The organism is Dickeya fangzhongdai (genome assembly GCF_002812485.1).
GTDB lineage: Bacteria > Pseudomonadota > Gammaproteobacteria > Enterobacterales > Enterobacteriaceae > Dickeya > Dickeya fangzhongdai.
Genome location: NZ_CP025003.1, coordinates 919,974 through 977,644, shown reverse-complemented (window position 1 = coordinate 977,644; position 57,671 = coordinate 919,974). Strand labels below are relative to the sequence as shown.

Genomic DNA, 57,671 nt, shown 5'->3' with positions numbered 1-57,671 from the left:
GCTCCAGCCTGATTGGTGTGATTTTCGGCTTCTTCCCGGCGCGGCGCGCGGCCCGTCTGCAACCGATCCACGCGCTGGAGCGGGAATAAACACAGGCGTGGCGCTTAGCCAAACACGCCGGTGGAAAGATAGCGATCGCCGCGATCGCACACCACGGTGACGATCAGGCTGCCGGGCTGTTCGGCGGCGATGCGCAGCGCCCCCGCCACTGCGCCGCCGGAGCTGACGCCGCAGAATACCCCTTCCACCCGCGCCAGTTGCTGCATGGTGGTTTCCGCCTCCTGCTGCGACATATCCATAATCCGGTCCACCAACTGCGGCTGAAAGATACCCGGCATATAGTCCGGCGACCAGCGACGGATCCCTGGGATCTGGCTACCGTCCTGCGGTTGCAGGCCGACGGTGCAAACCGTCTCACTCTGGCTTTTCAGGTAGCGGCTAACGCCGGTGATGGTGCCGGTGGTGCCCATGCAGGAGACGAAATGGGTCAGGCGGCCCTGCGTCTGCCGCCAGATTTCCGGGCCGGTGGTGGTGAAGTGCGCCAGCGGATTGTCCGGATTGTTGAACTGGTCGAGCAACTTGCCTTCGCCCGCCTGCGCCATCTGCTGGGCCAGATCGCGCGCGCCTTCCATTCCCTGCTGTCGGCTGACCAGCAGCAGTTCCGCCCCGTAGGCGCGCATCGCGGCCTGCCGTTCCAGGCTCATGTTTTCCGGCATCAGCAGACGCAGTCGGTAACCTTTCATCGCCGCCACCATCGCCAGCGCGATGCCGGTGTTGCCGCTGGTAGCCTCAATCAGCGTGTCGCCCGGCGCAATCTCGCCCCGGCGTTCCGCCTGCTGGATCATCGACAGCGCGGCCCGGTCCTTCACCGAGCCGGCCGGATTGTTGCCCTCCAGCTTCAGCCAGATTTCGCTGCCGGTATGCTGGGCCAGACGTTGTAATTTAATCAGCGGCGTATTGCCGACGCAGTGCTCAAGCGTGGTCACATTCTCTCTCCGGGTCGTCAGAGGACGCCAAAGAAACAGGCACCGCGATACAGTGCCTGCCTGTAGCAAAACCGGATTCTGTTATAGCGATAACAAACGATCAAGCGAAGGGGCAAAGAAGTAACTGCCGCTGACCGCGCGGGTAAAGCGCAACATATCGTCGCGTTTGCCGTCACGGTCGCCAAACATGCTCAGCAGTTGCTGTTCAATGTTGTAGAGACGGGCGCAGTAGGCGGTGAAATACAGGCCGTGCTTGCCGCTGGCGGTGCCGTAAGGCAGGCTCTGACGCAGGATTTTCAACCCCTTGCCGTCTTCCTTGAGGTCGACGCGGCTCAGGTGCGAAGTCACCGGCCGCGACTCGGACGACAATTCTTCGTTATCTTGTTTGGTGCGGCCGATCATCTGTTCCTGCTGTTCCACGCTCATGCGATTCAACTGGCGCAGATTATGCTCCCAGCGTTGGACAAACACATAGCTGCCGCCTTCGCCCGCCTGCCCGTCCGGCACGATGGCGACGTCACGCCGGGCGTCGCCCTGCGGGTTTTCGGTGCCATCGACAAAACCGCTCAGATCGCGGTCTTCCACCCAGCGAAAGCCGTGGGTTTCTTCTTCGATGTTGATGGTGTTGCCGAACGCCGCCAGCACCGCCTGCGCCAGCGAAAAGTTGACGTCATGACGCAGCGACTGGATGTGAATCAGCATGTCGCGCTGAGTGGCGGGCGCCAGCCCGTTGCCCAGCGGCGTGAAGGGTTTGAGTTCCTGCGCGCTATTGTCGCAATCCAGCTCGCGCCAGACGTCGTAGCCAAAGGCGATTACCGCGCCAAGACCCGCGTCGGGGAAACGTTGCTGCAACTCGGCCAGCGCCTGACAGAACTTCTTACACCCCTGGCGGATGGCATCAAATTCTCCCTGTACCATAGCCTCCATGAAAATGGCAAAACGGCGATGCTCCAGCAAAATACCGCTTTGAATTTGTGTCATCTGTTGCTTCCTCACATTACTCAGTGCAGTTTCTCTCGCGCCGGCAAGCCATGCCGGGCTGCTATCTCAATGCTGCTCTATCAATAAGGGCATGAGGCGTGACCACCACGCCCCAATTCTGATCACATGATATCAGACGATGTTAACGATAACAGGATAACCTTACCGATAACGATGGAAAGCATAGGTGACTGTTTTCGCAAGAATGATCAACCAAGGGGCCGCAACCCACCCCGGATGGATTTCACTGTCGGTAGCGTCACCTTGATTAACCAGTACAGCAAACTGGCCGCCAGCAGCGAATTAAGCGCCGGGATCCCCCATTCGGTGAACAACCCGACGGCGCTCCCCGCCAGACTGGCGATAATCGCCGACCAACCGACGTATGGCGTGCTGCCTGCATCCGGCAGTTCGCCATGCCGGCGGCTTTCGTCCAGCAACTTCCGGCTGGTGCGCAGAATATAGTAATCCACCAGCATCACCCCGATAACCGGCGGGAAGAACACCCCCAGCAATGTCAGGAAATCCACAAACCGATCCAGAATGCCGATAACCGACAGAAAAGTGCCGATAAAACCAATCAGCAATGTGATGGACTTGTAGCTCAGCTTTCTGCCGGTGATGCCTTCCACCGCATTGGCGATGCCCAACGACGATGAATACAGATTGATGTCGTTGATGCGCAAGGTAGAGAAAATCACGGTAATCAGCCCGATACCACCTGCCGTCTGCGACATGATCGTCACGATGTCGGCGGTATTGAGCGCGCGGGCAATCAGGATCGCCAGCCCATTGACGACAAATTCACCGATCATGATCGACAGCATCGTGATCCAGAAAACATGCCGCCCGCGGCGAGAATAACGCGTCATGTCAGGAGTAATCAGACTGGCCACAATACAACCGCCGACCACCATGGTCGCACCGGCGCTCACCGAAATAGCCTCGCCGGATACGCTCTTTTGCAGCAACTCGGTAATATTGTGCCCGGTCAGCGTCATGGTCGAAATATAGCCGACCACCATGATAAACAGCGGCACCGCAATTCTGGCGGTGTAGCGTAAGGCACTGAAACCGAAGGTGACCAGTAGCGTCAGCGCGCAGCCGGAAAGCGCCGCCGACCAGCCAAATCCCAGCCGATCGCCCAACGCAAAATTAAGCGATTTGGCAAACACCGCGTTTTGTACACCAAACCAGCCCAACAGGCTGACGGCGATAATCGCGCCGATAAACACCGCGCCCATCCGGCCAAACCCGCACCAGCGCGCCAACAGACTGCCGGACAATCCTTCCTTCATGCCCGCGTAACCCAACCCCAGCGTGACGACGCCGAAAATCGCGCTGCCGATGGCTATCGCCAGAAAAGCCTCGCCGAGCGTCATCGAATGACCCAGCACCGCCCCCAACATAAACTGGTCCAGTGCGGTGAGCATGCCAATATGAACCAAAGCCACATTGAAAAATGGCAGCCGCACCGACGTCGGAACCCGGCTCACCGGATAATCATCAATGTTTTCCATTGCTGCTTGTCCTTGCTAGATAAATAAAATGCCTTTGGTCAGCAATGAGTGAGGTATAAAGCCGTCCAGCCCCTGTTGATAACAGAACTCTTCAAACTGATTGAACGAATGCACGCCAGCTTTTTGGTACATGTTTTGTATTCTATTTTCGATCGTCCGGCTGGACAGGTTAAACCTCTTCGCGATTTCCTTACTGGAAAAACGCCGCAACACCAGAAAGAGCGTATCCAGTTCAGCACGAGTGAACAGATCGGTGGTTATTTCGGTTTTCAGTACCGTGGGTTTACGTCGATCAACATGAATAAGCGGTGACAATGTGGTCATCGGCCGGGCATTCCACAAAATGCCCACACATTCTCGTGCCGGATTAAAGAGAGGAATTTTTTCACTGATAAACGGCGACAGCTCCGCTTTGCCAAACCAGTAATGGGTTTCAATGACGGTAACCCGTTCGGCACGGCTCTCCGTTCGCTGATCGTGCTCAATGAAATCACCCGATAATTCCGCCCAGGCGAGCGGAAATTCTTCGTCGAACTTTCCATCAATATCAAATTTCACCGGCGTATTGGTGTAACTGTACGCCGGCGTGTTCATATATACATGACGAGACGCCAGATCCTTGATTCCCCATGGCTCACTCAGCCCGTCCAGCAAGGGAATAAACGAGCGTAAATAATCGTGGTTAGCGGTCATTACAAACGACATCCTGTTTAACAAATATCTTTTGCCAAATCTGGTGATAGCACTGGCATTCAGCAACACCAATTATTAATTCGATAATTAATTTATAATTAAATATATATTATTGAATTTATTTTACCCCTCATACTTTCACAACCAATCGCATTCAATATATTTTCACTCATGAAATATATCAAACACATCACTTCCTGGTTCCTTAATGTAATTAGGTACAAATCTGACTCCATCCTGTTCGGGCACATAATATCCCTAATTTTATTAAATTAAATTTAATTCAAGAGTATTTTTTACCTATAAAAGTGTGTAATAGTAAAAGTCTGTCACAAACAAAATAGTAATCAGCCACAAGCATCGAGGATAAGTCATGCGCTCAAGGAGAATGGACTGGCATTCCGCCGATATCATTGCTGCATTGAGGAAGAAAGGGACATCACTCTCAGCGGTCTCACGAGAAGCAGGATTAAGTTCAAGCACACTGGCAAACGCGTTATATCGCCCCTGGCCGAAAGGGGAATTGCTGATCGCCAACGCATTAGGCGTTAAACCTGAAGAAATATGGCCGAGCCGTTATTATGATCCCCAAACCAATACCTGGGTTGATCGTAAAAAACTGATGCGCAATACCGCCAATAAACCACAGCCCTCAGCCTGAATATCCGCCGACACGCAGACAGAGATAATTCGCCATACCGCCGCATCGGGGTGAAAAAAACCACCGCGCGGATGGCGGTGGTTTTGCCGTCAATATCAGTTACTCAAGAAGATCAGTCAATCAAAGCCAACCGCACACACTGGCAAGCGCTTACCCGATCGCCCCCACTTCTTCCGCGATCGCCTCCAGCGCATGATGACGCGCGCAGTCCGCCTGTACCCAACGCGCCCGCTGGGTATAACCGGGTTGATCGAGGATGCGCATCACCGCCTCGGCAATCTGCTGCTCGCCCGGCGTGCTGGTGCCGAGATTCAACCCGCAGCCGGCAAACACCACTCTCGCCGCGGTTTCCAGTTTGTCTTCTCCCGTTCCGGCCACAATCAACGGCACGCCGTGAGACAACGCCGCGTTGAGCGAACCGTATCCCCCGTTGGTAATCAGCAGCGCCGCCTTCGGCAACCAGTGTTCCAGCGAGACAAAGCGGCATACCCGCGCGTTTTCCGGCGCCGAGGCGGCCAGTTCTTCCACCGGTCGGCCGCCGGTGGTCGCCAGCATCCGAACGGGCAGATTAGCCAGCGCGCGTAATGTCGGGCCAATCAATTGCTGCAAATCCACATTCGCCAGCGTTCCCTGCGACACAATCACCAGCGGCCGGGTGTCCTGTGGATCCCACAGCGCGTGTTCCGCGTCCTGTTCCGCCACCTTCAACGGTAACGGCCCCACAAAGCGTACGCACGACGGCAAATCATCGCGGTGATATTCCAGTTCGGTGGTGGACAATTGCAGGAAGCGGTCGCAACCGCTGATCAGCGCGTCGGTAAAGGGTGCGGATAGCGGCAGCTGTCCCGACTGCACCATCACCGTATCGAACGCCTCCTTCACGCCGGCGATCAGCCCGCGGGTCTCTTCGTCGATCAGTTGCTCGCGGGTCAAATCCGGCGGCAACAGCGCAGGCGGAATACGCGGCCCGTAAAAGATCGAATCGCGGGAAGAGAAAGACAGCGGCGTCACGCCGATGCCGATCACCGGCGGGCGATCCTCGCTGGCCAGCAGCGGCAGAATGCCGTAGAAACAGTTTTCCGCCATCACTACGTCCGGCTGAGTTTGCGCCAGCACCGCGCGCAATTGTCGGTCGATCAACGGGATAGGCGCGGAAAAGAATTCGCGCAGCGCCAGCGCCATCTGCGCGTTGCCGGGCGGCAGAGTGGCGCGTTTGGGAAAATGGCGTTCCAGGTAGCGGTAGTCAAAATCGATCTGTTGGGGTCCGCTTGGAAAACGGAAATTATCCCACGCTAAGACTATATTTTGTACAGTAGTGGAGAAGGATGAGAGACCAGCAGTTCATTAACAGGGACTCCTTTTTGCTTAAGCGGCTCAATGGTTCTTTCTATATAAACCGTATTCCAGAGTGTTATCGCCGCCGTATGTAGTGTCAGCGCCGGTGGCGTGGTAACGCTGATCCTCCCACCCCCAGATCCCTGATTTCATTCAGCCGGTGCATGAAGGATGCTCGCCCAAGGGCCTCACCCTTATTCAGCCCCGCCTGTATGCATCGGCCTAAGCCTTTATCGCAAAATCAGTCCAGCATAAACAGCGTCCGATCTCTGCAGAAAATCGCCCTCAGCGCTACGAGTTTGAACGCATTTACTCTGTTTATAGGTAACATTCGCTCCACGAGATAATGATATCGGCAACGTATTCAGCATCCTGAGCATGTGTCAGAAGGTGATCAGCCTTACCCAGGGAAATGAAACTCTTGGGATGCTTAGCTGCTTTGAATATTTTCTCGGCCTGCTCAATTAACACGGTATCATCTTCAGTCGCATGAAAAATCAGCAGAGGCTTGTTCATGGCGAACACCTTATGAGCGATTTTGTGTTCCTGAATATTGTCCAGCATCTGTTTCTTTAACGTAAATACCCGCCCGGCCAGCTCAACCGGATAGGCTCCATGCTGGTTAATGTTTTCAACATCATCCTTAAAAAGACGTTTTACGTGTGTCAGTTCTCCGGGTGATCCTATGGTGACAACGGCCTTTGCCTCAGGAACTTCGCCGGCGATAGACAGGATGGCCGATCCACCCAGGCTATGACCGATGAGCAAAGAAGGCGCTTCGTACTGTCGGCGGAGATAATCTACCGCGCAAAGCAGGTCCGAAATATTGGATGAGAAGTTGGTGTTGGAAAAATCCCCTTCGCTGTTTCCCAGACCAGTAAAATCAAACCGGAGAACGGCGATAGCATTCTCTGTCAGTTTCCGCGCAATACGCGCCGCGCCTTTGAGGTCTTTGCCACACGTAAAACAATGAGCTAACAGCGCAAACGCTTTAGGATTTTCAGGAAGTTCAAGCAATCCGGCCAGTTCTTCACCCGCCGCATTTTTGAACGTAAATTTTAGTTTTTTCATAGGATATTCCGGGCCTTAAACTGATGTCATATGTTTGATCGCAGGAGAAAAATAGTCTTCTGCTCTGCATCTGGCATAGCGCGTTTTCCGTCCTCCACTGTGGATGTGAAAAAGAATTCATTCCGAATGCCTGTCCTCACCTTCCAGTTTGAAAGCTGATTATTGCTTCCTGTTCGGTGATCACTTACGCTATGCTACCAACTAGATGGTAGTTTACAAGACTTTTGTGAGGACTTCTCGAATGGCCAGGTGCGCGCTCATTCTTAAAATATCAGTGGCAATGCTGGCATTTGCGGCAAACTCCATTCTGTGTCGTCTGGCCCTGCAGGGAGGTCACATTGATCCCCTTTCATTCAGCAGCCTCAGGCTGGCCAGTGGTGCATTCGTCCTGTCCCCCTTCCTCTTTTATCACGCCAGGACCACATTATCCCTGTGGCGTCCGCTGAGCGGGTTTTACCTCATGGCGTATGCGGTGCTGTTCTCTGTCGCCTATATCCATCTCGATACCGGGGCGGGTGCGCTGTTACTTTTTGGTGCCGTACAGTTTGCGATGGTGATCCACGGATTATTCAAAGGAGAATCACTCTCCGCTATGCGGGCTGGCGGTTTAGTTCTGGCTCTGACGGGAATTGCTGCCCTGCTGTTACCCGGGGCGAAGGCACCGCCGCTTTACAGTGCACTTATGATGATCGTTGCCGGATTAGCCTGGGCCGCCTATTCCGTCAGGGGGAGGGCGGGCCAGGCGGCCGGGGCTTCAACGGCGGCAAATTTTGTACTCGCCACGCCGATGGCTCTCGCTCTTTCGTTGCTGTTTATGAAGCAGGGTCACTATGATGCTGCGGGCATTGCTTTGTCATTGCTGTCCGGTGCCGCCGCCTCAGCCGGTGCATATGTATTGTGGTATACCCTTTTACCCTCTCTCGGCTCTATCACCGCCAGTACCCTTCAGCTCAGCGTTCCCTGTCTGGCAATGCTAGGGGGTGTGGTATTCCTGGATGAATCACTGACGGTCAGAACGATATTTTCTGCCCTGGCGGTGCTGACTGGCATTGTGATGGTGACACGCGAGAAATCCCCCCGTCAGCCGATGACAAAGGCGAGAAAACCTTAATAACGCAATTAATTCATGCAGTTGTGATGATTCTCTTATGTTAATCACACGAGCCAGTTTTCCCGCTCCGGCATCAGACTGACAGGAATACTGAGGTCGACGTTTCTGACTACACCTAAGGCAGGTTTATGAAATGAAATATGATTTTGATGGGTACGTAAGCAGAGAGAAAACAGACAGTCTCACCGTGGACGGCTGGCGGGAATACCTGTTTTCGGGACAGTCCGAATTTGCAATGCGGTATCCGGCAGAAGGGCTAATCAACCTCTGGGTTGCTGACATGGCTTTTGCCACACCAGAGCCGATTCTTCAGGCCATCAGAGACCGTCTGGATAGAAAAATACTCGGCTACACTAAAATCTACGACGAAGAATACTATGAGATCTTTGGCAGCTGGTGTGAGCGACAATATGGTCACCGTTTCAAAACGGAAGACATTGTGCTGTCTCCGGGCATTATTCCCGCGCTGAACCGTCTCGTCCCGCTTCTGACCGACAAGGATGACAGTATTCTTATCATGACGCCTTCATATGGCCCGTTTAAAAAGGCGGGTGAATACAGTCAGCGTCGCGTGGTGTACTCGGCGTTAAAAAAATCAGCAGGCGGCTGGGAACCTGACTGGGAAGACTTTGCACGCAAAGCCAGTCAGGCCGATTTACGTGTGAAAATTCTTTTCCTGTGTAATCCGCATAACCCGACCGGACGAGTCTGGCGGCCTGATGAACTTAAGCGGATTATTGAAATTTGCCTGGCCAATGACATCTGGGTGGTATCTGACGAAATTCACTGCGACCTGTCCCGAAGCGGCATCGGTCATACACCGGCCGCCTCTCTTTTCCCTGATTCCACACGCATTATTACCTGCATGTCCTCGAGTAAAACATTCAATCTGGCCGGGAATTTGTTGGCAAATATCATTATTCCGGATCCCGGTGTCAGAAGCGAGTGGCGTCTCAGACACGACGAGTTCATCTCTCCGCTGAGCCTGGCAGCAAACAAAGCGGCGTGGAGTGAATGTGATGACTGGCTTGTCCATCTGAGGGAATATATTGACGGAAATTTCCAGTACCTGCACGACTATCTCAAAAGCTATTTACCCGAAACCAGGTTCTCGATCCCCGAAGGGACATATCTGGCCTGGATAGATATTAGCCGCTACCTGCCCGACACCGCAGGTGAGGATTTATCGCTGTATTTTGCCCGGGAGTCAGGGGTCCTTCTTGAAGGGGGCTTGCTGTTTGTCGACAATGGGGACGGATATATCCGGTTAAATCTGGCCTGCCCACGGAGTATGCTGACAGCAGGGATGAAAAGAATTTCACAGGTACTGCGGATACCGGCTCCTCATCGTGTATAACCCCTTTCTCTCTGGCCGTTTTGTCCTGTCAGGATGTCGTCAGAACCCGGCATAACACCCTGTGCCGGGAACACAAAAGGCACGGATGAACAGATCGTGAATATTCTTAGTGAAGCCTGCTGATGACATTTCTGGCGACAAAAAAATGCCGCCCTTAAGGGGCGGCTTATGCCAGCGTCACGGGGTTATCGTCTGACCGCCATGATGCCCGCATCGACATCCCAGATAGCGCCCGTCACCCATGAGGTTTTGTCAGACAACAGGAAGAGAATAGTGTTTGCCACATCTTCGGCAGTTCCGACGCGTCCCAGCGGGTGGAAATCGTTCAGCGACTTCATAGCATCTGCGATATCCGCTTTGTCCATGAAGCCTTCGTATATCGGCGTATGAACAATCCCGGGAGACACAGCGTTGACACGAATACCCGCGCTGGCCAGCTCAATCGCCAGATTACGCGTCAGGGCATGCAGACCCGCTTTTGCCATTGAATAGGCCGAGGCCGGCGAGTCACCGAGTGCTGCCTGGGCGCCAATCGAACCGACATTGACGATAGACCCTTCGATCTTCGCGGCAAGCATGTTCTTCACGACATCCTGCGTAATAAAGAACGTGGCGCGGTTCAGCGCAAGATACATGTCATAATCGGCAAAGCTGTGCTCGGTAAAGCCTTTCGGCATGAAGATCCCGGCGGCATTCACCATCAGGCTGATATCGCGGTGGCGGGCATTAATTTCCCGACGGATAGTTTCCATACCTTCTTCGGTCATCAGGTTCGCCGCGATGACCGCAACCGGTCCCAGAGGGCTCAGTTCTTTTTGCACCGCTTCGGCTTTGTCTTTTTTATTCCCGGTCAGCACGACACTGCCGCCCGCTTCCAGTACCATACGTGCGACGGCCAGACCCATGCCGCTGGTACCGCCGACGACGAGCAGTTTTTTACCTTTGAAAAAAGTGTTCATTTTCTGACTCCATTACTGGTGGGTAAGACGTTGCCGGCATAGTGAAACTGCCGGCGGTTGACGGATTAAATACTGCAGCCATCCGTTCCGCAGGTCTGACCCGCAGTGGCTGAAAATTCGGTTTGCTGTTCATCCCATACCTGACGCAGGGCATTCAAAAAGTTATCTGCTGCCTGAGCCCCGCTGATGGCATATTTTTCGTTCATCACAAAAACCGGAACACCGCTGAGGCCAATAGACTGTGCATGCGCTTCATCGTCGGAAACGGTGGCGCGAAAATCATCATTTTCCAGGGCGGCTTCAGCGTCAGCTTTCGGCATACCGGCTTCTACGGCCATTGCAACGAGCTGCTGACGATCAAAGAGAGAGCGACCTTCGGTGATACTGCCGTGATAAAAACGTTCTTCCACCGCGTCCGCAATTCCGGCCTTACGCGCAGCAACCAGCAGGGTATGTGCATCTTCTGTATCACCAAACATCATGCCGTCGAAGTTGTAGATCAGGCCTTCAGACCTACCGGCAGTACCTACCTGATTCATCATCAGATCCGCTGAATGCTGACTGCCCAGCTTTTTAACGATGGCATCCTTAAAAGGCATCGCGGGAGTACCACCGGCCAGACGGTAGCTGTGATGGCGGATCACCACCTGGTCGCGAAATTCAAAGCGATTCAGACCCTGTTCAAATTTTTTTTTAGCAATCCAGCACCACGGGCAGACCAAATCTGACCAGATATCGATGGTAAGGGTGGGTTTCAGCGTTTGCATAATGATTCCTCAAAGACCTTGGGCGGTCGGATCTCACTTATCAGAGAACCGCGACCGTATGGGATTTATTGCGCCTGCCAGACCGGGTAATCGGTATAGCCTTTTTCCGGGGAACCACTGACGCCGTAGTAGGTGGCGCGGTCACTTTCAGCCAGCGGCCAGCCGTTTTGCATTCTTTCAACCAGATCCGGGTTAGCGATGTAGGGCACACCAAATGCCACCAGATCCAGCTCATCATCTTCCAGAGCCTGCTCTGCGATATCACGGGTAAAACCGCCGGCAGCGATGATGGTGCCTTTAAACGTGTTGCGAAAACGGCGGCGGAATCCTTCCGGAAGTGGCGCTTTGGTGTACACCGGCTGATAGTAAAGGTGTACGTAGGCCAGCTCCCGCTGACCGAGCGCGTCGGTGATGGCTGACCAGGTTTGATCTTCACCTTCATACGGCGCGAGGTCATAAATGCGGCCGAACGGTGACAGGCGCACGGCAACGTGGCTGTTACCCACGGCTTCCGCCACGGCGTCAATGGTCTCCAGCAGGAAACGCTGACGGTTTTCCACCGAACCGCCGTATTCGTCGGTGCGGGTGTTCAGTTCGCTACTGAGGAACTGGTCAAAGATGAATCCGTTTGCCGCCATGATTTCCACGCCGTCAAAACCGGCTTCCATCGCCAGGCGCGCGGAGTGCGCGAAGTCTGCCGTGATGCGTTTCACTTCATGCGTTTCCAGCGCGCGTGGCTGGCTTGGTACAACCGGGCCCGGTTCTCCGGATTCGGTCAGCGCAAAAACGGTGGTATTGACCGCCTGAACGGTGCCCGCTGAAACCGGCGCTATGTGGCCTGGCTGAAGAGAGACGTGAGACATACGGCCGACGTGCCAGAGCTGCGCGAAAATACGGCCACCTTTGGCGTGAACCGCTTGTGTCACCTTACGCCAGCCCTGGACGTGTTCGTCGTTGTAGATACCAGGGGTATAGAGGTAACCCCGGCCTTCTTCTGAAACCGGCATCCCTTCGGTGATGAGCAGGCCAGCAGAAGCACGCTGTGCATAGTACAAAGCCACGACCTCATCCGGCACGTCATTCATGGTGCGGGTGCGGGTCATCGGTGCCATGACTACACGGTTTTTTAACGCCAGGCCAGACAGATTGTAGGGGGTGAAAAGCTTACTCATCGTATACCTCACAGAAACAAAAAGGAGTATCCCGACAGGGATTTGTACAGCCCGGTAGTATCACCGACCGGACGTCGCGCACTGGAGTTGCATAAACATCTGATGGGTGGCAATATACCAACCGTCTAGTAGGTAGGTCAATGGGCATGCCGTGTTTTTTTGTCTTAATGCTGCCTTTTCTGAATCGTCACTCATTTTTCGAGGTCATCACCATGCGTACGTTAACATCCTATAACGAAGATAATTTTCGCCAGATAGAACAGTACAAGGGTATATCGGTGGTACGTTTTTCTGCGCCCTGGTGTCCGCCCTGTCAGGCCAGCGAAGAGATGTTCAGCCAGTTTGCAGACCGGCTCGATGGAGATATACAGGTGGGGAAAGTCAATGTAGATCAGGCACCGGTGCTGACAACCAAATACGAGATCTGGGGGCTACCGTCTGTGCTGATATTTCATGAAGGGCAATTAGTTAAACGCATACCGGGTGTGAAACCTGCATCGGTATATGCTCAGGCGATTACGGACATAAAAAAAGGGCAGTAATGCCCTTTTAACGTGGAATTTATTAATACTTAACCGCGTGCCTGACCGACGGCATCCAGAGTGCGGGCTGAATAAATGACCGCAGCGCCAGCGTTGAGGTTAATCGCCACGCCCAGCGCTTCAGCAATTTCAGCGTCGGTTGCACCGGCTTTCACAGCGGCGTCGGCGTGAAAAGCAATGCAGCCGTCGCAGCGAGTTGTGACTGCGCACGCCAGGGCAATGAGTTCACGCACTTTTGCGCCTAAAAGGTCAGTTTTGTTACCTGCGTTGCCCAGGGCAACCACGCCTTTCATGGTCTCGGGGGTCAGTTTGCCCAACTCGCCTAAACGTTGCATTAACTCTGAGCGATAGTTGTTCCAGTCCAGCATAGTGTCATTCTCCTGAATGTGGGGTATTAAGAAGCAGTTTTATATACTTAAGGCTGTTGGTGAAGACTTCGGGTCTGGCCGTTGCATGCGCCACTACGCTTGAGCCTTCACAGACATTAATGATCATCAAAGCAATATCTGATGGTTCGGCATGGGATGAAAACTCACCTGACTCCATGCCCGCCCTGACGACTTTTGTGAGCCACTCGATTTGCATATCGAAATAAAGTGATGTCTGTACAGTAATTGCCTGAGGCAGATTGGCGGTCTCCGCTGACAACGCACAACACAGTGGCAGTAGTGAAGCTTTATGGCTTTGCGCGAAGATATCGATGTAGGCCGCAATTCTTTTCTCCGCGCTTTTCTCAGTAGCCTCTATCTGCTCAAATACGCGTTGCGTATCAGAGAACGCCTGTATTACCACCTGCTCACCCAGAATATCTTTGGTCGGGAAATGGTGATGAATACTGGCCTTGGTGATACCCACTATTTTTGATAAATCAGCATAGCTGAATGCTGAATACCCTTTTTCGCGCATCAGGTGTTCTGCTTCGCTGAGCAGCCGTTCCCGTGTCATGGTTGTCATAATTACTCCATATAATCTACTAGTTGATAGATTATATTGTTGCTATTTTTCCGTAGCAAGTTGTATCACTGACTCAGTATCGTGCAGAGCTGAACGTCACTGCCATCCTGCATTCTGAATGGCAGCATTACATCTCTGACATCACGCCAGGCGTGTAATCATTTCAACCGGATTAGCCAGAGTATCGTGGATTGGCGAATTCTTTTGCATTTCGCTGACCAGCGCTTCTAACTCCTCGCGACTGGCGGTCTTGCTCGTAAGGTGAACATCGACGCGAATAGATTTCGCACCTTTACGCACGTTGCTGTCCAGCCCAAGGAAGCCGTTGAGGTTGATATCGAAATTAAGATCCAGCTCGATACCGTCCAGGTCGATCCCTTTTTCAGCAGCCATCATGGTGAGGGTGGCGGTATAACAGCCAGCCAGCGCCTGCATGATGTATTCAGTCGGGCTCATGCCGGTATCGGTGCCGAGTAAACCTGCGGGTTCATCACCGATATTAGAAAATTTCCCCACGCGGCTGGTATCGATAACGCCGTTCTGGATTGTGGCGCCGGTCTCTGTGCGAACGGTTAATCCGCCGCTGGAACGGGCTTTCATCTGGAAAGTCAGGTTACCCAGGCCAGGCTGGCTGCGAACTGCTTCACGGGTATTGTGGATCGCAGCTGCGTCTGCAGAAGGTTTAACGGTAGTAGACATAATGGCTCCTGTAATTTCTTGATAAAAGTTATAGCTGGTGTAATCAGTGCCAACCATCTAGTTGGTAGGTTAATATCGCGAACCTCTTTTGTCTACTCTTTTATAAAAAATAGGGGGAAAAGAACCCAGAAGGCTGTTTTATTTCATAATAACCATTTGATTTTTTTATAATCTTCCCAGCCGCTCACTCTTGCAGCAATCCAGCCTTTACCCGAAGGATAGTCTGGCGGGTGGTATTAAATTCCCGGGCAATAGCACTGATACTGATGCCAGCATTTAGGCGCTCTGTCACTGTTTGCTTTTGTTCCTCGCTCAGGATGGGAGGGCGACCGAAGCGTTTTCCAGCCGCTTTTGCCCTCGCAATACCTGAATGCGTTCGCTCAAGCAGCAAATCCCGCTCAAACTCCGCTACAGCAGAAATTACCTGCATAGTCATTTTTCCGGCCGGACTGGTCAAGTCAACGCCTCCGAGTGCGAGACAATGAACGCGAATATCTAAAGCCGCCAGTTGCTCTACTGTTTTTCGGATATCCATCGCATTACGACCCAGACGGTCAAGTTTGGTGACAATCAGTACATCCCCATTTTCCATGCGATCTAGCAACCGGATAAATCCGGGGCGTTCGCTGGCAGCAACCGAGCCACTGATATGCTCCTCAATAAGTCGTTGGGATCTGATGGCAAAACCCGCCGCTTCAATTTCACGACGCTGGTTTTCTGTGGTCTGTTCCAGAGTTGAGACCCTGCAGTAGGCAAAAACACGTGACATGGGAAACTTTCCGTACGAAATAGGTGTCCGAATTATAACGTGTGTCCGAAATTAATTTCACTAAGTTTCGGACATTTGCTGTAAGCGGTGTACGAAACCGACCGGTTTCGGTCAGTGCGAATGATAACTTTAATGAACTATGTGCAGGGGAAGCATTTATGCCACGGAGACAAATGCTCAGTAGTGAAGAAAAAGAACGCTTGTTGATTGTGCCGGATGATGACGTATTTCTGACGCGCATGTGCTTTCTGAGTGAACATGACCTCGCGCTCATTAATAAACACCGCAGGCCAGCTAACCGTCTGGGCTTTGCAGTTTTACTCTGTTATTTGCGAGGACCAGGGTTTCCTCCCGACAAAAGTATTTCACCTCACGACTGTGTTGTCTTCAGGCTGGCGGCTCATTTGAAAGTCCAGTCTGATTTGTGGGCCGAGTATGCATCAAGAGAGGTCACCCGCTGGGAACATCTGGCTGAACTCTACCGCTACCTGGAATTATCCCCTTTTAACCGGGCGCTGCAAAAAACCTGTATTCGCCACCTTTATCCCCACGCCATGCGGACAGACAGAGGTTTTTTACTTGCGGAGGAAATGCTCTCCTGGCTCCACAATAATAAGGTTATTTTCCCCTCTGTTGAAGTGATCGAACGAACCCTGGCCGAAGCAACAACACTTGCCGACAGGGCGGTTTTTTCTGCGCTTACCGCGCAGCTTGAACCAGGGCATAAAGCGGCACTGGACCGTCTGTTGGTATCTGAGGGTGAGCAACCTTCACGGCTGGCCTGGCTGCTCCAGCCTCCGGGAAAAATTAATGGTAAAAATGTCCTGCAACATATCGACCGGTTAAATGCGATTGAGTCGCTGGCACTCCCTGACGGCATTGCACTTTCCGTTCACCAGAACCGACTCCTGAAACTCGCACGCGAAGGCAGGAAAATGAGTAGCCGGGATCTGGCAAGATTCACGGATGTTCGCCGTTATGCCTCGCTGGTTTGTATCATATCGGAGGCCAGATCCACCCTGACTGACGAAGTTATTGATCTGCACGAGCGTATTCTGAGTAGTCTGTTCAGCAGGGCAAAACGTACTCAGGCCGAGCGGCTCCAGCAAACGGGAAAGCTGATTCAGAGTAAACTGAAGCAATACGTTACCGTCGGACAGGCATTACTTAACGCCAGAGAGTCCGGGGAAGATCCCTGGGCCGCAATAGAAGACGTCCTTCCCTGGCAGGAATTCATCAACAGCGTGGAAGAGACGCGGTTCCTGTCACGTAAGGACAACTTCGACCCGTTGCATCTGATCACAGAAAAATACAGTACGCTGCGTAAATACGCCCCCCGGATGCTGTCCGTGTTGCAGTTCAGGGCTGCACCCGCCGCAATGCAGCTCAGTGACGCATTGGATACCGTCAGAGATATGTATAGAAAACAACTCCGAAAAGTACCGCCTTCCGCGCCAATCGGGTTCATCCCGGAAAGCTGGAGAAAGGTTGTGATCACCCCCACCGGCATTGACCGAAAATATTACGAATTTTGCGTGCTGAATGAACTGAAGGGAGCCTTACGTTCAGGTGACATCTGGGTAAAGGGGTCACGCCGCTACAGGAATTTCGATGATTATCTGATCCCGTCAGACGATTTTGAAAAATCACTCCGGGATAACCAGTTACCCCTTGCTGTTCCGGCCGATTGCCATGAATACATCAAGAGCCGTTTGACGCTTCTTGCATCGCGTCTGGAAGAAGTTAACGCGATGGCGCTGGCCGGTGATTTACCCGATGTTGATATATCGGATAAAGGCGTGAAAATTACCCCGCTGGATAACAGTGTCCCTTCAGCAGCATCCCCTTTTGGCGATCTGGTTTATGGCATGCTCCCTCACCCTAAAATTACTGAAATGCTGGATGAAGTGGACGGCTGGACTGGTTTTACCCGCCATTTCACACATCTCAAAAACAATCACGTCAGACCTAAAGACAGAAAGTTGTTACTGACCACCATCCTGGCCGATGGTATCAACCTTGGACTGACAAAAATGGCCGAATCCTGTCCGGGAACGACCAAATCGTCACTCGAGGGCATTCAGGCCTGGTACATCAGGGATGAAACCTATTCAGCTGCGCTGGCCGAGTTGGTCAATGCCCAGAAAAAAAGCCCTCTGGCGGCATTCTGGGGCGATGGAACAACGTCATCGTCTGATGGACAGAACTTTCGGGTGGGGAGTCACGGGCGTTATGCTGGTCAGGTCAATCTTAAATACGGTCAGGATCCAGGCGTGCAGATTTATACGCATATTTCGGACCAATACAGCCCGTTTTACACCAAAGTTATCAGCCGCGTGCGGGATTCAACACACGTACTTGATGGTCTGCTGTACCACGAAACTGATCTGGAAATTACAGAGCATTACACCGACACAGCAGGTTTCACTGAGCATGTTTTTGCGCTAATGCATCTGCTCGGATTCGCTTTTGCGCCAAGGATCCGGGATCTTCATGACAAACGGCTGTTTATTCATGGAAAAGCTGAGTTGTATCAGGGGCTTCAGTCAATCATCTCGACAACCAGCCTGAATCTAAAGGAAATTGAAACCCACTGGCATGAGGTGCTGCGTCTGGCAAGTTCTATAAAGCAGGGAACGGTAACAGCATCACTGATGATGAAAAAGCTGGCAAGCTATCCGAAGCAGAATGGTCTGGCAAAGGCGCTGAGAGAGATTGGCCGCATCGAAAGGTCATTGTTTATGCTGGACTGGTTCAGGGATCCTTTACTGCGTCGACGCGTACAGGCGGGGCTGAATAAAGGTGAGGCTCGCAATGCCCTTGCGCGAGCGGTCTTTATGCATCGGCTGGGTGAAATCAGAGATCGGGGGCTGGAGAATCAGAGCTATCGAGCCAGCGGTCTGACGTTGCTGACTGCGGCGATCTCACTGTGGAATACGGTATATATAGAAAGAGCGATAGATTCTTTGAGACGAAAAGGGATCCCGATTAATGAGCAACTGATTACCCATCTGTCACCACTGGGATGGGAACATATCAACCTGAGCGGGGATTACGTCTGGAGAACGAACCTCAAACTGGGACAGGGTAAATACCGCGCATTACGCTCAGTGAATAGTAATATGTACAAAAAACAGGCTTAGCGTAGGATAATTTCCGTTTTCCAAGCGGACCCCTGTTCGTCGAACGCGACAAATCCAACGCCGGCGGCCTGCGCCTGCTCACGAAACAACGCGCCGCTGAACAGGGTTACCCGGTGCCCTTTGGTCAGCAGATGACGGGCAATGGTCAGCATAGGATAAACATGCCCCGGCGTTGCCACCGCGGCCATCAGGATGTGGGACATCAAAACTCCTTATTGATCATTATCGGTGTGCGGATCCAGACGCGATGCGAATGCGCACATCTGACTTCCTGTACAGGTGATATCCGCAGCCAACGGTACCGCTGTCGGCTGCCGGCCGTACACAGCGCCTCATGTCGGCAATCTGTATGCAGATTTATATGTTAGCGTCAGGCCGGCGCAGATACAGCACCGGATGCGATCCGGATCATATTCAGAAGAAATGACAAACCAGTGGAACAGGACGTGGAGGGAACGATGATGAAAGGTAATAAAAGTAGTGAGTCATCAGGGGATTTTTCAGTAATTCAGCATAGAATAAGCGCCAAATTCTTTAACAAACTTCAACAATAAATCTGATAAAAATTGCATTACAGCGCCAAACGCGGCGGCGGCATGAACCGGGACAACCTCATCCCGGCCATGCATTAATAAATAATACTGATTAATTATTCTCGTTCCTGCGCATGCCAGACGATTTTGCTGACCTTCCAGTTTTTGAGAATATCATCGGACGGCATCAGCCCTTCCGGACCGCTCCAGTCGCCGGAGAACAGGTAGCTGACGTGTTTACCCTGCGGCGCCACGCATTCAACGCTGCGGGCATCCGCGCCTTGTCCCGGCTGGCAGAGGCCAAACGCCTTGCTGTAAAGCGAACTGAATTCATCGCCGATTTTCACGCCCCATTCGCTGGCGATCGCCTTGTCCATCACCGCCACCTGTTTGACCTGGCCTTTCGGCGCGCCGCTGATTTCCAGCCTGACGCTGTCATCCTTGAGCGCTTCATAGATCGATACCAGCTTGCCGTTGCGGGTTTCCATACCGCCGCGCAGGCGATAGTCACCGTTCAGCGCGTCGTTCAACGCTGACTCCAGCATCGGCGTTTTGGCATTAATGTCCCCGACGCCGGCGTCCGATACCGTCAAACGATGGCCGAACCAGTTGAACGGCGACAAACTGGACCAGGAAAAACTGGAAAGGGTACTGCACCCCGCCAGCAATAACGGGAAAGCCAGAAACAACGGACGCACTTTTGTCACTCTCGACTCCTCAACATAAAACGGCGCCGACTCAACGAGCCGGCCCTGCCATAGCGCTGGCTCTTTGAGTGCGCCGCCGGCAGAAAGTGCCGTGAAAATTCGCGCCGGTTAATCCACGGCGCGTACATGCCGTCAAGATTACCATTGTTCAGACGGGCCGGGGAAACGTTCATCCCGAGAAAAACGTCACCCCGGCCGAAGGGAGAAGGGTTAGCGGAAAGCAGCCAGATCGATGTGATAATGGAACAGATCGGCCAATTCCTGCTGGTGAGTTACCGCGATCACGGTGCAATCCGGCAATGCCTGTCGGATCACCCCCAGCAGGTGCCGGGCCGCATGCTGGTCGAGATGGCTGGTGGCCTCGTCCAGATACAGGTGATCCGGACGGTTGACCAGCGCCCGCGCCAGCGCCAGCCGCTGCCGTTCGCCGCCGGAGAACACCCGATCCCAGTTCATCTGCTGCTGTAATCGGTCGCCCCAGTCGCCCAGACCAACCTGATCCAACACCCGACGCAACGCCGCTTCATCGTCCAGCGGCGCCCGCGGATAACAAATTACCTCCGCCAGCGCTCCCTGCCCCAGATAGCTTTGTTGCGGCAACAGCAACGAATGGCCGCGCCCGGCCTGCCAGGCGCCGTGGTAATAGGGCCACAACCCGGCCAGCGTGCGCAGCAGGGTCGATTTCCCCAGCCCGCTGTGGCCGGAAAGCCGGTTCCAACTGCCGGGCGCGCACTGGAACGTCACGTTGCGCAGCAGCGGTTGTCCCTGCGGGGTGGAGAAACTGAGCCGCTCCACCTGCAGTTGCTCACCTTGTACGACAGGTATCGCCGTATCCTGATGCGCCTCGATTTCCCGCCGGAACTGATCCAGACGCGTCATGCTGGCGGAGAGTTCCACCAGCGAGTAATACACCCGAATAAACCAGCTCAGCGCGCTGTGCACCTGCCCGAACGCGCTGCGAATCTGCATCAGCCCGCCGAGCGTGACGGTCTTGCTGAGAAACGCGGGCAGCGCGGCGAATACCGGCACAATCAGGCTGACGCGGGTATAGCCGACGGTAAACAGGCCCAGGTTGCGCTCGGCATTCATCAGCGAACGCCAGTTGCTGACGATCGACGAAAAATAACCGCCCAGTTGGCGCTTTTCCTGCCGCTCGCCGCCGTACAGCGCAATCTGCTCCGCGCTGTCGTGTTTGCGCAGCAGCGAGGCGCGGAAATCCGCTTCCGCCTGCTGTTTATGGTAGTTGATGCCATGCAGCCGTTTGCCGATCCACTGGGTAATCAGGCTGCCCAGCAAGGTATAGATCACCGCTACCCATACCAGATAACCGCTGACGGTCACGCTGTGCCCCCACAGCGTGAACTGCTGCACGCCGGAAAGATCCCACAGGATCAGCAGGAACGAGAACAGCTGGGCGAAGGTGATGATAAACGACACCAACAGCCGCACCGTTTGGGTGACGAACAGGTCGACATCCTGCGCGATGCGCTGGTCCGGGTTATCCACCCGGCCGCTCAGCGACAGGCGATAAAAGGCGCGCTTCGCCAGCCAGCTGTCGATAAACGCCGCCGTCATCTGTTCGCGCCAGCGAATAATCAGCAGTTTGGTCAGCCATTCCTGATACACGAAGACGCCGATATAAATCAGGATATAGAGGCAATATTCCTTGATCAGGCGGTAAAGCAAGCCGCTGTCGAATGCCCCCAGCGCATCATAAAAGGTTTTGCTCCAGTCATTGATGCGGACGTTGAGGTAAACAATGCTGCCGCCCATCGCCACGATAGCAGCCAGCAGCATCCAGCTTTGCCAGTAACGCCGGTTAAGCCAGAACGGACGGCACAACAGGGCAAAAGCCTGCAGGAACGGTTTCACGATTTTTTCTCCTGCGGCAACGTGATATACAGCACCTGATTCTGCGGATGCCACAGCCGGGACGCCGCATCGCGCACCGCTTCAAACGTAATCGCCGGCGCCAGACTATCCAGTTGGGTCAGATAGCGGGGATCATGATAGTTCCGGTAACTCAGCATCAGCCGCGACATCAGGGTGGTGCTGTCCTGCTGGCGAGCGCGCTCGCCGTGGATAAACTGCTTGCGCTCCTGCTCCACATCCTGCGGCGTGATGCGCGCCGCCAGCGTTTCCAGCACCTGCTGCGCGTTGCGTCTCAATTCCTGCGCCCGCTGCGGCGAGGTGGTAAAACGCAGCGACGTTTCAATACGCTGACTTTTATCATTCAGACGGCTTTCCATCCTCAGGTTATAAATTCCCTGCGCGTCATCCCGCAGGCTGGCCTTGAGATAGCGGGCCGCCAGCCGGGAGGCGATATTCACCTGCACCGCCTGCTGCGGCGTCCATGTCTGCGGCGAGAAGCTCCACAGGTAGATATCCGCCTTCGGTTCCAGATTGATGGCGGAGACACGCTCGCGTTTCCCCGCCAGCGCCAGATGCTGTGGGCTTTCCGCGCCAGCCTGACGCGGCAGCGAAGCCAGATAGCGCTCCACCAGCGGACGCAACTGCTCCGCCGGCAGGTCCGCCAGCAGGTAATAGGTCACCGGCGCCGCCACGGTCTGCCGCCACTGATCCGCCAACTGTTCGGTGGTGACGGTATCCAGCTGTGTCGGCGTCGGGAAAGGCGTCGGCGCGTTGCCGAACTGCAGCTCGGCGCTCTCCCGCTCCCGTCGGAAGCCAACGCTCTGCTCGCGGGTAACCTGTTGCCGCTTCAGCACCGACAGGCTATCGCGCATATCGTTTTCATCAATAGCGGCCGACCGATTCATCGCATGATAGAGATGCAACAGCGCGTCCAGCTTGTCCGGGCTGACGCTGCCGCTCCAACGCAGTTCATCCGGCTGATAATCCAGACTGAGCGATAGCCGCCGCTCTTTTTTCCAGTCGTTCAGATCCCGGCCTTTCCAGCCAGCCGGCCCGCTTTGGCTGATCAACTGACCGGCCAGTTGGGACAGCCACGGCTCGCGTCCCGGCGCCATAAAACCGGCCGGCGACTGCACAGCCAGCGACACTGATTTGCCGGCCTGAGCGCTGCGCAGCCATACCAGCCGATCGCCGTTGCTCAGTTGCCACTCTTCCACCTTCTGCTCAGGGAACGCTCGCACGCCGGTGATCTCGCCACGGCCTTCAGCCGCAGGCAACGCCGGCGCTACCCGCACAACAGGCTTTTGTAGCGGCGCCAGCTCGCTGCGAGCCGCCTGCTGACGCTGTTGCTCAATATCGGCCGCCGACGGCGGCGTGAACGGCAGAGTGCCGGGAACACTGAACTGCACCAGTTGATCGGGCGATGACAGCCAGCGCTGCAGGCAGGCATTGATATCCGCTGCGGTAATGGTTTTCAGCACCGCCAGAACCTGCTGCCCCAGCTGTTGTTTGCCGGTATAAGGACGCTCCTGCTGCCAGGACACCACCAGTTGCTGCACCCAGTCGGAAAACTCGCGCTGTTCCGACGTCGCCGCCATCTTCTCCGCCGACTGGCGGATCTCATCTTTGACGGCCGCGATATCGGATTCGTAGAGCGGGTAATGGCGCAGGCGCGCAATCTCCTGCAACAGCACGGTCACCCCCTGTGGGTGGCCGTCCGGCAGCACCGAGGCGAACAGCCCCAGCGCCACCGTGGTACGCCCGATGTCGGACTTGCGCACCACCAGACTGCTAACCGCCGTTGCCGGAGCGATCGGTTGACGCTGCACCTGCCGGCTCAGGGTGTCCAGCGCGATCTGGTTGATCAAACGGTGGCGCAGCCCCTGCTCGTCTGTCGCTCTGGCCGCCCCGTCATCAAAACGGAACACGAACGACACCTGGCTGACGCTGCTCTGGCTGTCCTGCAGGCGCACCACATGCAGTTGCGGGCGCAATGCGGGTTCATACCGATCCCGCTGCGGTATTTTGCCGTCCGGCAGCGTGCCCATCGCCTGCGTAATCGCCTGTTTCACCTGTTCGGGCTGCAGGTCGCCGATCACGATCAGGCGCATATTCCGCGGGTGATACCAGCGGGCGTAAAAATTGCGCAGCACCGTCACCGGCGTGGTCTGGATCGCGCTTTCGGAACCGATGACCGGACGATCGGGATAGCGGGAGTCATGCCGGATAGCGGCCACCCGCTGTTGATTCATGCGTTCCGCCACACCGAGCTTGCCGCGCCACTCCTCCAGAATCACCTGGCGCTCGCGCTGCCAGTCCTCCGGCTCGAAGCGCGCCTGCCCGGCTATCTGCGCCAGCACGTTCAACGCCAGCCCCAGAGACGGCTTGCCGGCAGGCGGGCTCAGCATGTAAACCGTGCGCTCGTAATTGGTCATCGCATTGTAATGCTGACCGCGAACCCAGCCCTGCTGGCCCAACGTCTGCGCCAGACCGGCCGGATAATCCCGCGTGGCGCGAAACACCATGTGCTCCACCATATGCGCTACGCCGGACTCGTCATCCTGCTCGTCCAGCGAACCGGATTCAACGCTCAGCCGGATGTCCAGCCGTTGCTGCTGCCCGGCCAGCGGCACAATGGTGTAACGCAGGCCATTGTCCAGTTGCCCTTCGGTGATCACCGGCAACGGGCTGGTGACGGTTTGCGCTGAGGCCAGCGCGCTGAACAGACAGAACGCTATCGTACCTATCCAGCGGGAAGTCATTTTTCTCATTAATCGCTCAATCATGGGTATGTAAAACCGACGGGATATCTCAGGCAATCACTGTGTTATCGCCGGGAACGGGACGCACCCGTTCCCGGCGTCAGACCATTACCAGTTGTAAGCCACACCCAGCCAGAACTGACGACCCAGCTTGTAGGTCACCGTATTGCCGGAAGTCTCCTGCGAGGTGGCGATCACGTTGTCGAGCACGTTGATCACATCCAGCGTCAGGTCCAGCGACTGGTTTTTATAGGTGGGCAAGGAGTAGTTGAATCGCCAGTCGTAGGAGACGTAATCCTGATACTGGCGCTCGGTATACAGCGTGGCGCTACCGGTATAATCGCCGCAGGCGCTGACGCTGCTGGAACTGCCGGAGCAGGTAACGCTGGAGGTACGGTAGCCTTTGTAACCGGAGGTATAGGCCAGGTTATGATCCCAGTTAAGACGAATGGCCGGGAAATAGGTGTTGATATTCAACGCCACCGACCACGGGGTGTTGTAGTCAAGCGCGTCCATGTCACGACGATCGGTCAGGCGGCCTTTGAAAATCACCTTGCTGTCGTCCAGGTTTCCCTGGTCGTAGTAAAGCTGTGAGCTGGTCTTGTTATCCGCCATGCTGGCGCTCAGCCCCCAGCGAACATCGGCGTATTTCAGTTTATACGGGCTGATAGGTTCCACCGTCAGCGAAAGCGTATTGCCTTCGGTGCGGGCATCATTGGTCAGGTAGTAATAGCGTTGACCGCTGTCATCGGTTCCATTGCTGCGGCCGAACTGGTTACGCCCCTGGCGATTAACCCATTTCAGCGTCCACACGGTGTCGTACACCCGCTGCGACAGCCCCAGCGACAGCTCGTCGCTGTACGGCGTTTTCAGGTCGGAAATATCGTAGTCATAACTGCCATAACTGGTATTACTGCTGGTCCAGCTGCTGCCGGCGCTGGTACGACTCTGCACTACCGACTCGTTGATCCCGGAGCGCAGTTTGTACGCCAGCATGTTCTGGGCGTAGTAACGGTTGGCGCCGCCGAAAACACGGGTGGAGCGATCGCCAAACACATCGTAAGACGCCGCCAGACGTGGGGCGATGTTCAGGTTTTTCAGGTAATCGTCATACTGCAGGCGCACGCCCGGCGTCACTTCCAGGTTCTGGTAACTGACGCTGTCCTGCAAATACACCGCATAGTTGACGTAATTGCCTTCCACCTGACGCGCCGGGAACAGATTGCGATTGCGGTAATACTGCTCGCCATTAATACAGAAGTCGTCGCCGGCCTGGCACACCACGCTGGTGCTGATGGTGGGCGTATTACGACTGGTATACACATTGCTAAAACGGCGATATTGCGCGCGGTAAGAATCTACCTGCCAGCCCATATCCAACTGATGGCTGGTGCCCCACAACGCCAGCGGGTTGAGCTCGTAATCCTGTTTGAACGTGAAGGTCTGTTTTTCTGTGGCATATTTGCCATAACCACCGATTCCCGATAGCTGGGAGTTACCCGCTACCCCCGTACCCCAGTCCACAACATTGGAAACAAACCGGGATGTGCGGTTATAGCGATACCAGGACTGATAGGTATCGCCCTCATGCTCGATGCGGTTTTCCTCAAACTGGTAACCCGCCAGACTGCTCACTTTCCCCCAGTCCGCATTGTGTTCCCACTCGATATTGCCGCGATAGCCGCCGCCGGTATTGGTATAGCCGCCGTTTTTGATGTCTTTTTTGTAATAGCCGGATTCATGCGGCGCGTACATACCGGTCAGGCGGAAAATATCGCCGTTATCCGCCAGATAAGTGCCTTTGAGCAAATAGGTTTCCGCCTCGCGCTTCTGCGTGACCCATTCGTCCATGACGCTGTTATAAAACGGGATCGACGACTGCTGGCGGTTATAGGCAAAAATAAATCCGGCCTTGTCGCTTAATGGCTGATTAAAGGTGGCGGAATAAAAATTCTTGCGGAATTTCGGCTGATAATAGAGCTGGCTGGCTGAATAAAAGTCACCTTCAATATCGTCGTCAATATGATAACGGGTCCAGCTGTCGCGGGTGGTGCGATAAGAAACCCTGCCGGAAGCGCGGTCCAGTTTCGGGTCTTTTAATTTGGCATCGACCACGCCGCCGGTAAAGTCGCCATATTTCGCGGAGATATTGCTGTCGAATACCTGTAATTGCTCGATCAACTCCGAGTTAATCCAGAATGATTGCGCGCCGCCGGCAGGCAGGTCGGTTGGTGAATATCCATCCGGTGTATTGCTCAGTTCGCCATTATTCGCGCCGGGGTTGATGACGTTATTGTTGGATAACCCGTCGATCATGTAGTTATTTTGGTAAAACTTCTCGCCATGAAACGACACGTTTTCCGGCGCCAGTTCACCGGGCGTCTGGCTGCTGTCGAGGCTATTAGAAAAACGCACGTTTGGGTTGGAGCGCAATAATTCCGTGACGCTGCCGTTACGTGTCGGCCGACGCTGAATCTGCTCGCTGGTAATCACCTGGGTTCCCATCGTCTGGCTGGTGGGAGTGGAGCGAACCAGGATGGTATCCTCATCGGTATTTTTCTTTTCTGCCGCCGGTTTACCAGCAGAGGTATTTTCTGTCCGAGTCGTCTGTTCGGCAGCCGTCGCCGTTGATGATACGCCGAGTATCATCATCAAATAGAGATGCTTATTCATGTAATTATTTCCTGTACCCTGATGATATTGAAAACAAAAAAATCAATTCTGAAGTTCGATATGGCCATTCAGCCGAAAAATGACGGATACCGTCTGGTCGGCAACCGGTGAATCGGCCTGATAACGCCAGCGCGCCATGTCTTTGATAACGTCGCTGCTAAACATCCCGTCAGGGTTCTCCGACAACACCCGAATATTGGTGACCGTGCCGCTGGCCGTGACGTCGAACCGCAGTCGAACCTGGCCTTCCACCCCCATCGAGCGCGCGCGCACGGGGTAATTCACCCGTCGTTGCAACGCCTTCAGCGTGCCGGTCTGGCTATTGCCCGCGCCCTGATGCGCCTGCCCTTGCGTACTCTCGCCCGCCGGTGCGGCCTGGCCGCCTGCCGATGCGCTGGCGGGCGCTGACGCCGTTGCGCGATTTCCCGGCTCAGCCGGACTCGCCGCGTCTGCCACAGGCGTCGGCGTATCACGAGTTTCACTGCGTGGAGAGGCGGGTGTTTTTTTGACGTCCGCTTTTTCCTTCACCGGCACAGGATCTTTTGGCGGGCGTGAGGATTCGCGGGTTTTCTCCGTCGGTTTTGGCGGGCGTGTCGTCACAGCAGGATCGGAAGACGTAGCCGTCACCACGGCGCGCTCATTCACCGGCAGCGGCCGCATTACCGCTGGCGCCACAGCTACCGGCGTCACTCTGGTGGCCGTAACCGGCTCGTCGGCAGGCGATGTTGCGGTGCTTGCGGAAAGCAGCCGCACTGCGTGGGCGGAGAACGAGGTGACATGCATGCCCGTCACGCTTTCTCCGGCACGCCCGGCCTGCAACACCAGTTGCTCGTGAGGCGCATACCCCCACAACAAGGCCCAGACCACCGACAGATGTACCCCGACGGACAACAGAAGAGAATGTGTAGCTTTCAACGTAATACCATGTTTTATTTATAGAAATAAGTATCAAATTATGGACAGGACAACGACGGCGGCGCCCCTGATTCCCATCCCAAAACAAGCAGAAACATCCCTTTATAGATAATGAGAATTATTTTACAAATGATATCCATTATCAATGAATTTTTACAGCACGTCAGTACAAACCTGACCTTTTGGACAGGCAAAACACCACTAATGAGAAAATTGCGCGGAGGCGCGGACAGAAACAGAAAGAGAAAATGCAGCAGGCAGGCGGGATATCGGTCGGCGTCAGACGGAGATAAGGCGGCCTCTCCCCGTCATCGACTGACGGCGCGCAAACGCGGCCAGATGGGAACGGTCAATACTCCTGGTCTTCAATCAGGCGTTTACCCAGCGTGATGCTGTCGACCATGTCGTAATTCATCTTTTCATACATGCTGATGACGGCCGTGTTGCTCTGACGCACCATCAGGTGGATCTTCGGGCAACCGCGCGCGATCAGTTTTTTCTCCAGACGGCTGATCAGCGCATTGGCGATGCCGCGGCCGCGGTAATCCGGATGCACCCCCAGATAGTAGGCCGAACCGCGGTGACCGTCATATCCGCCCATCACTGAGCCGACCACCTCGCCGCCCACTTCTGCTACCAGAAACAGGTCGGGATCATGGTTGAGCTTGCGCTCAATATCCATTTCCGGGTCATTCCAGGGGCGCAGCAAATCACAGCGTTCCCAAAGGGTAATCACTTCTTCAAAGTCATCTTGCCTGAATACGCGGATTTCCATCGCTGCTCGCCATCTAGAGTCAATAGGTGATACTCGATTATCCCGTGATTCACCGCAGACGCAACATCTTCGTCATACACTTTTCAGCAATGGCATCGATTCACATCGACGGCATTTACCGGCGATGGGCGGCCTGCCGAATTTCGATATACTAAGGCTGCAATAAGTCCAACCGCCTTTCAACATCATCATAAGGGACACTATGAGCTCACCTGATATCGATGCGATCAAGCACTTTCTGCTCACGTTACAGGACAACCTGTGCCGGCAGTTGGAACTGACCGATGGCGCCGCCACCTTTATTGAAGACGCCTGGCAACATGCTTCCGGCGGCGGCGGACGCAGCCGCGTTCTGCGTCAGGGGCGGGTATTCGAGCAGGCCGGAGTGAATTTCTCTCACGTTTCCGGCGCATCGCTGCCGCCGTCGGCCAGCACCCACCGCCCGGAACTGGCTGGGCGCAGCTTTCAGGCGATGGGCGTTTCGCTGGTGATCCATCCGTTAAACCCGTACGTGCCGACCAGCCACGCCAACATACGTTTCTTCATCGCCGAAAAACCGGGCGAACCGGCGGTCTGGTGGTTTGGCGGCGGCTTTGATCTCACCCCGTACTATGGTTTCGAAGAAGACGCCGTCCACTGGCATCAGACCGCGTTCGACCTGTGCCAGCCGTTCGGCGACGACGTCTACCCGCGCTACAAACAATGGTGCGACGACTACTTCTTCCTCAAACACCGCAACGAAGCACGCGGCGTCGGCGGCCTGTTCTTCGACGACCTCAACACGCCGGATTTCGACACCAGCTTTGCATTCATGTGCGCGGTGGGCGAAGGCTTCCGGCACGCCTATTTGCCGATCGTCAATCGCCGCAAAGACATCCCGTGGGGCGAGCGGGAACGCCAGTTCCAGCTTTACCGCCGAGGACGCTACGTGGAATTCAACCTGGTGTGGGACCGAGGCACGCTGTTCGGCCTGCAAAGCGGCGGGCGCACCGAGTCGATCCTGATGTCGATGCCGCCGCTGGTGCGCTGGGAATACCAGTACCAACCGGAGCCGGACAGCCCGGAAGCGGCGCTGTACCGCGACTTTTTGCCCGCCCGTGACTGGCTCGGCCTGAATACGCCGTCGGGAGCACGCGGATGACCGCCATCTGGGTGGACGCCGACGCCTGTCCCAACGTCATTAAAGACGTGCTTTACCGGGCTGCCGATCGCACCGCAACCCGCCTGACGCTGGTCGCCAACCAGCCGCTCAGAACGCCGCCTTCGCCGCACATACACAGCCTGCGCGTCGCCGCCGGGTTCGATGTGGCGGATAACGAAATCGTGCGCCGCGTTCAGCCGGGCGATCTGGTGATCACCGCGGATATTCCGCTGGCGGCCGAAGTGCTGGCAAAACACGCGGTCGCGCTTAACCCACGCGGTGAACGCTACACCCCGGACACTATCCGCGAGCGGCTGACGATGCGGGATTTCATGGATACGCTGCGCGCCAGCGGGGTACAAACCGGCGGCCCGGCGGCATTAAGCCAACGCGATCGCCAGCAGTTCGCTAACGAATTGGAGAAGTGGCTGCGTCAGCAGGCGTAAAAAAACCGGCAGGTCACCCTGCCGGTTTAGTCTTTTCGTTACAGGCTACCTTGCCGGATTACAGCGGCGCGGTTTGTGCTTCCACCACCGCCAGCGCCACCATGTTGACGATACGGCGCACGGAGGCGATCGGCGTCAGGATGTGTACCGGCTTGGCAACGCCCATCAGTACCGGCCCGACGGTTACGCCTTCGGAAGACGAGACGCGCAGCAGGTTGTAGCTGATGCGGGCGGCTTCCATGTTCGGCATGATCAGGATGTTGGCCGCGCCTTTCAGCGGGCTGTTCGGCATCTGCTCACGACGAATGGCTTCCACCAACGCGGCGTCGCCGTGCATTTCGCCGTCAATTTGCAGCTCCGGCGCCATCTTGTTCACCAGTGCCAGCGTGGCGCGCATTTTCTTCGCCGTCGGCGAATCGGAGGTGCCGAAGCTGGAATGCGACAGCAACGCCACTTTCGGCTCAATGCCGAAACGGCGCACGGTGCTGGCCGCCATCAGGGTGATTTCCGCCAGCTGTTCCGGGGTCGGATCCGGGTTGACGTAGGTGTCGGCGATAAAGGTGTTGCCGCTCGGCAGCAGCAGCGCGTTCATCGCTCCCGCCACATGCACGCCGTCACGGTAGCCGAACACTTTCTCCACCACGTTGAAGTGCTCTTCATAGTTACCGACCGTACCGCAGATCATCGCATCCGCTTCGCCGCGGTGAACCATGATGGAGCCGATCAGCGTCGGGTTGCCGCGCATATCGCGCTGCGCCTGCTCCTGAGACACGCCGCGGCGTTTCATCATCTCGAAATATTCGGTCCAGTAGGCTTTGAAACGCGGGTCGGACTCGTTGTTCACCACCTCGAAGTCCTTGCCGATAGCGATCTGCAAGCCCAGTTTCTGGATGCGTTTTTCGATCACGCCCGGGCGACCGATCAACACCGGGAACGCCAGCCCCAGCGACACCAGTTCCTGTGTGGCGTGCAGCACGCGCGGGTCTTCCCCTTCCGCCAGTACCACGCGTTTCGGCTGGGTGCGGGCCTGAGAGAAGATAGGTTTCATGAACAGGTTGGTTTTGTAGACGAACTGCGTCAGTTTTTCGATGTAATCATCGAAGTTTTCAATCGGACGGGTCGCCACGCCGGATTCCATCGCCGCTTTCGCTACCGCCGGCGCGATCTTGATGATCAGACGGGGATCGAACGGTTTAGGAATCAGATATTCCGGCCCAAAGGACAGGTCCTGATCGCCATAGGCGGACGCCACTACTTCGCTCTGCTCCGCCAGCGCCAGATCGGCAATGGCGTGCACGCAGGCCAGCTTCATCTCTTCGTTGATGGTGGTCGCGCCCACATCCAGCGCGCCGCGGAAGATGAACGGGAAACACAGTACGTTGTTGACCTGATTCGGGTAGTCGGAACGACCGGTGCACACGATGGCGTCCGGGCGCACTTCTTTCACCAGCGGCGGCAGAATTTCCGGCTCCGGGTTAGCCAGCGCCATGATCAGCGGGCGCGGCGCCATGGTTTTCACCATGTCCTGCGTCAGCACGCCCGGACCGGAACAGCCGAGGAAAATGTCCGCGTTCGGGATAACATCGGACAGCGAACGACTGCCGTTATCGTCAATGGCGTACGCCGCTTTGGTTTCCGCCATGTTGGCTTCGCGGCCTTTGTAGATCACGCCGCGGGAATCGCACACCACGATGTTTTCATGTTTCAGACCCAGCGCCACCAGCAGGTTCAGGCAAGCGATGGATGCCGCGCCCGCGCCGGATACCACCAGCCGAACGTCGGAAATCTGTTTTTCCACCACGCGCAGGCCGTTAAGCACCGCCGCGGTACAGATAATGGCGGTACCGTGCTGGTCGTCGTGGAATACCGGAATCTTCATGCGCTCACGCAGCTTCTGCTCGATGTAGAAGCACTCCGGCGCCTTGATATCTTCCAGGTTGATGCCGCCGAAGGTGGGTTCCAGCGCGGCGATCACATCGATCAGCTTGTCCGGATCCTGTTCATCCACTTCGATATCAAACACATCGACGCCGGAAAACTTCTTGAACAGCACCCCTTTGCCTTCCATTACCGGCTTGCCGGCCAGCGCGCCGATGTTGCCCAGGCCCAGCACCGCGGTACCGTTGGAGATCACCGCCACCAGATTGCCGCGCGCGGTATATTTGTAAGCCGCCAGCGGATCTTCAGCGATTTCCAGACAAGGCGCAGCAACGCCCGGGGAATAGGCCAGCGCCAGGTCGCGCTGCGTGGCCAGCGGTTTGGTCGGGGAGACCTGGATTTTTCCCGGCACCGGATATTGATGGAAGTCCAGTGCGCTTTGCTTCAGTTGTTCATCCATAGTTTATTACCTTGTCTTATCGCTTTGTTAGTAGGGTGGCGAGTCACCCAGTGTACCGTGTCTGTGATTTTCGAAACCATGAAGCATTACAAAATCCACGCCGGAATACCGCTTAATATAGTTAATTAATGAGAGTGAAAATCACTCACCATAACGACTATTTCCCCGACCAAACATGACCAAATACCGATGATATCGCTGCCGGCGTTTCCCTCGTCACACGCAAGCCGATACGAATTGACTATGCTTAGAGCCTATCCCGATAGGCGTAATTGGCGCAGCCAGTTTGGATTCGGACAGCGCGCAGAACCCTCACGTACACGTAGTACGTGAGGGTTTCGAGCACTGCCCAGGTCCAAAATGGCAAGTAAAATAACCCTATTGGGATAGGCTCTTAGCCCGTGTTACGACATGGATAATCAACCTGCCGATGACTGCAATCAGAAAAAACGCATGTCATTCCGCCACAGAATCCTGCAGGGTGATTCCGCCAATTTTCTCTTCAGGGAGCCAAGCCATGAACCAACTAGACGCATTGAAACAATTCACCGTGGTAGTGGCAGATAGCGGCGATATCGAATCTATTCGCCACTTTTCACCGCAGGACGCCACCACCAATCCATCCTTGATTCTAAAAGCCGCCAGCCTGCCCGCTTACCAGCCGCTGTTTGCCGATGCGCTGGCTTACGCCCGCCAGCAGGGCGGATCCAGAGAAACGCGGCTCATCAACGCCAGCGACCGTCTGGCGGTCAACATCGGCGCCGAGGTGCTGAAAAGTATTCCCGGGCGGATCTCCACCGAAGTGGATGCCCGCTTGTCGTTTGATCGCGGTATGTGTGTAGCTAAAGCACGTAAACTGGTGGCGATGTACGAGGAAAAGGACGTACATCGTTCACGTATTCTGATCAAGCTGGCGGCCACCTGGGAAGGGATCCGCGCCGCCGAAGAGTTGGAAAAGGAAGGGATCAACTGCAACCTGACGCTGCTGTTTTCGTTTGCGCAGGCCCGCGCCTGTGCGGAAGCCGGCGTCTATCTGATTTCGCCGTTTGTCGGCCGCATTTACGACTGGTATCAGGCCAGACAACCCTCCGCCAACTACGATGCCGAACAGGATCCGGGCGTGCTGTCGGTGCGGCGTATTTACGAGTACTACAAACAGCATCGCTATCGCACCATCGTGATGGGCGCCAGCTTCCGCAAGGTGGAGCAGATTCTGGCGCTGGCCGGGTGCGATCGTCTGACCATTGCCCCGCCGTTACTGGAACAGCTAAAAAACAGCACCGCACCGGTGGAGCGCATTCTCAGCCCGTCAACCGAAGGCTTCCATCAGCCGGCGCCGCTGTCGGAAACCGAATTCCGTTGGCAGCATAATCAGGATCCGATGGCGGTGGAGAAACTGTCCGAAGGCATCCGCCTGTTTGCCGCCGACCAGCAGAAGCTGGAAGATTTGCTAGCCGCCCGGTTGTAAATAGGGTTCCGCCACAAACAACTAGGGGCCTGCCGGCCCCTTGTCATCTACAGTTTTCGTATGCCGTTAACGCACGTTGGCGAACCAACCTTTAATCTGCGCGTGCTGCAGCAGCATGATGGTTTTACCATCACGAATACGACCGTCCTTGATCATCGCCAGCGCTTCGCTAAACGGCAATTCCAACACTTCGATATCCTCATCATCCACACCGCCGCCGTTCGTTTTACGCTGTGAATCGTCATATTCCGCGGCAAAGAAATGCACCAGCTCGGTGATGCCGCCCGGCGACATGTAGGCTTCAAACAACTTTTCCACTTCACCGATCTGGTAACCGGTTTCTTCGATCGCCTCATTTCGGATGCACTGCTCCGGCGACTGATCGTCCAGCAAACCGGCGCACGCTTCCAGCAGCATCCCGCTTTCATTGCCATTCAGGTAAGTCGGCATCCTGAACTGTCTCGTCAACACCACCGTCCCCCGGGCACGGTTGTAAAGCAGGATGGCGGCGCCGTTGCCGCGGTCATACACTTCCCGCATCTGGCGCACTATGCCGCCATTCTTACGTTTCAAATCGAACACATATTTATGCAGCACAAACCAGTGATCGGATAACAGTTGCTTATCAAGAATAGTAATGGGCGACGACATCATTGAATCTCTGTATCAAAAAATCAGTCCCAGATAATAGGACGGAGCTTGCCGGAATGCACGTGATCGTAAGATGAAAGCAGAAAAGTCGGAACCGAAAAGACAAACGCCCCCGCCCATAACCGGCGGAGGCGTCGCAAAGAACAGGCGGGCGCGTTAACCCAGCAGCGTATCCAGCAGCAGATACAGGTTGAGCGCAATCACCATACAGACGATCACCTTGCCAAGGTTCTGTACCCGGCGACTGTTCACCAGGCACCCCATCAGTTCGCGGTTGCCGGTAAAAACCAGCAGCGGAATCAACGCCAGCGCAATACCGAAACTCAACAGCACCTGGCTTAACACCAGCACCCGGGTCGGGTTCATACCGGACAGAATCACGATAAAAGACGGCAGCATGGTCACCACGCGGCGAACCCACAGCGGAATATGAAAGCGCACAAACCCTTGCATCACCACCTGGCCGGCCAGCGTCCCCACCACGGTGGACGACAGCCCCGCCACCACCAGACTCAGGCCGAAAATAGTCGCCGCCGCCTGCCCCAGTAAGGGTTTCAGCGTCAGATACGCCTGATCCAGTTCGGCAATCGAGGTGTTGCCGCTGAAGTGAAACGCCGCCGCCGCCGTCGCCATCATCGCCAGATTCACAAACCCGGCGATGGTCATCGCCACCGCGACATCCACCTTGGTGGCGGAATAACGTTCGGCGCGGGTTATGTTGCTTTGTTGCTGTGTCAGCGATGAATGCAGGTAAATTACGTGCGGCATAATGGTCGCGCCCAGTACGCCGGCTGCCAGCAGCACCGCGTCGGAATTGGGCAGGCTCGGTATCGCCATGCCTTTCGCCAGCGACGACAGTTCCGGGCGAGAGAAAATCAACTCGACGATATAGGCCGCCGCCACAAACAGCAGCAACCCGCCGATCACCATCTCCAGCGGCTTTTGCCCACGTTGCTGCAGCGTCAGGATCAGAAAAGTGGCAATGCCGGTGAGGATCGCACCTTCCAGCAGCGACACGCCAAGCAATAACTTAAAACCGATCGCCGCGCCGATGAATTCCGCCAGGTCGGTCGCCATAGCGATGATTTCGGCTTGCACCCAGTAAGCCCAGACAGCAGGTTTCGGGAAACGATCGCGAATATGCTCCGCCAGATTCTTGCCGGTGGCGATCCCCAGTTTGGCGGAGAGCAATTGAATCAACATCGCCATCAGGTTGGCCCACACCACCACCCACAACAGCTGATATCCATAGGCGGCGCCCGACTGAATATTGGTGGCGAAATTACCGGGATCGATATAACCGATCGCCGCGATAAAAGCCGGCCCCATCAGTGAAAGCTTGAGCTTCCGCGACGTACGGCTGACTGACTCCACTACACGACTCCCCGGCATATGAGTAACCCTTCTAACACTATTGTTTTATTACTCTCGCAAAGTTGATAATGATTATCAAGTGCATTTAGAATGGCAGTGATGATTGCTCTGATAGGTTATGATAATGATGCATTCACCCGACAAACGACACACGTTTTAATACGTAAAGATTAACAAAATATAAACAAAAAAACGATCGGTACAGCATCACGCGACTAAACGGTTTCCATGCGATAACGACAGAAAAAACGGTGTAAGCAACCGGGAAATGCTGTCGTGAAGCCAGCAAGAGAAAACGAAGGGGAATAAAAGGAGGGAAAGAGCAACAAGGCCACATTCACAATCCGGGAAGAAGATTCACAATCCGGGAAGAAGCCTGCTGGCCGCTCCCCGGAGAAAGCCGGAAACGATTATTCCTTGGCTTTGGACACCGCGACCATCGCCGGGCGCAGCAAACGACCGTTCAGGGTATAGCCCTTCTGCATCACCATCATGACATGGTTCGGCGCGTGATCGGCTGATTCCAGCAGGGTCATGGCCTGATGAATTTCCGGATTAAACGGCACGTTCACTTCCGCCACCACGTCGATGCCGAACTTATTCACGGCGGAAAGCATCGCTTTCAGCGTCAGTTCGACCCCTTCAATCATGCCCGACAGCGCTTCATTGGATTTGTCCGCCATCTCCAGCGCACGTTCAAGGTTGTCGATCACCGGCAGCATTTCGCCCGCAAATTTTTCCAGAGCGAATTTATGCGCTTTTTCCACATCCAGCTCGGCACGGCGGCGGATGTTCTCCATTTCGGCGCGGGCGCGCAACGCGCTTTCACGCTCACGCTGCTGGGCATCATTCAGTTGCGCTTCCAGTTCTGCGATACGCTCATCACGCGGGTCAGCGACATCTGTCGTCTCTGGTACGGCATCCGCTTGCTGACCTTCCGCTGCTCCTTTTTGATCCAAGACTTGCTCGTCAGGCGACTTCTGTTCTTTACTACTCATGAAATTCTCCGCGTTTTTCGCATTCATCTCGCTAGTTCGCTTATTATGGGGATCAAAACCGGGGTTTCAAGGGAACCACTCACATATTATTGGTCCGGCTATCGGTCCAAAAACCGTGAGCCTCCGGTGCTCTCATGAGGATAATGCACCCAAATGAACAGATCGTTTAACTGCATTGGCATTGTCGGTCATCCACGTCATCCAAATGCCTTGACCACCCACGAAATGCTGTATCACTGGCTACGCGCACAGGGTTACCGCGTGGTGATCGAACAACAGATCGCCCGCGAGTTGCAGCTAACGGACGCCGCCACCGGCAGCCTGTCGGAAATCGGTCAGCAGGCGGACCTGGCGGTGGTGGTCGGCGGCGACGGCAACATGCTGGGCGCGGCGCGGGTGCTGTCGCGCTACGATATCAACGTCATTGGCGTCAACCGCGGCAATCTCGGCTTCCTGACCGATCTCGATCCGGATCATACCCAGCAACAGCTAAGCGAAGTGCTGGCCGGGCGCTACATCCGCGAACAGCGTTTTATGCTGGAGGCGCAGGTGTGCCGCGCCAACCACCCCAACAGCAGCAGCACCGCCATCAACGAGGTGGTTCTGCACCCGGGTAAAGTGGCGCACATGATTGAATTTGAAGTGTATATTGACGACAAGTTCGCGTTTTCCCAGCGCTCCGACGGTCTGATCATCTCTACGCCTACCGGCTCCACCGCCTATTCGCTATCCGGCGGCGGCCCGATTCTAACTCCGTCGCTGGATGCGATCGCGCTGGTGCCGATGTTCCCGCACACCTTGTCGGCGCGGCCGCTGGTGATCAACAGCAGCAGCTCTATCCGGCTGAAGTTTTCCCACATCACCCAGGATCTGGAAATCAGTTGCGACAGCCAGATCTCGCTGCCGGTGCAGGAAGGCGAAGAAGTGCTAATCCAACGCAGCCAGTATCACCTGAACCTGATTCACCCTGAAAATTACAGTTATTTCAATACATTGAGTAGCAAGCTTGGCTGGTCGAAAAAATTATTCTGAAAGTGGCGCTGGCTACTTTACTGTACAAAAAACCAGTCTATACTGTACGTAATAACAGTTGTTGTTACATACAGGACACTATCATGCTGGCGCAACTCACAATCAGTAACTTCGCCATTGTGCGCGAACTGGAAATTGACTTTCAGGCAGGGATGAGCGTCATTACCGGCGAAACCGGGGCGGGGAAATCCATTGCTATTGACGCCCTCGGCCTCTGTCTCGGCAACCGTTCCGACGCCAGCATGGTTCGACCCGGCGCCAGCCGCGCCGACATCTGCGCCCGCTTCTCGCTGGCGGATACCCCGGCCGCGCTGCGCTGGCTTGAACACAACCAGCTTGATGACAACAACGAATGCCTGCTGCGCCGGGTCATCAGCGCCGACGGCCGCTCCCGCGCCTTCATCAACGGTACGGCGGTGCCGCTGTCGCAACTGCGCGAACTGGGTCAGCATCTGATTCAGCTTCATGGGCAGCACGCCCACCAGTTGCTGCTAAAACCGGAACATCAGCGCCATCTGCTGGATGCCTACGCCGATGAATCACAACTGCTCAGCGCCATGCGCCAGATCTGGCAGCAGTGGCATCAAAGCTGCCGCGAGCTGGCGCAGCACCAGCAAGCAACCATCGAGCGGGAAGCACGCCGGGAATTGCTGCAATATCAGCTCAAAGAGCTGAACGAGTTTGCTCCCCAATCAGGCGAGTACGAACAGATCGATGTCGAATACAAGCGGCTCGCCAACAGCGGACAACTGATGTCCCTCAGCCAGCAGACGTTGCAGATCCTCAGCGAAAGCGAAGACCAGAACCTGCTGAGCATGCTGCATAGCGCCAGGCACCAATTGTCGGAGCTGGTGAGCATGGATGACAAACTCTCCGGGGTATTTTCCATGCTGGAAGAAGCCAGTATTCACATCAGCGAAGCCAGCGATGAACTGCGCCATTACTGCGATCGTATGGATATGGACCCGATTCGTCTGTACGAACTGGAACAACGCCTGTCGCGCCAACTGACGCTGGCGCGAAAGCATCACGTAACGCCGGAAGAGTTACCCGCATTCCATCAGCAGTTATTGCAGGAACAACAATTGCTGGAACAACAGGAAAGCGATCACGAAACCCTGAATCGCGCGGTGCAAGAGTTCCACCAGCAAGCCCTGCATGTGGCCGAACAACTTCACGCCCGACGCTGCCAGCACGCCAGCGAACTGGCGGAATTGATCACCACCAATATGCATGAGCTGGCGATGCCGCACGGTCATTTCACGATTGATGTGACCTTCACCCCGGACTCACTGACCGCCAACGGCGCCGACCACATCGAGTTCTGCGTCACCACCAACCCCGGCCAGCCGCATCAGCCGCTGATCAAAGTGGCTTCTGGCGGTGAGCTGTCGCGTATCGCACTCATCATCCAGGTCATTACCGCCCGTAAGATGGATACCCCGGCGCTGATTTTCGACGAAGTGGATGTCGGTATCAGCGGCCCGACCGCGGCGATTGTCGGCAAGATGCTGCGCCAGCTTGGGCAATCCACTCAGGTAATGTGCGTCACCCATCTGCCGCAGGTAGCGGGATGCGGCCATCACCACTACTTCGTCAGCAAACACACTGACGGCGCGGCGACCGAAACGCTGATGCAGCCACTGGGTAAACGCGAACGTCTGCAGGAACTGGCGCGCCTGCTCGGCGGTTCCGCCGTCACCAAAAACACGCTGGCGAACGCCAGAGAATTGCTGGCGGCATAGTGAGGATCAACTTTTTCGAATTCCCGCGGTCTTACAGACGTCTTGCAGGTTTTCAAGTCAGGCAAGGTCTATTATCATCTGCAACCTATGCCCTTAAGGAATGTAATCACTATGCGCTGTAAAACGCTGACTGTCGTCGCCGCGGTGGTTGTTGTTATGTTGACTGCCGGTTGTTCCACGTTGGAACGTATAGTCTATCGGCCTGACATCAATCAGGGGAACTATCTGGCACCCGCTGACGTTGCCAAAATCCGTAACGGAATGACCAAACAGCAGGTCATCTACACGTTGGGCACCCCCATGCTGCAGGATCCGTTTGGATCAGACACCTGGTACTACGTCTTCCGTCAGCAACCGGGGCACGAAGCCGTGAAACAGCAAACGCTGACTCTGACCTTCAACAGTCAGGGCGAGCTGGCTAATGTGGACAACAAGCCCACGTTGCAGACGCAGTAAGTGAACAGCCCGGCGAGGCTAACACTCGCTGACTGGCCCCAAAAAATAAGGCACGTTACCGTGCCTTATTTTTTGAACGTTCCGCGCGCTGACGACGCAACTCTTTAGGGTCTGCCAGCAACGGGCGATAAATTTCCACCCGATCGCCATCGCTGAGAACATCGGTCAGTTTCGCCGGGCGGCTAAAAATGCCGATTTTATTGACGCCAAGGTCGATATCCGGGCGTAGGGCCAGCAGGCCGGATGCTTGAATAGCCTGCTCCGCCGTGCTCCCTTCTTCCAGCGTCAACGGTCGTAAGTACTGACGCTCCGGCAACGCGTAGACCACTTCCACGTGAATCTCAGGCACAATAGACCTCTTTGGCGCGCTGGGTGAACGCCTGCACCATATTGTTGGCCAATTCTTTGAAAATCTTGCCGAATGCCATTTCAATCAACACATTCTTGAATTCAAAATCCAGATTCAGCTCGACCTTACAGGCATCATCGCTCAGCGGCGTAAAACGCCAGTCGCCGGTCAACTGACGGAACGGACCGTCCACCAGTTGCATTAAAATACATTGGTTATCAATAAGCGTATTGCGGGTGGTAAACGTCTTGCTGATGCCGGCTTTAGACACATCAACCGCCGCCGTCATTTCACTCCCGGAGGAAGACAGTACCCGGCTACCAGTGCATCCAGGCAGAAAGGCCGGGTAAGACGAGACATCATTCACTAATTTATACATCTGCTCGGCACTGAACGGGACCAGCGCAGACCGGCTGATTTTAGGCATACAATTTTCCGTGATTCATAAAACGCGCAAAATAATACCATCGATGAGCGGTCAGACAAAAATTCTGCGAGGGGCATCGCACCCGTTCACAAAGAACGGTATGAATCCCGGCGAGGGATTTCATTCACGACGACAACCAGTATAATGACGGCACTATGACAAAGAAAAAAGCACATAAACCCGGTTCTGCCACCATTGCGCTCAACAAGCGCGCCCGCCATGAATACTTCATAGAAGAAGAGATTGAAGCGGGATTGGCACTTCAGGGGTGGGAAGTCAAATCACTGCGCGCAGGCAAAGCCAATATCAGCGACAGCTATGTGTTGATGCGTGATGGCGAAGCTTACCTTTTCGGCGCCACATTCACTCCGTTGCACGGCGCCTCCAGCCACGTGGTCTGCGATCCGACGCGTACCCGCAAACTGCTGCTGAACCAGCGCGAGCTGGACTCGTTGTACGGTCGTGTCAACCGCGAAGGCTATACGGTAGTGGCGCTGTCGCTGTACTGGAAAAATGCCTGGTGCAAGGTCAAGATTGGCGTAGCTAAGGGTAAGAAAGAACACGACAAACGTGACGATATCAAAGAGCGCGAATGGAAGTTGGACAAAGCGCGCATCATGAAAAATGCCGCCCGCTAACGGTAGATTAGCGAGTCATCTTTCTGTTATAATAGTGAAATATCTTGGGGCTGATTCTGGATTCGACGGGATTCGCGAAACCCAAGGTGCATGCCGAGGGGCGGTTGGCCTCGTAAAAAGCCGCAAAAAAATAGTCGCAAACGACGAAACTTACGCACCTGCTGCTATCGCAGCTTAATCAGCCTAAGAAACTGAAGGTGTCCTCTCTCCCTAGCCTCCGCTCTTAGGACGGGGATCAAGAGAGGTCAAACCCAAAAGAGATCGCGTGGATGCCCTGCCTGGGGTTGAAGCGTTAAATCCAATCAGGCTAGTTTGTTAGTGGCGTGTCTGTCCGCAGCTGGCAAGCGAATGTAAAGACCAGACTAAGCATGTAGTACCGACGGTGTAGGAATTTCGGACGCGGGTTCAACTCCCGCCAGCTCCACCAAAATTCTCCATCGGTGATTACCAGAGTCATCCGATGAAGTCCTAAGAGCCCGCACGGCGCAAGCCCTGCGGGCTTTTTTGTGCCCTCAATTTGTCCCGCGAAGTCTGAAGCCAACTAATTAAATCCGAATGATAAGTATCCCACCAAGCCGAACCATTCACTTTTAGAGATCTTCCGACATACTGATTATGTCCCGTTGAGGAGATCGCTATGCGCAAAGCCCGATTTACCGAGCACCAGATCATCGCCGTTTTGAAGTCCGTTGAAGCCGGACGTACCGTCAAAGACGTCTGCCGCGAAGCGGGAATATCCGAGGCTTCGTACTACATCTATGGACTACCTCCGTTTTGCAAGCACTGATTCTGGTTTTGGGTTGTTGCTTACATCTATCCGGCATCAGGAAAACCTGTGCCCAAATGGGTAATCCGCACACGATCGCCTCAACAACTGGACGGCCTCTGAGGCCAGTATAAAAATCAGGTTCCGATTGTGCAGGTGCAACCTGTCACCATTTCTCAGTACACTGCAACTTTTCTGGCTGGGAATTAACTTCCGGCTGCCTGATATTCTGTATCATTTCTCAGCATCGACCAGATTATTCTCGCGTTCTTGTTAGCTACCGCCACGGTCGTTTTATTAAACCCTCGCCGTTCCCTCAACTGATTAACCCACTGATGCAGACAGCTATCATTCTTATTCGTGGCAACCCTGACGACAGCGCGGGCACCATGAATAAAAAGAGTCCGCAGATGCTTGTCGCCTTTTTTCGTCATATTCATGAGAACTTGCCTGTCACCACTTGAGTGTTGCCGGGGAACCAGACCAAGCCACGCGGCGAAGTGACGACCATTTTTAAATTCAGTTCCTTTGCCAATAGCGGCAACAACAGCCGTTGCCGTTTTAGGACCAATACCTTTAACTTTGGCAATGCGCTGGCAGGCTTCAGATTGCCTGAACACAGCCTCTATTTCTTTATCAAAAAAGTTTATGCGACGACCAAGATCGTTAAAGAGATCATAGAGTTCTGCAATCGTCCTGCGCATTCTGGTACTGAGACCATTTTCTGCATCTTCAAGGATCAGCGGAACTGCATGACGAACTCTTGAGACCGCTGCACCGATTGTTATTCCCCGGTCAAGCAGCAGTCCTCTGATTTGACAGACGGTTGCAGTACGATGATTGACAATACGTTGTCTTGCACGGTGCAGAGCCTGAATATCCTGCTGTTCGGGACTTTTAGGCGGAACAAACTGCATCGTGGGTTGCATAAGGGCCACAGCTATCGCCTGTGCATCATTACCGTCATTTTTTTGCCCGCGAACAAAAGGTTTTACATACTGTGGGCTGATGACTTTTACTTTATGTCCCAGTTTTTCAAACTCGCGTTGCCAGTAAAATGCCCCTGTTGACGCTTCGATACCAATCAGACAGGCAGGAATATTTGCCACCGTCTGGAGTAATTCTTTTCGGCCGGTACGTTTTGTATAAACCGGTTTGCCAGCCTGGTTTAATCCGCAAAGCTGGAAAACATTTTTAGCCAGATCAATACCCAGAAATACGATATTCATGGTGACTCTCCTGTTGAGCATATTTCGTACAGTTAACCGCAGGGGGAGGAGGTAGTCCATCCCATTAACTGGAAAGCGAAGTTTGGCGGAATGGAAGCCTCTGATATCAAAAAGATGAAAGATCTGGAGGACGAAAACCGGCGACTGAAACAGATGTTTGCCGATCTCAGTCTGGAGTGCCGGGCACTCAAAGATGTTATTGAAAAAAAGCTTTAAAACCAGCGATAAAGCGTGAGCTCGTCAGTTATCTGACCGCGCAGTTTACGATGAGCATCCGCCAGGCATGCAGGACGTTATCGTTGAGCAGGACGGTCTATTTTTATCAGCCTGACACCCGGCGTGATGAGCCGGTCATTCAGGCACTGACCGACATGGCGGAACGCTATCCGCGATACGGCTTCAAGAAGTTGTTCCAGAAGCTACGCAGGCAGGGGCATGCATGGAATCACAAACGCGTTCATCGTATTTATTGCTTACTGAAACTGAATTTTCGTCGTAAAGGAAAGCAACGTTTGCCCGTGCGTGATCCAGCACCATTGGCGACGCCGGAACACCTGAATCAGAGCTGGTCAGTGGATTTTATGCATGATGCGCTGGTATGCGGCAGACGTTTTCGTACGTTTAACGTGGTGGATGATTTTAATCGTGAAGTGCTGGCGATAGAAATTGACCTGAATATACCGGCACAACGCGTTGTTCGGGTGTTGGACAGGATAGTGGCAAACCGAAGGTATCTGCTAAAGATGCGGATGGATAACGGCCCGGAGCTGGTTTCGCTGACGTTGGCACAATGGGCGGAAGAGCATGGTGTAGCACTGGAATTTATTAAACCGGGCAAGCCGACACAGAATGCCTTTATCGAACGCTTTAACCGAACGTACCGAACAGAAATACTGGATTTTTACCTGTTCAGAACACTGAATGAGGTCAGGGAAATCACGGAACGTTGGCTGCATGAATATAACCGTGAACGTCCCCATGAATCCCTGAATAACCTGACGCCGGAAGAATACCGACTGATGGTGGAAAACGCGGAAATATCAAAAAGTGTGTGGAACTAAAACCGGCGTACTTACAAGTTCACTCCGATCCTGTCATTCATAAAAACTTAGATTTATTCAACAAAGCCATTGTATACATATATAATAAACCGCCCCATGATAAGCCAGTGGCAACACCTAAACCTGCGCCCCATAGACATTGAAATGAAAAGTTTAGTAGTAACATTGAGTCCGTTTCCATAAGGTAGGTCATGGTAAATTTAAAAACAAAAGATAAAAGAATTAAAACAAGAACAAAAGGACTTCCAGTACGAGTGACTAGACCAGAGGATGCATCATATTCAACAGGTGATCCCCACAATAATGACGTTCTAATAATACAGGATAGGATTGATGTAATCATATATGTAAATATGGTAGGGTAAAAATGAAACCCATTTAGATGGTAAATGCCTGCAGATAAAAACAACACAGGTATGATGAAAAGCCTGTTCAGGGGGATTTTCCTGGGTTGTAGTGCAGAGATACCTCTTTTTAGTAAAAAAACAAAAAGAATCCACACCCATAAAGGTGTATTTGAAAATATAGTAGCAGTCATGTTTGCTCCCTCTCTTGTGCTGAACGGCATGTCTTGTGTGCAGATTACAATGACTCACCCACCGAGCTTAAACCACGCCATATTAACGACAGTAGGCAGACATATGGCAGACATCTAAGTGACAATCATCTGACAGACGTTCTGGAGCGTATATGGGAAGGAGCGAATTTGTTGAATAAATAAGATATTAGGTGATGAAGTAAATAAAATCAGCCAAAAAATTTTGAGAATGTAATTTAAATTGTGTAATTGCCTATTTCTGATATGTTCATTCCAATAATGGAGACTGGCAAACGATGGACGAAAAGAAACTCAAGGCTCTTGCGGCTGAACTGGCTAAAGGCCTTAAAACCGAAGCTGATCTCAACCAGTTTTCCCGCATACTGATGAAGTTAACTGCCAAAGCGTCACTCAATGCTGAGCTGACCGACCATCTCGGACATGAGAAAAATTCGCCTAAAACCGGCACCAACACCCGTAATGGTTACTCGTCAAAAACATTGCTTTGCGATAACGGCGAGATAGAACTGAACACACCACGTGACCGCGAAAATACCTTTGAGCCGCAACTGATAAAGAAAACTCAGACACGCATCACACAGATGGACAACCAGATTTTATCCCTCTATGCCAAAAGCATGACCACGCGGGAAATCGTCGCTACCTTCAAAGAGATGCGCGATGCGGATGTGTCGCCCACGCTGATATCTAAAGTCACCGATGCGGTTAAAATACAGGTAACAGAATTGATTGATCTATTCCCTTTGCTCAGTACCGGCTGACGGCGGACAACCCGGAACTCCCAAAAAGCGGGTGCATTCACAGAGGAAGCCCAGAAAAACATCGTAGATACTTATTTATATCCATATAACTGGTAAAAATAAAATAATCCGGGAAGCCACCCCGTTCTTCCAGTTTTATTTTAATCCCATTTTGTTGCCTTCTTTGTGCTCTGAAAACAGAGAAAATAAATCCATAACAAATACTGGCGCCACTTTATTGATAGTATTTCATGACTCCCACCTGAGTCTCGCCTCGCTGTTTTTATCACATTGATACATTTTCGCATTTACTATGTGGATTAAGTAATGTATATCAACAAGCCTGTTAGAGTAACAATCAGACCAGGATACAGAAATGTTTTCAAAGCATTATGAGGTTGAGGATAGCCATATCGATTTCCAGGGCGTAGTCGACGGTCTCTATTACCCATTTTATATGGAGTGGACGCGCCATGCGTTCATGAAAGAATCGCTAGGCGTTGATATTGAAGAGGAGTTCAAGCAGGGCAAAGTCTATATGGTACTTGAGTATTCTCTGCGCTTCCGTAAAAGCCTGCAAAAAGGCGATCGGTTAGAGGTTACCTGTCAGTTGGAAAAAAACGAAAAGCGCAATCGCGTCAATTTTGTTCAGCAAATTAAGGTTGATGGCGTAACGTACGCAGAAGCCACCTTTGTCGCTACTTGCCTGGTCAACGGCCGTCCCTCCATGCCAGAAGCCGTGACGAATGCGCTAGCGGACTAAGCTATAGATGTTATCAAGGGCAAAATACCCGCCCTTGATAACAAAATTTCCCTTAACACAGCCGCGAACGCGCCTATAACATTGCATAATCGCGCGACACCTACTTTTACTGCTCAGGTGGCAATGGTACCAACACCCTGCCGGCCGAAAACAAAGGCTGTCCAGAGACGTTGCTCTCACATCTCTTTAACCAGATCACCGCACAAAACAAGCTCACGCCCAATGGCCTCAGCAGCGAACGACAGCGTGTCATTATCGCCAACGGTACAAAAATCCTTTCGCGGTAGCGACATTCGATGATTCATCATTTTTACATCCTGAAAACAAAATAATAACCATTTGTTATTATTTCACGTATAACTTAACATCAATTTTCCGGATGTGGGCTAAAGATGATGCAGTGTCTGGCGTTTTTCCTGTCTTCACTATTTATATGCCGTACGGTCTTTGTCGGTTCAGCGTCGGCTGCGCCGCTCGATTCCCGGCCGCCTTTGCTTAGTGAACGCATGCTTTTAATGACGGAAAAGGCGCCGTTTTTCTTTCCGGGCCGGTACACATCTCTACCAGAGTTACTGGCCAGCCCCAGCTGCGGTAGAGGTTGTTTTGCAACGCCTGCTAAGGCGCCTTCCGGAAATGCGACCGGTGATGCCCGAACTCAGACGGAATTAACAGGGCAAACCAGCGCGGTGTCGGCTCATTTCCTATCGCTGGTGATGATATGAATACCGAATATTTATATTCAATTTTATACGGTTAAAAGAGGTGTTATTGCCATGTTCAGAAAATTTTCGCTCCTGAAAATCATTGTCATTCTTACTATTTCACCATTTGCATTTGCCAAACAGGACATAATTCGTATTGGCGTCGATTTGACTTATCCCCCCTTTCAAAGCAGGGATAAAAATGGCAATCCATCAGGGTTTGATATCGAGATAACCGATGCCATCTGTAAATCATTAAACGCAAAATGTGACTATATCGTAAACACGTTCGATGCCCAGATTTCGGCTCTTCTCGCCAAAAAAATCGACGTTATTTCGCCACTGGGTGTGACAAAAAAGAGAAAGGAAGCTATCGATTTCAGCAACTATGTTTTTCATATACCAACCAGATTTGTCGCAAGGAAAGAGGCTAATCTTCTTCCACAGGTCGACATGCTGCGAGGGAAAAATATAGCGGTACAACAGGGAACCATTCAGGAAGCATACGCCAACAAACACTGGCAACCTGCTGGGGTTAACGTTAAAAGCTACCCAGATCAGGAAGCAATTTACGAAGATTTATATGCCGGGAGGGTTGAAGGTGCGCTGTGTCCATCGGTTGCTCTGACATTCGGATTTTTACAAACTCCGGAAGGTCAGGATTTTGAGTTAAAAGGCCCGGAAATAACCGATGCTGATTTGTTCAGTATTGGCTCAGCATACGGTATACGCCAGGGCGATACGGAAATAAAGCAGCTATTCAATCAGGGGTTGCAAAACATAATGAGCAACGGTGAATTTTCCCGCATCAAGAAACAGTATTTTGGCGATATCGATTTAAGCGTAAAAGAATAGCGCCAGGCGTAGTTAACTGATGACTTGGTAAATACCGCGCTATTCCTTTCCGGCTTAATCATTTCCCACTCCCGGCCCACTCCGAGGCCGGGAAACAGCTAGCCACGTAGCCCCAAAGCCGAACTGTTCTGGCACACTACGTTTCGACGTTATTGAAATAATTTTTATGAAAAAAACCACACCGTCAGGATGTGGTTTTCTGTTAATGCAGGTAACAAACAGAGATGTTATTTCAGATTAGCTTTGAAAAATGAAGCCAATTTTGCAAATGGGATTAAATTGACACGATCATACAAATCGACATGTCCAGCCCCTGGAACAATGTACAACTCTTTTGGCTGGCCGGCACGTTTAAACGCATCTTCGCTGAATTCACGGGAATGCGCATTGTCACCGGTAATAAACAACATCGGACGCGGCGAGATCGTTTCAATATCATTGAACGGATAAAAGTTCATGAATTTCACATTGCTTGTCAGCGTAGGATGGGTGGTCAATTCTGGTGATGAGCCTTTGGGTGTAAACTCACCGCGAGGCGTACGGTAGAAATCAAAGAACTCTTTCTCGATAGGAGTTGAGTTTGCATCAATCTTATGTACCGTACCGCTGGTATATTTAGTCGGGCCACCGGTAAATTCGACATAACGTTGCTCTGCTGCCTCGGCAATGATTTTTTTGCGCTGCTCAAGCGTTAACGAATGGTGGAGCGCGTTACGGTTGGCAGACCCCATGTCATACATACTTACGGTTGCAATAGCCTTCATACGCGGATCGATTTTAGCAGCGCTGATAGCAAAGCTGCCGCTTCCGCAAATACCGAGAACGCCGATCCTGTTTTTATCAATAAACGGACGGGTGCCGAGGTAGTCTACGGCAGCGCTAAAACTTTCAGCGTACATATCCGGAGAAACGGCGTTACGCGGCTGTCCCTCGCTTTCCCCCCAGAAGGCCAAATCGATAGCCAGCGTGACAAACCCCTGCTCAGCCAATTTCTGTGCATACAGATTAGAGCTTTGCTCTTTTACCGCTCCCATAGGATGACCAACGATAATCGCCGGATTCTTGGTATTCTGCTTCATGTCTTTCGGGGTAAAAAGATTCCCCGTGACATTCATTTGATATTGGTTTTTAAAAGTCACCTTCTGCATCGTGGCTTTATCACTCTGATAAAAGTTATCAGCACCATTCGACATATCCGCACCTATTGCAGAGAACGAGCTAATAATAAGCCCTAATAACATAGTAAATACTCTCATTACATTTTCCTCATTTAGAGAAACAACTAAATATGAAAAGACCTGCTCTTCAGAAGCCCTTTCAGTCAAAAAATCAGGATGGCGTTATCAATGACAAGCTGATATTTCACATCATCTTTAGGTATTCGTTGATATAGCGATTCATTTCATCGCACCGAATAAATGCAATCGCTTAATGGCGGCAATAGGTCAGCGCCGGTCCGCACGCGAGGTCAGGTACGCCAGAACGGCGGCCAACAGCAGCAAGAGTGCGCTCAGGGTGAACGTGCTACGGTAGCCGCTCATATCAAACAACCCGCCGCCAATAGTCGACCCCAATGCGATGGCAAACTGAATGATGGCTACCATCAATCCGCCACCCGCTTCCGCGTTTTTCGGCAGCACTCTGGTCACCCAGGACCACCACCCCACCGGCGCAGCGGTGGCCACCATCCCCCACATGCAGAGCAATGCCGCCACAATAAAGAGCCGATCGCCAAACGCAATCAGCGCCACGGCAATCGCCGCCATTAACAAAGGAATAATGATTAACGTTTGGTAAAAGCCCGCCTTCAGGAAGGCGCTAATCAGTACGGTCCCGAAAAAACCGGAAATACCTATCGCCAGCAAAATGAGTGACAGACTGGAGACATCAACGAGAGTCACCGTTTCAAGGTACGGGCGCAGATAGGTGAACAGAGCAAACTGCCCCATGAAAAAGACGCCGCACCCCGCCATCCCCAACGCAACCAACGGATGTTTAAGCAACGCAAAGACATTGCCGGAACCTTTTTCTCGCCCGCCGGCGGGCATCGCAGGAAGACTGATCCATTGCCAGACCAAGGCAAGCAGCGCGACCGGCACCAGGCAAAAGAAAGCGCCACGCCAGCCGATCATCGCCCCCAGATAGCTGCCTAGCGGCGCGGCTACGATGGTCGCCAGCGCGTTGCCGCCATTAAATATGGCCAGTGCTTGCGGCACGCGATGAGGCGGCACAAGCCGTATCGCCGTCGCGGCAGACATTGACCAGAATCCGCCGATAGCCACCCCGATGAGCGACCGGCCGAGCAAATAGGTCGCGTAGTCCGACGCCAGCGCGATAACGGCGCCTGAAAGCAGCATCAGGCCAGTCATACCCAGCAACAGCGCCTTGCGGTTCATTCCCCCCGCGAGTGACGAAATAGACAGACTTGTCAGCACTGCCAGCGCGCCGGATATGGCAATGCCCTGCCCGGCCAGCCCTTCGCTGACCCGAAGATCAGTTGCCATCGGCGTCAGCAGGCTAACCGGCATAAATTCAGACGCCACCAGTGCGAAAACGCACAGCGTCATCGCCAGTACGCCGCTCCAGTAAGCCGGTTGCTGCCCGGTATTGTGGCGGGAAAGGGCATTCCCCACCGGGATGTCATGTACTTTCGTTGTCATAAAACGAGTTATCTCAATAGATTCCAGACGCGGAATGTCTCAGCAGATGCAATACACGCGGCGCGTTTTCACATCCGTCGCAGCGTTATTCGTTTTCTAAAACCCGATTCGCAGGCAAAGCGAACCCTGCACCGGGAAATCCAGACCGGTGATACATAACGTATTGATGTTGATAAAGCGGACGGGTTCAGCCCCGGTAATGATGACGGTTATTCCCTGACGCGTTCGCTCCTGACGGGATACGCCCGGATTTCAGCCTCAATGCGCAGGGAATATTGTCGTCCTGAAAATGTAGAGCACATGCTATCCCTTGACTAGCTAATGAATACTTAATAAGGATATAAGTAGTGCTAATAAATCTCTGTGGGGTACACGATCATGATGAAACGCAACCTCAACGACCTGCTGTACTTCGTCACGGTGGCGCGGGAAGGTAGCTTTACCCGGGCCGCGGCACAACTTGGCGTGACGCAATCCGCACTCAGTCAGGCAATCACTGGCCTGGAGAATCGCCTGCAAATCCGGCTGCTGACCCGTACAACACGCAGCGTTTCACTCACCACCGCTGGCGAACGCCTTTTGCTGGCGATAGGTCAACACTTCGATGAGATAGAGTCTGAACTGGATGTCCTGACGGAACTGCGCGACAAACCGGCGGGTACGGTGCGAATTACCTGTGGCGATCACGTCCTGCGAACCACCCTGCTCCCCAAACTGGAGCCTTTACTGCGCGAATACCCGGACATCAACGTGGAGTTCGATATCAATTACGGCTTTCGAAATATCGTGGCGGACCGTTTTGATGCCGGGGTACGTCTGGGGGACACCATCGACAAGGACATGATTGCCGTTCCCATTGGGCCGAAGCTACGTATGGCGGCGGTAGCCTCGCCAGCCTATTTTGCCGGCCACCCCGTCCCGGAAACCCCGCATGATCTGACGGGCCACAACTGTATCAATATGCGAATGGTCAGTTCGGGAGGGCTGTATGTCTGGGATTTTGAACATCAGGGACGCCAGGTCAACGTGCGGGTGAGCGGACAGCTCATTTTTAATACCTCCACTCACATCGTCGATGCCGCGCTGGCAGGGCTGGGTATCGCCTATCTGCCGGAGAAAGAGTTCGCGCCGCACATTGAGGAAGGCCGCCTGACACAAGTGCTTGACGAATGGTGTCCCCCTTTTCCCGGCTACTACCTGTATTATCCCAGTCGTCGGCAACCTTCACCGGCCTTCTCGCTGGTTGTTGATGCTCTGCGCGTCAGCCGCTAGGGCTCTGGCTGTGTCCCGCCATTGCCATCATTTCCTCACGCCAACTTGTCTTTCGGCCACACAAGTCGATGTAGCGTAATCCTGTAAGTAGTTTGACACGGTAGTAGCTTGACCCTGTAGTAACTACAGGGTGTTGAATAGACCGCATATGGCATACCGATGATGCTTACCAACTCAGCATCAGGGCTAGCCATTCAGGTCATTCAAACAGTGAATACGGAGGTATCCATGGGTATTTTTGACAAATTATTGGGCGGTCATCATGGGAAGGGCCACCACGGGCATCATCATAGCAACGAACATCATAGCTCTCATGGCAGTTACCCAACCGGGAACAATGCGGGAGTAAGTTGCCCAAACTGCCGGTCGCTCCATGCCCCCACCGCGCGGTTTTGCCAGCAATGCGGCACATCGCTCGTACCAGCAGTCTGCCCGCAATGCAGCACTTCGGTACAGGCTGGCGCAAAATTTTGCGGTCAGTGCGGGAACGCCATCATCTGATGCCAGGCGGTGTCCCGCAATGCCGCGCGACACCACCTAAAACACCGCCACATGCAGCACCGCTCTGATCACTATACCGAACACCGCCCCCAACGCGGCATAGCGGAACAGGCGGGTGAAGCGGGAGCCAACGCCCAGAAAAATGCCGATGCCCGGTAAATCAAACGTCTGTATCAGCAGCCCGGCGGAAGCATTGATTTGACTGGCGGTCATCTTCCCCTGCTGAATCAGGTCTGACACCACGCCAAAATAAGCGGTGCCGCCCGCCAGGCATTTCACCAGCGTCGGCATCACGAAAACAGGAGAAATATTGGCCGACGCCAGCAGTGGCGAGAAAAAGCGCTCAAGCGCCGTCACCGCGCCGGCGGATTCCAGGATACCGACAATCGTCATGGAAAGAATCAGCATCGGCACCGATCCGAGCGCCAGCCTGATGGCGTCCGCCCCGGCGCTATTAATGATGCCGATAACGCCTCTGGCCGCCGGCTCTTCGGCAGAAACCTCGCCGGAGCGCCCGCTTTCCAGCGTGGATAGTTTGCGCCCCAGCACATGGTAGGTCAGCGCCGCTGCCGCCAGCCCGCCGATAATCGATATCACGATGGCCGCCGCCCAGTGCAGACCAAACGGAGTCAGCGGATAAAACACGTTGCCCTGCCCCATAGCGAACACCATCGCCAGCGTCGCCGCCATATGGCGATCGGACACGCCGCGTTTTTCCATAATCGACAACGTCGCCAGCGGCGCGGCAAAACTGACAAAGTTAAGCTGAATCAGCGCAAAGGTACTCATACCGGTGAGCCCGAAGGGCTTGAGAATCGGCGCCATCCACCGAACCAGCGCATCCACGATGCCTTTCGCTTCCAGAAAACGCATGATGACCAGCATCACGACCATAATCGGCAACAGTGTATACAGCGCAACGTCAACGGAGGCTTTCCCCGATGACATGATGATTCCAATCACGTTCATGTAATGTCCCAGCACGGGTGAATCTGTCCCGGCAGGTGCCGCCAACGGTACCTGCCGGGCTCTCAGTCCGGTTATTTTCGTGATAAACATCACAATATTCCAGAACGTTTTTCACCACATCCGGACAAACGCAGCGCCTGCCGTTATCCGACACCACGGGTGATTAAACAAGGAGAGACAAATCAGAATAAAGAACCGCTGAGGCTGCTCACCTCCCGGTAACAAGACAAGACGCAATGAGATTCATACTTTGACGATCGCTAAAAAACGTCATTCCGGGACATTACACTCGGTATTGTCCCGCTATTGGTTATTGTGATTATTTTACGGCAGCGTTGCTGTACTGACCATGAACCAGCGGCTGTGGCGCCGCAACGAGCTGCCGCAGCCGCTTGCTCCGGTAATCAAAAGCGGATGGTTTCCTCTCCGTAGCAATAACGGGCATAAAGTTCCGGATTGATCTCAAAGCCGATGCCCGGCTTATCCGGCACCGCCACCATGCTGTCCTGGTCCAGCGTCACTTCCGGCAGCATGAAGTCCTGCGCCCAGTAGCGTGATGACGGCGGAATGTCATGCGCCAGCAGGAAATTGGGCAGCGTCGCCACCGCAATGTTGTGCGCCTTACCCACCGCGGTATCCAGCATGCCGCCACACCATACCGGCACGCCGGCATCCTGGCAGAAATCGTGGATCAGCTTGGTTTCGGTGATGCCGCCCACCCGCGCCACTTTGATATTGATGATGCGGCCGCTGCCCAGTTCGATGGCTTTGCGGGCATCTTCCACCGAAGCAATGCTCTCATCCAGGCAGATCGGCGTCTCAATCGCCGCCTGCAACTTGCGGTGATCGACGATATCGTCGTGCGCCAGCGGCTGCTCGATCATCAGCAGGTTGAATTTGTCGAACTCACGGAACAGCGGAATATCGTCCAGCGAGTAGGCGGAGTTGGCGTCCACCATCAGCGTAATGTCGCCGAATTCGCTGCGCAGCGCCTGAATATAGGCCAGATCCTTACCCGGTTTGATCTTAATCTTGATACGGCGGTAGCCTTCCTCGCGGTAGCCCGCCACCACACGCACCAAATCTGCCGGCGTCGGCTGAATACCGATACTCACGCCGGCTTCGACCCGATCGCGCACGCCGCCCAGCTCACGCCACAGCGGCGTCTGCTTCTGCCTGGTGTAGGCGTCCCATATCGCGCCCTCCACCGCCGCCTTGGCGCAATTGTTGCGGCGCACCGGCGCGAAAATGTCGCGCACCTCGGAAGGATGGCGAATCTCGCCGGCCTGACGCAGCATCGGCACCAGAAAATCGCGCATGATGTGCCAGGCGGTAACGTTGGTTTCCTCGTTGTAAAACGGTAGTGAAATCGCCGAACAGTCGCCGTAACCCACCACATCGCCGCTATGCGCCTCCACCACGGTGAAGTACTTCTCCGTCTGAGTGGCAAAGCTGGTGGTAAACGGGGTTTTCAGCGTCATTTTCATCTGACGCAATACAATTTTGTCTATTTTCATCCTCTGTCCTTCACCTACACGTTTAACGTCAAACCTGTGCCGCCATGTCGGTTTTCACCGACGGGCGCGTATGAATAGTCAGGCTCACCACCGCCGAGAACGCGGCTGCCGCCATGAGAAACAAAAACGCCGAGGGATAGCCGAAATACTCCACCATCGCGCCAATGACCAGCGGCGCAATAAACCCGGCCGCCTGACCGCCCACGTTGATCACCCCGATGCCGGATCCCACCATGCGCGAAGCCAGCACCTTGGTCGGCAGCGCCACCGCGATTGCCAGCACGAACGATTTGAAAAAGTAGGCGCAGGACTGAGCCACCACCACGGCGGTGATGGTCGACGCGCTGTACATCAGATACAGGAACAGGGCGGTCAGCAAGGCGCAGCCCATCAGCATCACCCGCTCACGGCCATCAAAGAAACGGGTCATCACCCAGCCGCCGCAGGCGGTCGCCACCCCGGCCATCACGTAGGGGATCGGCAACAGTACCCCCACCGCTTTCAGGTCCAGATGGCGTTCGGTCATCAGGTAAATCGGCATCCAGGAGTCCAGCCCCTTGTTGATCAGGCTCAGACCGAACCAGACCGCCGCCAGCCGCCATAACAGCGGATTTTTCATTACGTCGCGCCACTCCGCACCGCTCAGGCGTTCCGGTTCATCGGACACCCATGCTGGTTTGGCGCTGACGGTCAGGGTATATACCAGCACGAAGGCGATGCCGAACAGGCCAATCACCATGAATGCATGACGCCAGCCCAACGCCAGAATCAGCGGTGCGATCAGCAACGGCGCAATCATGCTGCCCACATAGTTGGAAGACATCAGCAGCGAGGTCATGCGCGGCTTATCACTCGGAGGGAACTGCTCCGCCGCATTCTTGACGGAAGCGGAAGGATAGGCGCCTTCCCCCACCCCGAACAGAAAACGAATCACCAGTAACGCCGTCAACGACCAGGCGATGCCGGTCAGGAACGTAAACAGCGACCACATGGCGATCGCCATCGCTACCACCACCCTGGCGCCAAAGCGATCCGCCAGCCAGCCGCCGGGCAACTGCATCAACCAGAAGCCGAAATAAAAAGCGCTCAGCACCAGCCCAACCTCGCTGGGCGACAGCGACAGCTCTTTCGCCATCTGCGTCGATCCCATACTCAGCACCACGCGATCGATAAAAGCCACGCACCAGCCGATATAAAGCAGGAACAGCACCCAATATGATTTTTTTCTCGTGTAATGCCCCATCTGTCCTGATTCCCCCTGTGTGATGTTGTCATTGCCTGAAGCCAGTGCGTTCTGCGACGCTTTTTCCCTGTGCCGGCAACCCCTCCTGATTGCATACTAGACACCCGCCATCCATACTGCTATTTCAACTTTTTCACCACCTCATTGCCGAAACGGCAAACTTCAATCATTGAGGGAGTCGCATGACCGCTCGCTATCTGCAGGACACCGCCCTGCGCTATTTTCTGGAAGTGGTGCGTTGTGGTTCCATTAGTGAGGCCGCCTTGCGACTCAACGTGGCGGGTTCCGCCATCAGTCGCCAGGTCAGTGGGCTGGAAGACCGGCTCAACACCACGCTGTTTGAACGGCGGAAAAGCGGTATGACCCCCACCGCCGCCGGAGAACTGCTGGCGGCTTACGCCTTTCGCAATCAGTTGGAAACCGAGCAAGTGACGCAGGAAATCCGGGAACTGCAGGGCTTGCGCCGCGGCGACGTACGCATTGTCTCCACGGCGGGATTTAGCCTGGATTTTATTCCGATGGCGATCGCCTCGTTTCGCCAGCATTACCCCTATATTCGTTTTCAGTTGCTGGTGGCGACGGCCGAAGAAGTGGCGCGCCGGCTGAATGAGGGCGAAAGCGACATCGGGCTGACGTTCAGTCAGATACCAACCGCCAACATTCATGTCGCCTACCGGCTGCACTCGCCGCTGGTGGCGGTGATGCAGCGCTACCATCCGCTGGCGGAGAAATCGAGCCTGCGCCTGTCGCAACTGGCGGGTTATCCGCTTGGCGTGCCGGTTCGCCACATCCTGACCCGGCGGCTGTTCGACGCC

50 protein-coding genes, 1 other RNA gene and 6 pseudogenes (2 of these 57 cut by a window edge) are annotated in these 57,671 nt (G+C 54.2%); 22 read left to right on the top strand and 35 right to left on the bottom strand.

The annotated features are described in order from the left end of the window. On the top strand, positions 1 to 89 hold the final stretch of the coding sequence (locus tag CVE23_RS04600) for a MacB family efflux pump subunit (protein WP_100848990.1). Its footprint begins 1,858 nt before the window's first position; the window shows 89 of its 1,947 coding nt (coding positions 1,859-1,947); its start codon lies off the left edge, out of view; it ends in the stop codon at positions 87 to 89. 15 nt (positions 90 to 104) lie between these two features. Here CVE23_RS04600 and cysM read toward each other — a convergent pair whose 3' ends face one another. From cysM to CVE23_RS04580, 4 genes are all read right to left on the bottom strand, one after another. Continuing rightward, a complete protein-coding gene (gene cysM / locus CVE23_RS04595) occupies positions 105 to 986 on the bottom strand; it encodes a cysteine synthase CysM (protein ID WP_100848989.1) in 882 nt (293 codons plus the stop codon). A gap of 81 nt (positions 987 to 1,067) precedes the next feature. Beyond that, positions 1,068 to 1,967 carry a Dyp-type peroxidase gene (locus tag CVE23_RS04590; protein ID WP_038661858.1) on the bottom strand — a complete coding sequence of 300 codons (900 nt, stop codon included), beginning with the start codon at positions 1,965 to 1,967 and terminating at the stop codon, positions 1,068 to 1,070. A 209-nt stretch (positions 1,968 to 2,176) separates the two neighbouring features. Further along, positions 2,177 to 3,487: a purine-cytosine permease family protein gene (locus CVE23_RS04585; RefSeq protein WP_049853623.1), complete on the bottom strand. Its 1,311-nt coding sequence runs from the start codon at positions 3,485 to 3,487 to the stop codon at positions 2,177 to 2,179. Positions 3,488 to 3,502: 15 nt separating this feature from the next. Then, complete coding sequence (locus tag CVE23_RS04580; protein WP_038917955.1) at positions 3,503 to 4,192, bottom strand: helix-turn-helix transcriptional regulator; 690 nt, start codon at positions 4,190 to 4,192, stop codon at positions 3,503 to 3,505. 361 nt (positions 4,193 to 4,553) lie between these two features. Here CVE23_RS04580 and CVE23_RS04575 point away from each other — a divergent pair, with 361 nt between their 5' ends. Beyond that, on the top strand, positions 4,554 to 4,841 hold the full coding sequence (locus CVE23_RS04575; protein WP_049853622.1) for a helix-turn-helix domain-containing protein: 288 nt from the start codon (positions 4,554 to 4,556) through the stop codon (positions 4,839 to 4,841). 150 nt (positions 4,842 to 4,991) lie between these two features. On the opposite strand, the pseudogene CVE23_RS04570 reads toward CVE23_RS04575, so the two are convergent. The 3 genes and pseudogenes from CVE23_RS04570 to CVE23_RS04560 form a co-directional block, all read right to left on the bottom strand. Then, positions 4,992 to 6,098: pseudogene (locus CVE23_RS04570) on the bottom strand (glycosyltransferase); the annotation flags it as partial. A gap of 56 nt (positions 6,099 to 6,154) precedes the next feature. Further along, positions 6,155 to 6,468, bottom strand: a pseudogene (locus CVE23_RS04565) (Tn3 family transposase); the annotation flags it as partial. A gap of 26 nt (positions 6,469 to 6,494) precedes the next feature. Next, positions 6,495 to 7,247, bottom strand: coding sequence for an alpha/beta hydrolase family protein (locus CVE23_RS04560; RefSeq protein WP_004729622.1), 753 nt, complete (start codon positions 7,245 to 7,247; stop codon positions 6,495 to 6,497). A 241-nt stretch (positions 7,248 to 7,488) separates the two neighbouring features. On the opposite strand from CVE23_RS04560, the gene CVE23_RS04555 reads away from it, so the two are divergent. Beyond that, complete coding sequence (locus CVE23_RS04555) at positions 7,489 to 8,358, top strand: DMT family transporter (RefSeq protein ID WP_100848988.1); 870 nt, start codon at positions 7,489 to 7,491, stop codon at positions 8,356 to 8,358. A gap of 133 nt (positions 8,359 to 8,491) precedes the next feature. Beyond that, on the top strand, positions 8,492 to 9,715 hold the full coding sequence (locus tag CVE23_RS04550; protein ID WP_042111096.1) for a MalY/PatB family protein: 1,224 nt from the start codon (positions 8,492 to 8,494) through the stop codon (positions 9,713 to 9,715). Positions 9,716 to 9,900: 185 nt separating this feature from the next. Here CVE23_RS04550 and CVE23_RS04545 read toward each other — a convergent pair whose 3' ends face one another. The 3 genes from CVE23_RS04545 to CVE23_RS04535 all read right to left on the bottom strand — a co-directional run bounded on the left by CVE23_RS04545 (position 9,901) and on the right by CVE23_RS04535 (position 12,613). Beyond that, complete coding sequence (locus CVE23_RS04545) at positions 9,901 to 10,674, bottom strand: SDR family NAD(P)-dependent oxidoreductase (RefSeq protein ID WP_039544745.1); 774 nt, start codon at positions 10,672 to 10,674, stop codon at positions 9,901 to 9,903. Positions 10,675 to 10,739: 65 nt separating this feature from the next. Next, on the bottom strand, positions 10,740 to 11,441 hold the full coding sequence (locus tag CVE23_RS04540; protein WP_031591983.1) for a DsbA family oxidoreductase: 702 nt from the start codon (positions 11,439 to 11,441) through the stop codon (positions 10,740 to 10,742). A 65-nt stretch (positions 11,442 to 11,506) separates the two neighbouring features. Beyond that, complete coding sequence (locus CVE23_RS04535; protein ID WP_060579419.1) at positions 11,507 to 12,613, bottom strand: alkene reductase; 1,107 nt, start codon at positions 12,611 to 12,613, stop codon at positions 11,507 to 11,509. 212 nt (positions 12,614 to 12,825) lie between these two features. Here CVE23_RS04535 and CVE23_RS04530 point away from each other — a divergent pair, with 212 nt between their 5' ends. Continuing rightward, positions 12,826 to 13,155, top strand: a complete 330-nt coding sequence (locus tag CVE23_RS04530; RefSeq protein ID WP_031591986.1) for a thioredoxin family protein — start codon at positions 12,826 to 12,828, stop codon at positions 13,153 to 13,155. A 29-nt stretch (positions 13,156 to 13,184) separates the two neighbouring features. Here the strand turns inward: CVE23_RS04530 and CVE23_RS04525 are convergent, their stop codons facing one another. The 4 genes from CVE23_RS04525 to CVE23_RS04510 all read right to left on the bottom strand — a co-directional run bounded on the left by CVE23_RS04525 (position 13,185) and on the right by CVE23_RS04510 (position 15,577). Beyond that, positions 13,185 to 13,523 carry a carboxymuconolactone decarboxylase family protein gene (locus tag CVE23_RS04525; RefSeq protein ID WP_000888080.1) on the bottom strand — a complete coding sequence of 113 codons (339 nt, stop codon included), beginning with the start codon at positions 13,521 to 13,523 and terminating at the stop codon, positions 13,185 to 13,187. A 4-nt stretch (positions 13,524 to 13,527) separates the two neighbouring features. After that, a complete protein-coding gene (locus CVE23_RS04520; RefSeq protein WP_023304048.1) occupies positions 13,528 to 14,109 on the bottom strand; it encodes a TetR/AcrR family transcriptional regulator in 582 nt (193 codons plus the stop codon). Positions 14,110 to 14,250: 141 nt separating this feature from the next. Next, positions 14,251 to 14,808 (bottom strand): OsmC family protein, encoded by a 558-nt coding sequence (locus tag CVE23_RS04515; protein ID WP_000108589.1) that lies wholly within the window; start codon positions 14,806 to 14,808, stop codon positions 14,251 to 14,253. A 184-nt stretch (positions 14,809 to 14,992) separates the two neighbouring features. After that, on the bottom strand, positions 14,993 to 15,577 hold the full coding sequence (locus CVE23_RS04510; RefSeq protein ID WP_008502231.1) for a recombinase family protein: 585 nt from the start codon (positions 15,575 to 15,577) through the stop codon (positions 14,993 to 14,995). A gap of 158 nt (positions 15,578 to 15,735) precedes the next feature. Between CVE23_RS04510 and CVE23_RS04505 the strand changes: the two genes are divergently transcribed. Continuing rightward, entirely contained in the window at positions 15,736 to 18,720 is a 2,985-nt protein-coding gene (locus CVE23_RS04505; RefSeq protein ID WP_100848987.1) for a Tn3 family transposase, read from the top strand. A gap of 35 nt (positions 18,721 to 18,755) precedes the next feature. Here CVE23_RS04505 and CVE23_RS04500 read toward each other — a convergent pair. The 7 genes and pseudogenes from CVE23_RS04500 to CVE23_RS04470 all read right to left on the bottom strand — a co-directional run. Beyond that, positions 18,756 to 18,923 (bottom strand): annotated as a pseudogene (locus tag CVE23_RS04500) (glycosyltransferase); the annotation flags it as partial. 446 nt (positions 18,924 to 19,369) lie between these two features. Next, positions 19,370 to 19,960, bottom strand: coding sequence for an RpoE-regulated lipoprotein (locus CVE23_RS04495; protein WP_038917954.1), 591 nt, complete (start codon positions 19,958 to 19,960; stop codon positions 19,370 to 19,372). 210 nt (positions 19,961 to 20,170) lie between these two features. Then, on the bottom strand, positions 20,171 to 21,832 hold the full coding sequence (locus CVE23_RS04490) for an ABC transporter ATP-binding protein/permease (RefSeq protein ID WP_100848986.1): 1,662 nt from the start codon (positions 21,830 to 21,832) through the stop codon (positions 20,171 to 20,173). After that, positions 21,829 to 24,603: a M16 family metallopeptidase gene (locus tag CVE23_RS04485; RefSeq protein ID WP_100848985.1), complete on the bottom strand. Its 2,775-nt coding sequence runs from the start codon at positions 24,601 to 24,603 to the stop codon at positions 21,829 to 21,831. Before CVE23_RS04485 ends, CVE23_RS04490 begins: the two co-directional genes overlap by 4 nt. 99 nt (positions 24,604 to 24,702) lie before the next feature. Further along, complete coding sequence (locus CVE23_RS04480; protein WP_100848984.1) at positions 24,703 to 27,267, bottom strand: TonB-dependent receptor plug domain-containing protein; 2,565 nt, start codon at positions 27,265 to 27,267, stop codon at positions 24,703 to 24,705. 42 nt (positions 27,268 to 27,309) lie between these two features. Further along, positions 27,310 to 28,182: a TonB family protein gene (locus CVE23_RS04475; RefSeq protein ID WP_100848983.1), complete on the bottom strand. Its 873-nt coding sequence runs from the start codon at positions 28,180 to 28,182 to the stop codon at positions 27,310 to 27,312. Positions 28,183 to 28,531: 349 nt separating this feature from the next. Next, the gene (locus CVE23_RS04470; protein ID WP_038661883.1) at positions 28,532 to 28,957 is read right to left on the bottom strand and encodes a GNAT family acetyltransferase; all 426 of its coding nucleotides are present in this window, start codon (positions 28,955 to 28,957) and stop codon (positions 28,532 to 28,534) included. 202 nt (positions 28,958 to 29,159) lie between these two features. Here CVE23_RS04470 and hemF point away from each other — a divergent pair, with 202 nt between their 5' ends. Both hemF and CVE23_RS04460 read left to right on the top strand, forming a co-directional pair. After that, positions 29,160 to 30,098 (top strand): oxygen-dependent coproporphyrinogen oxidase, encoded by a 939-nt coding sequence (gene hemF / locus CVE23_RS04465; protein WP_100848982.1) that lies wholly within the window; start codon positions 29,160 to 29,162, stop codon positions 30,096 to 30,098. Next, complete coding sequence (locus tag CVE23_RS04460) at positions 30,095 to 30,544, top strand: YaiI/YqxD family protein (protein ID WP_038661889.1); 450 nt, start codon at positions 30,095 to 30,097, stop codon at positions 30,542 to 30,544. The genes hemF and CVE23_RS04460 overlap by 4 nt, the downstream gene beginning before the upstream one ends. 58 nt (positions 30,545 to 30,602) lie before the next feature. Here the strand turns inward: CVE23_RS04460 and maeB are convergent, their stop codons facing one another. Continuing rightward, on the bottom strand, positions 30,603 to 32,882 hold the full coding sequence (maeB, locus tag CVE23_RS04455) for an NADP-dependent oxaloacetate-decarboxylating malate dehydrogenase (RefSeq protein ID WP_100848981.1): 2,280 nt from the start codon (positions 32,880 to 32,882) through the stop codon (positions 30,603 to 30,605). A gap of 517 nt (positions 32,883 to 33,399) precedes the next feature. On the opposite strand from maeB, the gene tal reads away from it, so the two are divergent. After that, positions 33,400 to 34,350, top strand: a complete 951-nt coding sequence (gene tal / locus CVE23_RS04450) for a transaldolase (RefSeq protein ID WP_100848980.1) — start codon at positions 33,400 to 33,402, stop codon at positions 34,348 to 34,350. A gap of 66 nt (positions 34,351 to 34,416) precedes the next feature. On the opposite strand, the gene nudK is transcribed toward tal, so the two are convergent. The 3 genes from nudK to grpE form a co-directional block, all read right to left on the bottom strand. Further along, the gene (gene nudK / locus CVE23_RS04445) at positions 34,417 to 35,001 is read right to left on the bottom strand and encodes a GDP-mannose pyrophosphatase NudK (protein WP_038917946.1); all 585 of its coding nucleotides are present in this window, start codon (positions 34,999 to 35,001) and stop codon (positions 34,417 to 34,419) included. A 156-nt stretch (positions 35,002 to 35,157) separates the two neighbouring features. After that, on the bottom strand, positions 35,158 to 36,393 hold the full coding sequence (locus CVE23_RS04440; protein WP_049842636.1) for an Nramp family divalent metal transporter: 1,236 nt from the start codon (positions 36,391 to 36,393) through the stop codon (positions 35,158 to 35,160). 392 nt (positions 36,394 to 36,785) lie between these two features. Then, complete coding sequence (gene grpE, locus CVE23_RS04435; protein WP_038920803.1) at positions 36,786 to 37,373, bottom strand: nucleotide exchange factor GrpE; 588 nt, start codon at positions 37,371 to 37,373, stop codon at positions 36,786 to 36,788. 153 nt (positions 37,374 to 37,526) lie between these two features. Here grpE and nadK point away from each other — a divergent pair, with 153 nt between their 5' ends. The 3 genes from nadK (at position 37,527) to bamE (ending at position 40,606) form a co-directional block, all read left to right on the top strand. Continuing rightward, positions 37,527 to 38,405 carry an NAD(+) kinase gene (nadK, locus tag CVE23_RS04425; protein ID WP_038917944.1) on the top strand — a complete coding sequence of 293 codons (879 nt, stop codon included), beginning with the start codon at positions 37,527 to 37,529 and terminating at the stop codon, positions 38,403 to 38,405. A gap of 83 nt (positions 38,406 to 38,488) precedes the next feature. Beyond that, positions 38,489 to 40,150: a DNA repair protein RecN gene (gene recN, locus CVE23_RS04420; RefSeq protein ID WP_049853617.1), complete on the top strand. Its 1,662-nt coding sequence runs from the start codon at positions 38,489 to 38,491 to the stop codon at positions 40,148 to 40,150. Between the two features lie 111 nt (positions 40,151 to 40,261). Beyond that, a complete protein-coding gene (gene bamE, locus CVE23_RS04415) occupies positions 40,262 to 40,606 on the top strand; it encodes an outer membrane protein assembly factor BamE (protein ID WP_038917942.1) in 345 nt (114 codons plus the stop codon). A gap of 55 nt (positions 40,607 to 40,661) precedes the next feature. Here the strand turns inward: bamE and CVE23_RS04410 are convergent, their stop codons facing one another. Beyond that, positions 40,662 to 40,955: an RnfH family protein gene (locus tag CVE23_RS04410; protein ID WP_038917941.1), complete on the bottom strand. Its 294-nt coding sequence runs from the start codon at positions 40,953 to 40,955 to the stop codon at positions 40,662 to 40,664. After that, positions 40,948 to 41,382 (bottom strand): type II toxin-antitoxin system RatA family toxin, encoded by a 435-nt coding sequence (locus CVE23_RS04405; RefSeq protein ID WP_038661915.1) that lies wholly within the window; start codon positions 41,380 to 41,382, stop codon positions 40,948 to 40,950. Before CVE23_RS04405 ends, CVE23_RS04410 begins: the two co-directional genes overlap by 8 nt. A 155-nt stretch (positions 41,383 to 41,537) precedes the next feature. Between CVE23_RS04405 and smpB the strand changes: the two genes are divergently transcribed. The 3 genes and pseudogenes from smpB to CVE23_RS04390 form a co-directional block, all read left to right on the top strand. Then, positions 41,538 to 42,020, top strand: a complete 483-nt coding sequence (gene smpB / locus CVE23_RS04400) for an SsrA-binding protein SmpB (protein ID WP_016942314.1) — start codon at positions 41,538 to 41,540, stop codon at positions 42,018 to 42,020. Between the two features lie 46 nt (positions 42,021 to 42,066). Continuing rightward, positions 42,067 to 42,447, top strand: a transfer-messenger RNA (tmRNA) gene (gene ssrA / locus CVE23_RS04395). A gap of 210 nt (positions 42,448 to 42,657) precedes the next feature. Then, a pseudogene (locus CVE23_RS04390) lies at positions 42,658 to 42,774 on the top strand (transposase); the annotation flags it as partial. A gap of 218 nt (positions 42,775 to 42,992) precedes the next feature. Here CVE23_RS04390 and CVE23_RS04385 read toward each other — a convergent pair. Then, complete coding sequence (locus tag CVE23_RS04385; RefSeq protein WP_100848778.1) at positions 42,993 to 44,015, bottom strand: IS110 family RNA-guided transposase; 1,023 nt, start codon at positions 44,013 to 44,015, stop codon at positions 42,993 to 42,995. A gap of 66 nt (positions 44,016 to 44,081) precedes the next feature. Between CVE23_RS04385 and CVE23_RS04380 the strand changes: the two are divergent. Further along, positions 44,082 to 45,076: pseudogene (locus CVE23_RS04380) on the top strand (IS3 family transposase); the annotation flags it as partial. Positions 45,077 to 45,113: 37 nt separating this feature from the next. Here the strand turns inward: CVE23_RS04380 and CVE23_RS22655 are convergent. Next, on the bottom strand, positions 45,114 to 45,614 hold the full coding sequence (locus CVE23_RS22655; RefSeq protein ID WP_145958407.1) for a DUF6622 family protein: 501 nt from the start codon (positions 45,612 to 45,614) through the stop codon (positions 45,114 to 45,116). Positions 45,615 to 45,910: 296 nt separating this feature from the next. On the opposite strand from CVE23_RS22655, the pseudogene CVE23_RS04375 reads away from it, so the two are divergent. Together CVE23_RS04375 and CVE23_RS04370 are read left to right on the top strand one after the other, a co-directional pair. Further along, positions 45,911 to 46,360 (top strand): annotated as a pseudogene (locus tag CVE23_RS04375) (transposase); the annotation flags it as partial. A gap of 391 nt (positions 46,361 to 46,751) precedes the next feature. Beyond that, positions 46,752 to 47,138 (top strand): acyl-CoA thioesterase, encoded by a 387-nt coding sequence (locus tag CVE23_RS04370; RefSeq protein WP_049853606.1) that lies wholly within the window; start codon positions 46,752 to 46,754, stop codon positions 47,136 to 47,138. 176 nt (positions 47,139 to 47,314) lie between these two features. On the opposite strand, the gene CVE23_RS23155 is transcribed toward CVE23_RS04370, so the two are convergent. Further along, entirely contained in the window at positions 47,315 to 47,446 is a 132-nt protein-coding gene (locus CVE23_RS23155) for a hypothetical protein (protein ID WP_259503318.1), read from the bottom strand. 465 nt (positions 47,447 to 47,911) lie between these two features. Between CVE23_RS23155 and CVE23_RS04365 the strand changes: the two genes are divergently transcribed. Further along, positions 47,912 to 48,694: a transporter substrate-binding domain-containing protein gene (locus tag CVE23_RS04365; RefSeq protein WP_100848978.1), complete on the top strand. Its 783-nt coding sequence runs from the start codon at positions 47,912 to 47,914 to the stop codon at positions 48,692 to 48,694. A 227-nt stretch (positions 48,695 to 48,921) separates the two neighbouring features. Here CVE23_RS04365 and CVE23_RS04360 read toward each other — a convergent pair whose 3' ends face one another. After that, on the bottom strand, positions 48,922 to 49,950 hold the full coding sequence (locus CVE23_RS04360) for an alpha/beta hydrolase (protein ID WP_100848977.1): 1,029 nt from the start codon (positions 49,948 to 49,950) through the stop codon (positions 48,922 to 48,924). Between the two features lie 189 nt (positions 49,951 to 50,139). After that, entirely contained in the window at positions 50,140 to 51,354 is a 1,215-nt protein-coding gene (locus CVE23_RS04355; protein WP_100848976.1) for an MFS transporter, read from the bottom strand. Between the two features lie 381 nt (positions 51,355 to 51,735). Between CVE23_RS04355 and CVE23_RS04350 the strand changes: the two genes are divergently transcribed. Both CVE23_RS04350 and CVE23_RS23235 read left to right on the top strand, forming a co-directional pair. Then, a complete protein-coding gene (locus tag CVE23_RS04350) occupies positions 51,736 to 52,626 on the top strand; it encodes a LysR family transcriptional regulator (protein WP_049853650.1) in 891 nt (296 codons plus the stop codon). A gap of 159 nt (positions 52,627 to 52,785) precedes the next feature. Continuing rightward, the gene (locus CVE23_RS23235; protein WP_208622086.1) at positions 52,786 to 53,127 is read left to right on the top strand and encodes a double zinc ribbon domain-containing protein; all 342 of its coding nucleotides are present in this window, start codon (positions 52,786 to 52,788) and stop codon (positions 53,125 to 53,127) included. Positions 53,128 to 53,163: 36 nt separating this feature from the next. On the opposite strand, the gene CVE23_RS04340 is transcribed toward CVE23_RS23235, so the two are convergent. The 3 genes from CVE23_RS04340 to CVE23_RS04330 form a co-directional block, all read right to left on the bottom strand. After that, on the bottom strand, positions 53,164 to 54,096 hold the full coding sequence (locus tag CVE23_RS04340; protein WP_100848975.1) for a nucleoside recognition domain-containing protein: 933 nt from the start codon (positions 54,094 to 54,096) through the stop codon (positions 53,164 to 53,166). A gap of 404 nt (positions 54,097 to 54,500) precedes the next feature. Next, complete coding sequence (gene menC, locus CVE23_RS04335) at positions 54,501 to 55,613, bottom strand: o-succinylbenzoate synthase (RefSeq protein ID WP_038662055.1); 1,113 nt, start codon at positions 55,611 to 55,613, stop codon at positions 54,501 to 54,503. Between the two features lie 28 nt (positions 55,614 to 55,641). Beyond that, positions 55,642 to 56,856, bottom strand: coding sequence for an MFS transporter (locus CVE23_RS04330; RefSeq protein WP_038917930.1), 1,215 nt, complete (start codon positions 56,854 to 56,856; stop codon positions 55,642 to 55,644). A gap of 182 nt (positions 56,857 to 57,038) precedes the next feature. On the opposite strand from CVE23_RS04330, the gene CVE23_RS04325 reads away from it, so the two are divergent. Beyond that, positions 57,039 to 57,671: the 5' portion of a LysR family transcriptional regulator gene (locus CVE23_RS04325; RefSeq protein WP_100848974.1), read on the top strand. It continues 291 nt past the right edge of the window; the window shows 633 of its 924 coding nt (coding positions 1-633); the start codon lies at positions 57,039 to 57,041; its stop codon lies off the right edge, out of view.

Bases quoted from the DNA above. Each gene is read 5' to 3' on its own strand.
- recN (WP_049853617.1), top strand. From the start codon at position 38,489: ATGCTGGCGCAACTCACAATCAGTAACTTCGCCATTGTGCGCGAACTG.
- nadK (WP_038917944.1), top strand. From the start codon at position 37,527: ATGAACAGATCGTTTAACTGCATTGGCATTGTCGGTCATCCACGTCAT.
- CVE23_RS04330 (WP_038917930.1), bottom strand. From the start codon at position 56,856: ATGGGGCATTACACGAGAAAAAAATCATATTGGGTGCTGTTCCTGCTT.
- CVE23_RS04535 (WP_060579419.1), bottom strand. From the start codon at position 12,613: ATGAGTAAGCTTTTCACCCCCTACAATCTGTCTGGCCTGGCGTTAAAA.
- CVE23_RS04560 (WP_004729622.1), bottom strand. From the start codon at position 7,247: ATGAAAAAACTAAAATTTACGTTCAAAAATGCGGCGGGTGAAGAACTG.
- CVE23_RS04480 (WP_100848984.1), bottom strand. From the start codon at position 27,267: ATGAATAAGCATCTCTATTTGATGATGATACTCGGCGTATCATCAACG.
- CVE23_RS04530 (WP_031591986.1), top strand. From the start codon at position 12,826: ATGCGTACGTTAACATCCTATAACGAAGATAATTTTCGCCAGATAGAA.
- hemF (WP_100848982.1), top strand. From the start codon at position 29,160: ATGAGCTCACCTGATATCGATGCGATCAAGCACTTTCTGCTCACGTTA.
- CVE23_RS23235 (WP_208622086.1), top strand. From the start codon at position 52,786: ATGATGCTTACCAACTCAGCATCAGGGCTAGCCATTCAGGTCATTCAA.
- CVE23_RS04580 (WP_038917955.1), bottom strand. From the start codon at position 4,192: ATGTCGTTTGTAATGACCGCTAACCACGATTATTTACGCTCGTTTATT.
- CVE23_RS04515 (WP_000108589.1), bottom strand. From the start codon at position 14,808: ATGTCTACTACCGTTAAACCTTCTGCAGACGCAGCTGCGATCCACAAT.
- CVE23_RS22655 (WP_145958407.1), bottom strand. From the start codon at position 45,614: ATGACTGCTACTATATTTTCAAATACACCTTTATGGGTGTGGATTCTT.
- CVE23_RS04555 (WP_100848988.1), top strand. From the start codon at position 7,489: ATGGCCAGGTGCGCGCTCATTCTTAAAATATCAGTGGCAATGCTGGCA.
- CVE23_RS04385 (WP_100848778.1), bottom strand. From the start codon at position 44,015: ATGAATATCGTATTTCTGGGTATTGATCTGGCTAAAAATGTTTTCCAG.
- CVE23_RS04510 (WP_008502231.1), bottom strand. From the start codon at position 15,577: ATGTCACGTGTTTTTGCCTACTGCAGGGTCTCAACTCTGGAACAGACC.
- CVE23_RS04520 (WP_023304048.1), bottom strand. From the start codon at position 14,109: ATGACAACCATGACACGGGAACGGCTGCTCAGCGAAGCAGAACACCTG.
- CVE23_RS04590 (WP_038661858.1), bottom strand. From the start codon at position 1,967: ATGACACAAATTCAAAGCGGTATTTTGCTGGAGCATCGCCGTTTTGCC.
- bamE (WP_038917942.1), top strand. From the start codon at position 40,262: ATGCGCTGTAAAACGCTGACTGTCGTCGCCGCGGTGGTTGTTGTTATG.
- CVE23_RS04370 (WP_049853606.1), top strand. From the start codon at position 46,752: ATGTTTTCAAAGCATTATGAGGTTGAGGATAGCCATATCGATTTCCAG.
- CVE23_RS04365 (WP_100848978.1), top strand. From the start codon at position 47,912: ATGTTCAGAAAATTTTCGCTCCTGAAAATCATTGTCATTCTTACTATT.
- CVE23_RS04440 (WP_049842636.1), bottom strand. From the start codon at position 36,393: ATGCCGGGGAGTCGTGTAGTGGAGTCAGTCAGCCGTACGTCGCGGAAG.
- CVE23_RS04460 (WP_038661889.1), top strand. From the start codon at position 30,095: ATGACCGCCATCTGGGTGGACGCCGACGCCTGTCCCAACGTCATTAAA.
- maeB (WP_100848981.1), bottom strand. From the start codon at position 32,882: ATGGATGAACAACTGAAGCAAAGCGCACTGGACTTCCATCAATATCCG.
- CVE23_RS04355 (WP_100848976.1), bottom strand. From the start codon at position 51,354: ATGACAACGAAAGTACATGACATCCCGGTGGGGAATGCCCTTTCCCGC.
- CVE23_RS04340 (WP_100848975.1), bottom strand. From the start codon at position 54,096: ATGAACGTGATTGGAATCATCATGTCATCGGGGAAAGCCTCCGTTGAC.
- CVE23_RS04505 (WP_100848987.1), top strand. From the start codon at position 15,736: ATGCCACGGAGACAAATGCTCAGTAGTGAAGAAAAAGAACGCTTGTTG.
- tal (WP_100848980.1), top strand. From the start codon at position 33,400: ATGAACCAACTAGACGCATTGAAACAATTCACCGTGGTAGTGGCAGAT.
- CVE23_RS23155 (WP_259503318.1), bottom strand. From the start codon at position 47,446: ATGATGAATCATCGAATGTCGCTACCGCGAAAGGATTTTTGTACCGTT.
- CVE23_RS04470 (WP_038661883.1), bottom strand. From the start codon at position 28,957: ATGGAAATCCGCGTATTCAGGCAAGATGACTTTGAAGAAGTGATTACC.
- CVE23_RS04350 (WP_049853650.1), top strand. From the start codon at position 51,736: ATGAAACGCAACCTCAACGACCTGCTGTACTTCGTCACGGTGGCGCGG.
- CVE23_RS04405 (WP_038661915.1), bottom strand. From the start codon at position 41,382: ATGCCTAAAATCAGCCGGTCTGCGCTGGTCCCGTTCAGTGCCGAGCAG.
- smpB (WP_016942314.1), top strand. From the start codon at position 41,538: ATGACAAAGAAAAAAGCACATAAACCCGGTTCTGCCACCATTGCGCTC.
- CVE23_RS04485 (WP_100848985.1), bottom strand. From the start codon at position 24,603: ATGAGAAAAATGACTTCCCGCTGGATAGGTACGATAGCGTTCTGTCTG.
- CVE23_RS04550 (WP_042111096.1), top strand. From the start codon at position 8,492: ATGAAATATGATTTTGATGGGTACGTAAGCAGAGAGAAAACAGACAGT.
- CVE23_RS04585 (WP_049853623.1), bottom strand. From the start codon at position 3,487: ATGGAAAACATTGATGATTATCCGGTGAGCCGGGTTCCGACGTCGGTG.
- nudK (WP_038917946.1), bottom strand. From the start codon at position 35,001: ATGTCGTCGCCCATTACTATTCTTGATAAGCAACTGTTATCCGATCAC.
- menC (WP_038662055.1), bottom strand. From the start codon at position 55,613: ATGAAAATAGACAAAATTGTATTGCGTCAGATGAAAATGACGCTGAAA.
- grpE (WP_038920803.1), bottom strand. From the start codon at position 37,373: ATGAGTAGTAAAGAACAGAAGTCGCCTGACGAGCAAGTCTTGGATCAA.
- CVE23_RS04360 (WP_100848977.1), bottom strand. From the start codon at position 49,950: ATGAGAGTATTTACTATGTTATTAGGGCTTATTATTAGCTCGTTCTCT.
- CVE23_RS04545 (WP_039544745.1), bottom strand. From the start codon at position 10,674: ATGAACACTTTTTTCAAAGGTAAAAAACTGCTCGTCGTCGGCGGTACC.
- CVE23_RS04575 (WP_049853622.1), top strand. From the start codon at position 4,554: ATGCGCTCAAGGAGAATGGACTGGCATTCCGCCGATATCATTGCTGCA.
- CVE23_RS04525 (WP_000888080.1), bottom strand. From the start codon at position 13,523: ATGCTGGACTGGAACAACTATCGCTCAGAGTTAATGCAACGTTTAGGC.
- CVE23_RS04540 (WP_031591983.1), bottom strand. From the start codon at position 11,441: ATGCAAACGCTGAAACCCACCCTTACCATCGATATCTGGTCAGATTTG.